At 68.9% G+C, this 57,671-nt stretch carries 45 protein-coding genes and 1 pseudogene (2 of these 46 cut by a window edge); 25 read left to right on the top strand and 21 right to left on the bottom strand.

Going from position 1 to position 57,671, the window contains the following annotated elements; genetic code table 11:
* Positions 1–2,558, top strand: partial view of a glycoside hydrolase family 38 C-terminal domain-containing protein gene (locus HDC31_RS01290; RefSeq protein WP_179515738.1) — the 3' portion only. It extends 436 nt beyond the left edge of the window; the window shows 2,558 of its 2,994 coding nt (coding positions 437–2,994); the start codon falls outside the window, past its left edge; it ends in the stop codon at positions 2,556–2,558.
* 128 nt (positions 2,559–2,686) lie between these two features.
* Positions 2,687–3,097: an MmcQ/YjbR family DNA-binding protein gene (locus HDC31_RS01295; protein WP_046748722.1), complete on the top strand. Its 411-nt coding sequence runs from the start codon at positions 2,687–2,689 to the stop codon at positions 3,095–3,097.
* A 55-nt stretch (positions 3,098–3,152) separates the two neighbouring features.
* Here the strand turns inward: HDC31_RS01295 and HDC31_RS01300 are convergent, their stop codons facing one another.
* On the bottom strand, positions 3,153–3,740 hold the full coding sequence (locus HDC31_RS01300) for a hypothetical protein (RefSeq protein WP_113680460.1): 588 nt from the start codon (positions 3,738–3,740) through the stop codon (positions 3,153–3,155).
* Between the two features lie 125 nt (positions 3,741–3,865).
* On the opposite strand from HDC31_RS01300, the gene HDC31_RS01305 reads away from it, so the two are divergent.
* Both HDC31_RS01305 and HDC31_RS01310 read left to right on the top strand, forming a co-directional pair.
* Positions 3,866–5,098 (top strand): glycosyltransferase, encoded by a 1,233-nt coding sequence (locus HDC31_RS01305; protein ID WP_061018016.1) that lies wholly within the window; start codon positions 3,866–3,868, stop codon positions 5,096–5,098.
* Between the two features lie 6 nt (positions 5,099–5,104).
* Positions 5,105–6,349, top strand: a complete 1,245-nt coding sequence (locus tag HDC31_RS01310) for a glycosyltransferase (RefSeq protein WP_113680459.1) — start codon at positions 5,105–5,107, stop codon at positions 6,347–6,349.
* A gap of 40 nt (positions 6,350–6,389) precedes the next feature.
* On the opposite strand, the gene HDC31_RS01315 is transcribed toward HDC31_RS01310, so the two are convergent.
* Positions 6,390–6,893 carry a hypothetical protein gene (locus HDC31_RS01315; protein WP_179515739.1) on the bottom strand — a complete coding sequence of 168 codons (504 nt, stop codon included), beginning with the start codon at positions 6,891–6,893 and terminating at the stop codon, positions 6,390–6,392.
* A 35-nt stretch (positions 6,894–6,928) separates the two neighbouring features.
* Entirely contained in the window at positions 6,929–7,090 is a 162-nt protein-coding gene (locus tag HDC31_RS01320; protein WP_179515740.1) for a hypothetical protein, read from the bottom strand.
* An 85-nt stretch (positions 7,091–7,175) separates the two neighbouring features.
* Between HDC31_RS01320 and HDC31_RS01325 the strand changes: the two genes are divergently transcribed.
* Positions 7,176–8,150 (top strand): GlxA family transcriptional regulator, encoded by a 975-nt coding sequence (locus tag HDC31_RS01325; protein ID WP_179515741.1) that lies wholly within the window; start codon positions 7,176–7,178, stop codon positions 8,148–8,150.
* A gap of 98 nt (positions 8,151–8,248) precedes the next feature.
* Here HDC31_RS01325 and HDC31_RS01330 read toward each other — a convergent pair whose 3' ends face one another.
* Positions 8,249–8,953: an NRDE family protein gene (locus HDC31_RS01330; protein ID WP_113680457.1), complete on the bottom strand. Its 705-nt coding sequence runs from the start codon at positions 8,951–8,953 to the stop codon at positions 8,249–8,251.
* Positions 8,954–9,021: 68 nt separating this feature from the next.
* Here HDC31_RS01330 and coaBC point away from each other — a divergent pair, with 68 nt between their 5' ends.
* Complete coding sequence (coaBC, locus tag HDC31_RS01335) at positions 9,022–10,221, top strand: bifunctional phosphopantothenoylcysteine decarboxylase/phosphopantothenate--cysteine ligase CoaBC (protein ID WP_113680462.1); 1,200 nt, start codon at positions 9,022–9,024, stop codon at positions 10,219–10,221.
* Positions 10,222–10,348: 127 nt separating this feature from the next.
* Entirely contained in the window at positions 10,349–12,571 is a 2,223-nt protein-coding gene (locus HDC31_RS01340; RefSeq protein WP_179515742.1) for an ATP-dependent Clp protease ATP-binding subunit, read from the top strand.
* A 118-nt stretch (positions 12,572–12,689) separates the two neighbouring features.
* Here HDC31_RS01340 and HDC31_RS01345 read toward each other — a convergent pair whose 3' ends face one another.
* The 4 genes and pseudogenes from HDC31_RS01345 to HDC31_RS01355 form a co-directional block, all read right to left on the bottom strand.
* Positions 12,690–14,966 (bottom strand): excinuclease ABC subunit UvrA, encoded by a 2,277-nt coding sequence (locus HDC31_RS01345; protein ID WP_218867278.1) that lies wholly within the window; start codon positions 14,964–14,966, stop codon positions 12,690–12,692.
* Positions 14,967–15,030: 64 nt separating this feature from the next.
* A complete protein-coding gene (locus tag HDC31_RS20090) occupies positions 15,031–15,618 on the bottom strand; it encodes a nitroreductase family protein (protein WP_258546257.1) in 588 nt (195 codons plus the stop codon).
* A gap of 138 nt (positions 15,619–15,756) precedes the next feature.
* Positions 15,757–16,677: pseudogene (locus tag HDC31_RS20095) on the bottom strand (transporter); the annotation flags it as partial.
* 77 nt (positions 16,678–16,754) lie between these two features.
* A complete protein-coding gene (locus tag HDC31_RS01355) occupies positions 16,755–17,663 on the bottom strand; it encodes a LysR substrate-binding domain-containing protein (protein WP_058631741.1) in 909 nt (302 codons plus the stop codon).
* 147 nt (positions 17,664–17,810) lie between these two features.
* Between HDC31_RS01355 and HDC31_RS01360 the strand changes: the two genes are divergently transcribed.
* On the top strand, positions 17,811–21,281 hold the full coding sequence (locus tag HDC31_RS01360; RefSeq protein WP_179515744.1) for a bifunctional proline dehydrogenase/L-glutamate gamma-semialdehyde dehydrogenase: 3,471 nt from the start codon (positions 17,811–17,813) through the stop codon (positions 21,279–21,281).
* 107 nt (positions 21,282–21,388) lie between these two features.
* On the opposite strand, the gene HDC31_RS01365 is transcribed toward HDC31_RS01360, so the two are convergent.
* From HDC31_RS01365 to HDC31_RS01390, 6 genes are all read right to left on the bottom strand, one after another.
* Positions 21,389–22,477 carry an ABC transporter permease gene (locus tag HDC31_RS01365; protein ID WP_058631739.1) on the bottom strand — a complete coding sequence of 363 codons (1,089 nt, stop codon included), beginning with the start codon at positions 22,475–22,477 and terminating at the stop codon, positions 21,389–21,391.
* Positions 22,474–23,358 carry an ABC transporter ATP-binding protein gene (locus HDC31_RS01370; protein ID WP_058631738.1) on the bottom strand — a complete coding sequence of 295 codons (885 nt, stop codon included), beginning with the start codon at positions 23,356–23,358 and terminating at the stop codon, positions 22,474–22,476. The genes HDC31_RS01365 and HDC31_RS01370 overlap by 4 nt, the downstream gene beginning before the upstream one ends.
* A gap of 96 nt (positions 23,359–23,454) precedes the next feature.
* On the bottom strand, positions 23,455–24,627 hold the full coding sequence (locus tag HDC31_RS01375) for a benzoate/H(+) symporter BenE family transporter (RefSeq protein WP_179515745.1): 1,173 nt from the start codon (positions 24,625–24,627) through the stop codon (positions 23,455–23,457).
* Between the two features lie 38 nt (positions 24,628–24,665).
* Complete coding sequence (locus HDC31_RS01380; protein ID WP_113680809.1) at positions 24,666–25,496, bottom strand: SDR family oxidoreductase; 831 nt, start codon at positions 25,494–25,496, stop codon at positions 24,666–24,668.
* A gap of 272 nt (positions 25,497–25,768) precedes the next feature.
* Positions 25,769–26,458: a response regulator transcription factor gene (locus tag HDC31_RS01385; protein WP_179515746.1), complete on the bottom strand. Its 690-nt coding sequence runs from the start codon at positions 26,456–26,458 to the stop codon at positions 25,769–25,771.
* Complete coding sequence (locus tag HDC31_RS01390; protein WP_179515747.1) at positions 26,455–27,720, bottom strand: sensor histidine kinase; 1,266 nt, start codon at positions 27,718–27,720, stop codon at positions 26,455–26,457. Before HDC31_RS01390 ends, HDC31_RS01385 begins: the two co-directional genes overlap by 4 nt.
* A gap of 149 nt (positions 27,721–27,869) precedes the next feature.
* On the opposite strand from HDC31_RS01390, the gene HDC31_RS01395 reads away from it, so the two are divergent.
* From HDC31_RS01395 to HDC31_RS01425, 7 genes are read left to right on the top strand one after another with little or no spacing between them, the layout of a single operon-like run.
* Complete coding sequence (locus HDC31_RS01395; RefSeq protein WP_179515748.1) at positions 27,870–28,307, top strand: VOC family protein; 438 nt, start codon at positions 27,870–27,872, stop codon at positions 28,305–28,307.
* Position 28,308: 1 nt separating this feature from the next.
* A complete protein-coding gene (locus tag HDC31_RS01400; RefSeq protein ID WP_113681424.1) occupies positions 28,309–29,001 on the top strand; it encodes a helix-turn-helix domain-containing protein in 693 nt (230 codons plus the stop codon).
* Positions 28,998–29,669: a dihydrofolate reductase family protein gene (locus HDC31_RS01405; protein ID WP_113681425.1), complete on the top strand. Its 672-nt coding sequence runs from the start codon at positions 28,998–29,000 to the stop codon at positions 29,667–29,669. Before HDC31_RS01400 ends, HDC31_RS01405 begins: the two co-directional genes overlap by 4 nt.
* 35 nt (positions 29,670–29,704) lie before the next feature.
* The gene (locus HDC31_RS01410) at positions 29,705–30,262 is read left to right on the top strand and encodes an RNA polymerase sigma factor (protein ID WP_179515749.1); all 558 of its coding nucleotides are present in this window, start codon (positions 29,705–29,707) and stop codon (positions 30,260–30,262) included.
* A 51-nt stretch (positions 30,263–30,313) separates the two neighbouring features.
* Positions 30,314–33,172: a LamG-like jellyroll fold domain-containing protein gene (locus HDC31_RS20455; RefSeq protein WP_218867280.1), complete on the top strand. Its 2,859-nt coding sequence runs from the start codon at positions 30,314–30,316 to the stop codon at positions 33,170–33,172.
* A gap of 16 nt (positions 33,173–33,188) precedes the next feature.
* On the top strand, positions 33,189–39,485 hold the full coding sequence (locus HDC31_RS01420; RefSeq protein WP_179515750.1) for an RHS repeat domain-containing protein: 6,297 nt from the start codon (positions 33,189–33,191) through the stop codon (positions 39,483–39,485).
* A gap of 26 nt (positions 39,486–39,511) precedes the next feature.
* A complete protein-coding gene (locus tag HDC31_RS01425; RefSeq protein WP_113681428.1) occupies positions 39,512–39,943 on the top strand; it encodes a hypothetical protein in 432 nt (143 codons plus the stop codon).
* 270 nt (positions 39,944–40,213) lie between these two features.
* On the opposite strand, the gene HDC31_RS20415 is transcribed toward HDC31_RS01425, so the two are convergent.
* From HDC31_RS20415 to HDC31_RS01440, 3 genes are all read right to left on the bottom strand, one after another.
* Positions 40,214–43,099 carry a LamG-like jellyroll fold domain-containing protein gene (locus HDC31_RS20415; protein ID WP_113681429.1) on the bottom strand — a complete coding sequence of 962 codons (2,886 nt, stop codon included), beginning with the start codon at positions 43,097–43,099 and terminating at the stop codon, positions 40,214–40,216.
* A 93-nt stretch (positions 43,100–43,192) separates the two neighbouring features.
* Entirely contained in the window at positions 43,193–44,002 is an 810-nt protein-coding gene (locus HDC31_RS01435; RefSeq protein ID WP_179515751.1) for a Cof-type HAD-IIB family hydrolase, read from the bottom strand.
* 11 nt (positions 44,003–44,013) lie between these two features.
* Positions 44,014–44,874, bottom strand: coding sequence for an exodeoxyribonuclease III (locus HDC31_RS01440; protein WP_046746375.1), 861 nt, complete (start codon positions 44,872–44,874; stop codon positions 44,014–44,016).
* 197 nt (positions 44,875–45,071) lie between these two features.
* Between HDC31_RS01440 and pyrE the strand changes: the two genes are divergently transcribed.
* Both pyrE and HDC31_RS01450 read left to right on the top strand, forming a co-directional pair.
* The gene (gene pyrE / locus HDC31_RS01445) at positions 45,072–45,632 is read left to right on the top strand and encodes an orotate phosphoribosyltransferase (RefSeq protein WP_082108509.1); all 561 of its coding nucleotides are present in this window, start codon (positions 45,072–45,074) and stop codon (positions 45,630–45,632) included.
* On the top strand, positions 45,629–46,531 hold the full coding sequence (locus HDC31_RS01450) for an ROK family protein (RefSeq protein ID WP_046746377.1): 903 nt from the start codon (positions 45,629–45,631) through the stop codon (positions 46,529–46,531). Before pyrE ends, HDC31_RS01450 begins: the two co-directional genes overlap by 4 nt.
* 57 nt (positions 46,532–46,588) lie before the next feature.
* Here the strand turns inward: HDC31_RS01450 and HDC31_RS01455 are convergent, their stop codons facing one another.
* From HDC31_RS01455 to HDC31_RS01470, 4 genes are all read right to left on the bottom strand, one after another.
* Entirely contained in the window at positions 46,589–46,825 is a 237-nt protein-coding gene (locus HDC31_RS01455; protein ID WP_113681204.1) for a hypothetical protein, read from the bottom strand.
* Positions 46,826–46,829: 4 nt separating this feature from the next.
* Positions 46,830–47,057, bottom strand: coding sequence for a hypothetical protein (locus tag HDC31_RS01460; protein WP_113681205.1), 228 nt, complete (start codon positions 47,055–47,057; stop codon positions 46,830–46,832).
* Positions 47,058–47,176: 119 nt separating this feature from the next.
* Positions 47,177–48,325, bottom strand: a complete 1,149-nt coding sequence (locus tag HDC31_RS01465; RefSeq protein WP_179515752.1) for a sugar MFS transporter — start codon at positions 48,323–48,325, stop codon at positions 47,177–47,179.
* Positions 48,322–49,224, bottom strand: coding sequence for a MurR/RpiR family transcriptional regulator (locus HDC31_RS01470; protein WP_058631721.1), 903 nt, complete (start codon positions 49,222–49,224; stop codon positions 48,322–48,324). The genes HDC31_RS01465 and HDC31_RS01470 overlap by 4 nt, the downstream gene beginning before the upstream one ends.
* Before the next feature lie 164 nt (positions 49,225–49,388).
* On the opposite strand from HDC31_RS01470, the gene HDC31_RS01475 reads away from it, so the two are divergent.
* The 8 genes from HDC31_RS01475 to HDC31_RS01510 form a co-directional block, all read left to right on the top strand.
* Positions 49,389–50,936: an ABC transporter substrate-binding protein gene (locus tag HDC31_RS01475; RefSeq protein WP_113682004.1), complete on the top strand. Its 1,548-nt coding sequence runs from the start codon at positions 49,389–49,391 to the stop codon at positions 50,934–50,936.
* 66 nt (positions 50,937–51,002) lie between these two features.
* Positions 51,003–51,974 (top strand): ABC transporter permease, encoded by a 972-nt coding sequence (locus tag HDC31_RS01480; RefSeq protein WP_046747453.1) that lies wholly within the window; start codon positions 51,003–51,005, stop codon positions 51,972–51,974.
* Positions 51,971–52,858, top strand: coding sequence for an ABC transporter permease (locus HDC31_RS01485; protein ID WP_058631719.1), 888 nt, complete (start codon positions 51,971–51,973; stop codon positions 52,856–52,858). Before HDC31_RS01480 ends, HDC31_RS01485 begins: the two co-directional genes overlap by 4 nt.
* Positions 52,855–53,760 (top strand): N-acetylmuramic acid 6-phosphate etherase, encoded by a 906-nt coding sequence (gene murQ / locus HDC31_RS01490; protein WP_113682005.1) that lies wholly within the window; start codon positions 52,855–52,857, stop codon positions 53,758–53,760. The genes HDC31_RS01485 and murQ overlap by 4 nt, the downstream gene beginning before the upstream one ends.
* Positions 53,760–54,950 (top strand): anhydro-N-acetylmuramic acid kinase, encoded by a 1,191-nt coding sequence (locus HDC31_RS01495; protein ID WP_141368362.1) that lies wholly within the window; start codon positions 53,760–53,762, stop codon positions 54,948–54,950. The genes murQ and HDC31_RS01495 overlap by 1 nt, the downstream gene beginning before the upstream one ends.
* Positions 54,947–55,495, top strand: coding sequence for a GNAT family N-acetyltransferase (locus HDC31_RS01500; RefSeq protein ID WP_179515753.1), 549 nt, complete (start codon positions 54,947–54,949; stop codon positions 55,493–55,495). The genes HDC31_RS01495 and HDC31_RS01500 overlap by 4 nt, the downstream gene beginning before the upstream one ends.
* A complete protein-coding gene (locus HDC31_RS01505; RefSeq protein WP_179515754.1) occupies positions 55,492–56,679 on the top strand; it encodes an enolase C-terminal domain-like protein in 1,188 nt (395 codons plus the stop codon). Before HDC31_RS01500 ends, HDC31_RS01505 begins: the two co-directional genes overlap by 4 nt.
* Positions 56,676–57,671, top strand: partial view of a serine hydrolase gene (locus HDC31_RS01510; RefSeq protein ID WP_179515755.1) — the 5' portion only. The gene runs 132 nt beyond the window's last position; the window shows 996 of its 1,128 coding nt (coding positions 1–996); the start codon lies at positions 56,676–56,678; the stop codon falls past the right edge of the window. Before HDC31_RS01505 ends, HDC31_RS01510 begins: the two co-directional genes overlap by 4 nt.

Consider the following 57,671-nt stretch of genomic DNA (forward strand, 5'->3'; position numbering starts at 1 on the left):
ACCCGGTGCTGCTGGACTACCACCCCTTCCTGCCGACGCAGGAGGGCGACATCCTCACGTCCTCGAAGGAGCCGCTCTACCGCGCCCGCCGGATGGACCTGGCGGTGTTCGAGCCCGAGGTGTTCGACCTGTCCCTCGACCTCGAGGTGCTGTTCGAGCTGCAGGCGGAGCTCCCTGCCACGTCGCCGCGCCGCATGCGCATCCTGCAGGCCATGGACGACGCGCTCGACGTGCTCGACCTGCAGCACATCGTGGAGACCGCCTCCGACGCCCGCGCCCGCCTCGCCGATGTGCTGGCCGCTCCCGCAGAGGCGAGCGCGCACCGCATCTCGGCCGTCGGTCACGCGCACATCGACTCGGCCTGGCTGTGGCCGGTGCGCGAGACGATCCGCAAGGTCGCGCGCACGACCTCGTCCATGACCACGCTCATCGAGGAGCAGCCCGAGTTCCAGTACGGGATGTCGAGCGCGCAGCAGTACGCCTGGATCAAGGAGCACCGCCCCGAGGTGTGGGAGCGGGTCAAGGCTGCGGTCGCCGCCGGACGCTTCCTGCCGCTGGGCGGCATGTGGGTGGAGTCCGACACCGTCATGCCGACGGGAGAGTCGCTCGTGCGGCAGTTCTCGCACGGGCAGCGCTTCTTCGAGCGCGAGTTCGGCATCCGCTCGAAGGGCGTGTGGCTGCCGGACAGCTTCGGCTATTCGCCGGCCCTTCCGCAGCTGATGCGCCGTGCCGGGTTCGAGTGGTTCTTCACGCAGAAGATCTCGTGGAACCAGCAGAACGTGTTCCCGCACCACTCCTTCCTCTGGGAGGGCATCGACGGCTCGCAGGTGTTCACGCACTTCCCGTCGATGGACACCTACAACTCGCAGCTGAGCGGTATGGAGGTGGCGAAGGCCTCCCGTCAGTTCAAGGAGAACCGCCTCAGCTCGCGGTCGATCGCTCCGGTCGGCTGGGGCGACGGCGGCGGCGGCACGACCCGTGAGATGACCGGCAAGGCCGAGCGTCTGCGCGACCTCGAGGGCAGCGCGCAGGTCGTATGGGAGCACCCCGACGTGTTCTTCGACGCCGCCAAGGCCGAGCTGCCGAACCCGGCGGTGTGGGTCGGCGAGCTCTACCTCGAACTGCACCGCGGCACGCTCACCAGCCAGCACGCCACGAAGGCCCTGCACCGCTGGGCCGAGCATGCTCTGATCGAAGCAGAGCTGTGGGCCGCCACCGATGCCGTGCGCACCGGTGCCGAGTACCCGCAGGCGGAGCTCGACCGGCTGTGGCAGGCCGTGCTGTTGCACGAGTTCCACGACATCCTGCCCGGGACATCGATCGCGTGGGTGCACCGCGAGGCCGTCGCCGTGCTGTCCGACGTGCTGTCGGATGCGCGCGACATCGCCGACGCCGCGCGCCGGTCGCTCGCCGGCGAGGGTGACCGCGAGCTGCGGTTCGAGCCGAGCTCGGTCGCCGGTGGTCGGGCGCTGGGCGCCGCGTTCGTGGGGGAGTCGACGGTCGCACCCGTGACGCTCGTCGAGGAGGCCGATGGCTGGCGGATCGAGAACGACCTCGTGTCGGTGCTCGTCTCGGGCGAGGGGCTGATCGTGTCTGCCGTCGACAAGGCGTCGGGCAGGGAGACGGTCGCCGCAGGCAGGGCCGCGAACCTGTTCCAGTTGCACCAGGACTTCCCGAACATGTGGGACGCCTGGGACATCGACCGGTACTACCGCAACAGCGTCGACGACCTCACGGCGGTCTCCTCCATCGAGGCATCACTCGTGAACGGTGTCGCGCAGATCGTCGTCGTGCGCCCGTTCTCGGAGTCGACCATCACGCAGACGATCGTGCTCGCGCCGAAGTCGCGCACCGTGCTGCTGCGCAATGACATCGACTGGCACGAGACCGAGAAGCTGCTCAAGCTGGCGTTCCCGCTCGACATCCAGGCGTCGCACACCGAAGCCGAGACCCAGTTCGGTTACCAGGCGCGCGTCACGCACACGAACACCAGCTGGGAGGCCGCAAAGTTCGAGACCTCGATGCACCGGTTCGTGCTCGTGCGCGAGCAGGACTTCGGTGCGGCCCTCGTGAACGACTCGATCTACGGGTACGACACGACGCGCGAGGTCGGCGAGGACGGGGTCACCACAACCGTGCGGCTCTCCCTGCTGCGGGCGCCGCGCTTCCCCGACCCGGACACGGATCACGGTCCCCACGAGATCGAGGTCGGCTTCGTGATCGGCGCCGACGCCGCGATCGCCACAGCCGAGGGCATCCGCATCAACAGCCTGCCCACGGTTCTCCGCGGGGCGCGCGAGGTCGAGCCGCTGGTCTCGGTGCAGGGCGAGGGCATCGTCGTGTCGGCCGTGAAGCTCGCCGACGACGGTTCCGGCGACGTCATCGTGCGTGTGTACGAAGCGCTCGGGCGTCGTGCGGTCGGCGAGCTGTCCGTGGGCTTCGACCACCGTGAGGTGCGCGAGGTGAGTCTGATCGAGGACGAGATCGACGATGCACGGACGGGCGGTGCGCTGCGACTGCGTCCCTTCGAGGTGCGGACGCTGCGCATCGTGCGTTGAGCATCGTGCGCTGAGCCTCGTGCGCTGAGCCTCGTGTGCTGAGCCCGCGTGTGCTCCTGCTCTCGCGTGTGTGGGTGATGTGCGCGGACCCGTTGTCGTGGCAGGGCGAACGGGTGCACGATGGCGGGATGGTGAGCATCGACGATGTGCGCGCGATCGCCCTCGCCTTGCCCGGCGCCGAGGAATCCGTCGGCGGTCACACCGGAGCGGCGGCCTGGCGGCTGAAGAGCGGCCAGTTCGCGTGGCTTCGCGGACCGAGAACGACCGATCTGCGACAGCTCGCCGAGGCCGGGCGTGAGTGGCCCACCGGTGATGTGCTCGCGGTGCGGGTCGCCGACCTCGAAGAGAAGGATGCCCTTCTGGCCGCCGAGCCGGATGCGCTGTTCACGATCCCCCACTTCGACGGCTACCCGGGACTGCTCGTCCGTCTCGATGCCGTCGACCGGGGCCGGCTCGAAGAGATCATCACGGATGCATGGCTGGCGCGTGCCCCTGCGAGAGTCGCGAAGGCATGGTTGGATTCGCACGGACTGGAATGACGCGGGATGCGATCCGCGGCCTCCCGGGAATCACACGGGGAGCGGGAGAGCGATGTCAGGCAGGCGGCAGTCTCAGCACGTCGGGGGACTCGCCGCCCGTGAGGTCGTCGGCGATGAGGAGGCTGCGCGCGAGGTCGTCCAGCGCGCCGATCAGCGTGCCGAACCGCTCCTTGTCGCTGCACACGGCCGTCAACGTCACCAGGTGCGTACCCGTGTCCCAGGTGTACGTCGCGAACGGCGGCGAGGCGGGCGACGGCGGCATCGGGACGAGCAGTTTCTCGCCGACGCCGAGCCTCGTGGGGAACGACTCCGTGTCGTCGTAGTCCATCGGCATCGAGGCCCGGGCGATGCGCACATCAGGCGTCAGCACCTGTGCGGTCGCCATCGCCACGACGAGCTCGGGCTCCGCCTTCCACGTCCACACCAGCACGCGTCCGTCCGCACGCTTCATGAGCATCGGCGCCGCCTGGCTCATCGCCCACGCGCCGAACCTCGAGCCGGGTCGCTCCGTCGCTCCGACCGCGGCGTTGACCTGGCCGAGCAGCATCCGGATCGCGGCCTTCCGGTGGCGGCGGCCCTTCCAGCCGAGCGAGTCCGTCACGGGAATCCACAGCTGGGGATCGGCGTCGGCACTCAGTCGCATGACTCCACGGTAGCCGGTGCGTCTGAGTGATGCCCGGTACGCCTCGGCGGCACGATCAGGGCCCTCCGGTAGAGTGGCCAGCGCCCGACCAGGGCTCTCCCTTGGCCGCCACATCGTAAGGCAGCATGTCTGTGACCTCCTCCGACGATCCGATCGATCCGTCGAGCGGCTCCGCCGCCGAATCCGCGCCCCGACCGTTGAAGATCGTGATCGGCTGCGACACGTTCGCGCCCGACATCAACGGCGCCGCCCGCTTCGCCGAGCGCCTCGCCGCCGGCCTCGTGCAGCGCGGACACGACGTGCACGTCGTCGCCCTCAACCAGGCCTACCGCCGCGCCGAGCCGCGGACCGAGGTCATCGAAGGCGAGCCGATGACCCTGCACCGGCTGCCGTCGGTCCGCTGGCCTCCGCACGACTGGCTGCGTTTCGTATGGCCCTGGCGCTCGAAGCACTACGCCCGCAAGGTGCTCGACCGGGTGCAGCCGGACGTGGTGCACATCCAGTCGCACATCGTGATCGGTCGCGGACTGGCGCGCATCGCCCACGAGCGCGGCATCCCCGTCATCGCGACCAATCACGTGATGGCCGAGAACATCCTCGATCACACGACCATGCCCAAGTTCATCGACGACCTGGTGCTGAAGTTCGCCTGGGCCGACGCGAAGCGCACGTTCGACCTGACCAGGGCGATCACCACGCCCACCCGCCGTGCCGCCGACTTCCTCGAGAACACCGTCGAGGTGAAGGGGGTCATCCCCGTCAGCTGCGGTATCGACCGTTCGCAGTACACGCCGGTCATCGGTCCGCGCGAGAAGAACCGCATCGTGTTCGTCGGACGCCTCACCGCCGAGAAGCAGGTCGAGGTCATCCTCCAGGCCATGACGAAGCTCGACCCCGCGCTCGAGACCACGTTCGACATCGTGGGCGGGGGCGACCAGCGCAAGCAGCTGGAGCACCTGACCGCCCAGCTCGGTCTCTCCGACCGGGTGACCTTCCATGGGCGCACCACCGACGAGGAGCTGCGAGCCCTGCTGTCGCGGGCGAGCCTGTTCGTGATCGCCTCGATCGCCGAGCTGCAGTCGATCGCGACCATGGAGGCCATGGCTTCGGCCCTGCCCGTCGTCGCGGCCGATGCCGTGGCCCTCCCGCACCTGGTGCACGACGGCGAGAACGGCTACCTGTTCGAGCCGGGGAATGCCGACGAGCTCGCTGCACGCCTCACCGACGTGCTCACGGCGGAGCCCGCGGAGTACGAGCGGATGCAGCAGGCCTCGCTCGACGGCGTCCTGATCCACGACATCAACCGCACCCTCGACACCTTCGAGGCGCTGTACCGCGACGAGCCGCTGCCGGAGTAACCCGCCATGCACATCGTCTTCTTCGGCGATCAACACCTCGACTCCCTCGGGGGAGCGCAGGTGTCGATGCGGCTCCAGCGGGAGTTCCTGGAACGCGCCGGTCACACCGTGACGGTCGTGGCTCCGAAGATGCACGGATCGCGTGCGTCGTCCGGCACCCACGGCGGCGCGTACGTCGACCTGCCGTCGATGCCGATCACGACGGATCGCGAATACTCGATGAGCTGGCCCGGGCGCGGCACCGATCGCTTCCTCGACAAGGCCATGACCCGCCGTCCGCCCGTCGACCTGGTGCACGTCCAGGCCGACTTCTGGGGAGCCTTCATCGGACACCGGTATGCGCAGCGCCACGGCATCCCGGTCGTGCACACCATGCACAACCGGGTCGACGTCGGTATCGCCGCCGTCACTCCGCTGCACCGCCCGGTGCTCGCGGCGCTCAACGCCTGGCGCGGCATCGCCCTGCGCGGCATCGCGGTTCCGTCGAAGGGGCGATACCCGGCGAAGGGAAGCGACGGGTGGGCGTTCCTGCGCGGCCTCGCCGCCGGGGCGTCCGCCGTGACGGCCCCCTCGACGCACTTCGCCCGCCGCCTCGAGCAGCACGACGTCTTCCCGCATGTGGACGTGATCTGGAACGGCATCGACGACGACGTCCGCGAGCAGACGCTCGCGGACAAGCCCGCAGACCGCGTGCCGGGGATACCGCGGTTCGTCTGGCTCGGCCGGATGAGCCCGGAGAAGCGTCTCCTTCCGTTCCTCGAGGCGTTCGTCGCTTCGGGAGTCGTCGCCGATCTGGAGATCATCGGGGGAGGCGCTCAGCGCGCAGCCGCCGAGAAGATCGTCCGCGCACGCGACGGCGTGCACTTCGCCGGACGCCTCACCTACCCGCAGACGTTGGCGCGCATCGCCGCCGCCGACGCGCTCGTGCAGACGTCGATCGGCTTCGAGACCCAGGGGATGACCCCTTTCGAGGCAGCCACCCTCGGAACGCCGTCGGTGATCTGCGACCCCGACATCGCCGCGGAGCTCGGCGGCGGGCTGTGGGCCGTACCAGAGCCTGATGCGGAAGCAGGATCCGGGGTGGACCGGGAGGCTCGCCGACGCGTCGCGCTGGCTGAGACGCTGCGACGTGCGGCAGACGACATCGCGCGTGGGGCGGCTCCTGTTCCGCTGCCCGAGGTGGCCGAGGCGTTCCGACAGTCATCGCGCACGGCGGCGATGGTCGAGGTCTACGAACGGGTGCTCGCATGATCACGACGGCGCCGGCAGTCGTGTCTTCGAGCAGGCAGCCTCAGAACAACTGGTAGAAGAGCGACGACATCCAGGTGGTCGCCATGCCGATGGCGCCCACTCCGGCGATGCCGATCGCGATGCCGGCGAGCAGGTGCGGGCCGGGCCGGCGTACGGCGACGAGCCCGAGGATGAACGCCAGGACGTATGCGACGAGGCTCACCACGCCGACCAGGCCGGAGAGGGCGTTGTACCAGCCGTAACCGTCAGCGGCGAAGTAGGCGAACGGCGCCGTCAGCGAGATGACGAGATTGACGGCGAAAGCGATCACCGCGATGAGGAACGCGACCCTTCCGAGCGGGTTCCCCGTGTCAGCGGGGTGCTGCGGCGCACCATAAGACGGAAGCGGTGCCGGCGGGTACTGGGGTGCTGCGGGGTGCTGCGGGGCGGGGTACTGCGGGGAGGGGTTCTGCGGTGCTGCGGGGTTCTGCGATGTCGTCGGGTACTGCGGAGACGCGGGCAGGTGCGGGGCGGGGGGACCGGAAGGTCGCTGAGGCTCGCTCATGACGACGAGCGTAGCCCCCGCGGTCATGGTGCTGGTCAGCGGTAACCGTGCCCCGACTCGGCCTGCTGCCCGACATCGCGTCCTGCGAGGCGCGTCCAGTCGGTCGGGGTGCGACGGTATCCGTCGCGGCGCAGTTCGACGAAGGTGGCGATCGTGGCCCACGCGGCGAGGGCGAGGAGTGCGATGAGGAGTATCATGGCAGAAACGCTACGTTCGATGCCGAACCGCCACGAGTGGCAGAATAGACTCTGAACGTATGAAAACTGCCAACCGAGAGTGTGTATGAAGACGGTCGCCTGTGTCATCCAGGACGGGTTCGCGCCCTTCGAATTCGGCGTCGCCTGCGAGGCGTTCGGCCTCGACCGCGCCGATGACGGGGTGCCGAACTTCGACTTCCGCATCGTCGCTCCCCGTGCCGGCGTCGTGACGTCGAAGATCGGCTTCTCGGTGAACGTCGAGCACGATCTGACCTTCGCCTACGAAGCCGACCTCGTGGTGTTCTGCCCTCTTCCCCGGGAGAACTGGGGCGACGTGGATCCGCTTCTGGTCGACGTCGCCCGCCATGCGGTCGACCGCGGCGCGTGGGTGATGAGCGTGTGCAGTGGATCGTTCATCCTCGCCGCTGCCGGGGTGCTCGACGGTCGACGCGCCACCACGCACTGGATGTACGCGCACGTCATGGCCGACATGTATCCGCAGATCGACATCGACCCCGACGTGCTGTTCGTGCAGGACGGCAAGATCATCACGAGTGCCGGCACCGCGGCGGGCATCGACGCCTGCCTGCATCTGCTCCGGCAGGAGGTGGGTGCCGAGCTCACCAACCGCATCGCCCGCCGGATGGTCGTGCCCCCGCAGCGCGACGGAGGCCAGGCACAGTTCATCGATCGCCCCATCCCCGTCGTCCCCACCGATTCGCTCGCCGCGGTCGCCGACTGGGCTGTCGAGCACCTGCGCGAAGACCTCGGTGTCGACCAGCTGGCGGCCAGGGCCCTCATGTCGCCGCGCACGTTCGCCCGCCGGTTCAAAGCCGAATACGGCGCGACGCCGGCGGCCTGGCTCGCGCGTCAGCGCATCATCCACGCGCAGCGGATGCTGGAGCGCACCGACCTGCCGCTCGAGCACATCGCCGACGAGTGCGGATTCGGTTCAGCGGCTGTGCTGCGGCAGAACTTCGCGAGAGTGCTCGGGCTGACCCCCACCGCCTACCGTGCGCGGTTCTCCTGTGCCGAGGAATCCGCGGTGCCCGCGGCCTGAGCCGGGCGGGTCCATCACGCAGCCGGATTCAGTGTCCAGGCCGGATTCAGTGTCCAGCCGGGGTCGCTGCTCAGCCAGGGTCAGTGTTCAGGCCGGATTCAGTGTTCAGACCAGTGCGCAGGTGCGGGCAGTGCGACGTCGCGCACCTCGACCCCGTCCTTGGTGACGGCGGCGATGCAGTAGAGCAGGGACTGCGTGGGGTAGCCGTGCGGCCGGTTGTCGCGGATGATCGCCCTGTCGTCTTCCGGAGGGAGCGCGGTCGAAGATGCGAGCAGGGCCGTCCACTCGGCCGTCCAGTCGTCGCTGTCGGCGGTCGGACCCAGGGCGCGGAATTCGGGCAGCCACGCCTGGATCCGCGGAGTCGTCGCATCGTCGAGATCGTCGTGCGCGATCATGTGCGTTCCGGGGTCGATGGGTGTCTCGCGAAGCTCGACGCCGTCCCACGAGAGCACTCTCGCGCCGGCGGGACCCACCTCGAGCAGGTTGAAGCCGTGCATCGGCAGTGGTGCGACCGGCGATCGGCCCGTCACCGACTCCAGGGCGAGGGCGCCGCGGGACACCGCGTGAGCTGCGGGGAGGTCACGCACGTCCGCGCGGTTCAGCAGCACGGCGAGTCGTCCTTCTGCCGGGTTCGCGGCCAGCCACGCGCCGCCCGCTCGGCGGTCGCGGATACCCACCACGCCCGGAAAGTCGTCCGGCCACCACGCTCCGAGGGAGTCCCAGGCCCGCAGCGGGTCTTCGTCGCGGACCGCCAGAAGTCGTGCGGATCCGGCATTCTCGACATCGATCACGACCGTGCACACGGCATCAAGTCTAGGTCGGCGGAACGATCGTCGGCCCGCGGCGGTGGATGCTGGGGCAGAATCGAGACGTGAACATCGTGGTCGGAGTCACAGGCGGCATCGCCGCGTACAAGACGGTGCATCTGGTGCGCCTGCTCACGAAGGGCGGCCACGACGTGACCGTGGTGCCCACCGCGGATGCGCTGCGCTTCGTCGGGCTGCCTACATGGGAGGCGATCAGTCGTCACCCCGTGACAACGAGCGTGCACGAGGATGTGGCACGGGTGCGGCACGTGGCTCTCGGTCAGGCGGCCGACCTCGTGATCGTGGCGCCGGCGACCGCGAACTCGATCGCGAAGATCACTGCCGGGCTCGCCGACGATCTCCTGGGGACCACCCTGCTCGCGACCGAGGCCCCGGTGCTGATCGCTCCGGCGATGCACGCCGAGATGTGGCGGAACAAGGCGACACAGGCGAACATCGCGACCCTGCGGGAGCGCGGTGTGCACCTGGTGGGTCCTGCCGACGGTGAGCTCGCCGGTGGTGACAGCGGTCCCGGCCGGATGTCGGAACCCGAGGAGGTCTTCGCCGCCGCGCAGGCGCTGCTGGCTCCCGGTGACCTCGCCGGCGTGCGGGTGGTGGTCTCGGCCGGCGGCACTCGCGAGCCGATCGATCCCGTGCGTTTCCTCGGCAACCGCTCCAGCGGCCGGCAGGGTGCGGCGCTCGCCGCGGAGGCGGCCGCTCGCGGAGCCGAGGTCACCCTGGTGTCGGCGAACATCTCGGGTGACGTGCTCGCCGACGTGCGGCATCCGTCGATCCGCGTCGTCGGCGTGGGCTCCGCGATCCAGCTCGCAGAGGTGATGAAGCGTGAGGCCGCAGAGTCGGACGTGATCGTGATGGCCGCCGCGGTCGCCGACTACCGACCGGTCGCGGTCTCGGAGCGCAAGCTCACCAAGGAGGGCGGCGGGGTACCCGCCATCGAGCTGATCGAGAACGAGGACGTCGTCGCAGCCCTGGCCTCTGCACGTCGCCCGGGTCAGCTCGTCGTCGGCTTCGCAGCCGAGACTCCGGAGGACGAGGCCGAACTGCTCGCTCGCGCTCGCGGCAAACAGCAGCGCAAGGGTGTCGACCTGCTGGTGGTGAACGAGGTCGGCTGGGAGCGCGGGTTCGAGAGCGCGGAGAATGCCGTGCACATCCTGGGCCCCGGGGGTGCGGTGGCGGCGATCGTCTCCGGCTCCAAACGCGCTGTCGCGTCCGCGATCTGGGACGCGATCGGACGGGAGCGCTGACGAGGCGGACGGACTGGAGGAGAATCTCGGCGAGTGCTAAACTTGAGTCAATAAGACTCAACTTTGATCCCGTCCTCCGACTTGGTGGACGGGAGACGACCAGAAGGAGCAACTCCAGGAGGAGCGCATGACCACCCCGCAGACCGGCAACCAGAACCAAGAGCAGCAGTCCGCCCTCGAGCAGTTCGGCATCAACCTCACCGACCGTGCCCGCGAAGGCAAGCTCGACCCCGTGATCGGACGCGACAGCGAGATCCGTCGGGTCAGTCAGGTGCTCACCCGACGCACGAAGAACAACCCCGTGCTGATCGGCGAGCCCGGCGTCGGTAAGACCGCCGTCGTCGAAGGCCTCGCCCAGCGCATCGTCGCCGGCGACGTCGCCGAGTCCCTCAAGGACAAGGAGCTGGTCACGCTCGACATCTCCGCCCTCGTGGCCGGCGCCATGTACCGCGGCCAGTTCGAGGAGCGGCTGAAGCAGGTGCTCAAGGAGATCACCGAGTCCGACGGGCAGGTCATCACGTTCATCGATGAGCTGCACGTGCTGATGGGCGCCGGTGGCGGTGAAGGCTCGGTCGCCGCATCCAACATGCTGAAGCCGATGCTGGCCCGCGGCGAGTTGCGATTGATCGGCGCGACCACCCTCAACGAGTATCGCGAGTTCATCGAGAAGGACGCAGCGCTCGAGCGCCGCTTCCAGCAGGTCTACGTCGGAGAGCCCACTGTCGAGGACACGATCGCGATCCTCCGCGGCCTCAAGGGTCGGTACGAGGCGCACCACGGGGTGACCATCTCCGACAGTGCTCTCGTTGCGGCCGCGGCCCTGTCGAACCGGTACCTGCCCGCGCGTCAGCTGCCCGACAAGGCGATCGACCTGATCGACGAGTCGATGTCGCGGCTCAAGATGGAGATCGACTCGTCTCCGGTCGAGATCGACCAGCTCAAGCGTCAGGTCGACCGGATGAAGCTCGAGGAGCTCGCCCTCAAGCGCGAGAAGGACGCTGCGTCCAAGGAGCGACTGAGCGCCTTGCGCGAGCAGCTCGTCGGCATGGAGCGACAGCTCGCCGAGCTCGAAGCCCGCTGGGCACGCGAGCGTCAGGGTCTGAACCGGGTGGGCGAGCTCAAGAAGCAGCTCGACGACGCGATCACGCAGCGCGACCTCGCCATGCGCAATGCCGACTACACGAAGGCTTCGAAGCTCGAGTACGAGACGATCAAGCGCCTGGAGCGCGACATCGCGGAGGCCGAGCAGGCGGAGGACACCGCGTCGAGCGAGCCTCGCATGGTCAACGAGCAGGTGACCGAGGAGGACATCGCGGCCGTGATCGCCGCGTGGACCGGCATCCCCGTCGGCCGGTTGCTGCAGGGTGAGAGTGAGAAGCTGCTGCACCTGGAGAACGAGCTCGGCAAGCGCCTGATCGGGCAGAAGGACGCCGTGAAGGCCGTGTCCGACGCCGTCCGCCGTTCGCGCGCGGGGATCAGCGACCCCGGTCGTCCGACCGGATCGTTCCTGTTCCTCGGCCCGACCGGTGTCGGCAAGACCGAGCTTGCCAAGGCGCTGGCGGAGTTCCTCTTCGACGACGAGCACGCCATGGTGCGCATCGACATGTCGGAGTACGGCGAGAAGCACTCGGTGTCCCGGCTCGTCGGCGCCCCTCCCGGGTACGTCGGCTACGAGCAGGGTGGTCAGCTGACCGAGGCCGTGCGTCGCCGGCCGTACAGTGTGATCCTGCTCGACGAGGTCGAGAAGGCGCACCCCGAGGTGTTCGACGTGCTGCTGCAGGTGCTCGACGACGGTCGGCTCACCGATGGGCAGGGGCGCACGGTCGACTTCTCGAACGTGATCCTGATCCTCACCTCGAACCTGGGCTCGCCCATCCTCATCGACCCCGTGCTCGCACCCGATGAGAAACGCGACCAGGTGATGGCGCTCGTGCGGCAGGCGTTCCGTCCGGAATTCCTGAACCGCCTCGACGACATCGTGATGTTCTCGGCGCTGAGCGAAGACGACCTCGCACAGATCGTGGAGCTCTCGGTCGACCAGCTGCACGACCGGCTGAAGGACCGGCGACTCACCCTCGCGGTCACTTCGGATGCGCGGGCCTGGCTCGCCGAGCGCGGGTACGACCCCATGTTCGGTGCTCGTCCGCTGCGCCGCCTCATCCAGAGCGAGGTGCAGAACAAGCTCGCGACCGCGCTGCTCTCGGGCAACGTGCACGACGGCGACACGGTTCGCGTCGACGTGGCCGCCGACGGGATGGGCCTCGTGCTCACCTCGACGACGCCGGAGCCCGAGGCCGACTCCGACTCCGACGAGGATGACGTGATCGAGGCGGAGCTCCTCGAGGACTGACACGCCACGACTGAGCTGAACCGCTCGGACACAGAAGAGGGACCAGCGGGTGATCCGCGGGTCCCTCTTCTCGTGGGGTCTCGGCTTTGACGTGCGGGCTCAGCACTCTCGTGCAGGCTCAGCCGCGCAGACCGGAGGCCGCGGCGAGTGCGCGACCGGTGAGGGAGTCGTCGTCACGCACGATCTCGGACGGCGTCCCGCTGAAGATCAGGCTCCCGCCGTCGGATCCCGCCCCCGGACCGATGTCGATGATGTGATCGGCACGGGCGACCACTCGCAGGTTGTGCTCCACGACCACCAGCGTCGCTCCCTCCTCGAGCAGGTCGTCGAAGAGGAGGTTGATGGTGTCGACGTCGGAGGGGTGCAGGCCGGAGGTCGGCTCGTCGAGGATGATGCGGTCCGCCCGGTCGCGGTGCGGATCGCTGAGGTGGCGGGCCAGCAGCAGACGCTGCTTCTCCCCGCCGGACAGCGTGTCGAGCGACCGGCCGACCGGGATGTATCCCAGTCCGGTGCGCTGCACCCAGGCCAGGGCCTCGACCACGTCGGCATGGGCGGAGAAGAGGGCGCTGACCTCGGCCGGTGGTGCCGCCAGCACGTCGGCGATCGTGGCGCCGTCGACCTGCACGGCCAGAGCGGTCGGGTTGAAGCGCAGCCCGCCGCACGCATCGCAGGGGAGGGACACGTCGTCGAGGAACGCGAGCTCGGTCGTGATGTGGCCGCGGCCGCGACAGGTGGGGCACGCCCCGCGGGAATTGAAGCTGAACCAGGAGGGGTCGAGGCCGGAGGCATCCGCGAACACCGCCCTGACGGTGTCGGCGATGCGAAGGATGCTCAGGGTCGTGGATCGGACGCCGCCGCGCAGCGGTTCCTGTCCGACGACCGTGAAGTCCGGGTGCTGGCGTGGCAGCTCCGCGGTCGCGAACGAGCTCTTGCCGGAACCGGCGACTCCCGTGACGGCCGTGAGCACGCCCAACGGGATGTCGACGTCGAAACCTCGCAGGTTGTGCGAGCGCGCATCCCGCACCGTGATCCGGCCTGACGGTGCCCGTGTCGCTCGACGGATCGGCAACGGCTCGGCGAGCAGGCGCCCCGTCAGTGTGTCGCCGGCGCTGAGCTCGGCCGGCGTCCCCTCGAACTGCACGAGCCCACCGGCAGACCCCGCACCGGGACCGAGGTCGATGATGTGGTCGGCGACCGCGATCACCTGCGGGTGATGCTCGACGACGAGGATCGTGTTCCCGGCATCGCGCAGTCGTTGGAGCAGGGCGACGAGGCGCTGGATGTCGGCGGGGTGCAGCCCGGTGCTCGGCTCGTCGAACACGTAGGTGACGTCGGTGAGCGCGCTGCCGAGGTGTCGCACGATCTTGACGCGCTGCGCCTCGCCGCCGGACAGCGTCGCCGACTCGCGGTCGAGCGCGAGGTAGCCAAGGCCGACCGAGAGCAGGGCGTCGAGCGCATGACGGATCCCTTCGACCGCCGGTGCCACCCGTGGGTCGTCGAACTCCTCGAGCAGCGCGTGCAGCTCGGAGACCGGCATGCGCATCCAGTCCACGATCGAGCGCCCGGCGATGAGGCTGGCCCTCGCGGCTTCGTTCACGCGCGCGCCGCGGCAGTCGGGGCAGGTGTGATGCGTCACGAGTCGGTCGAGCTCTTCGCGCACGGAGGCTGACATCTTCACCGGACGCTGCTTGAGGAACACGTCGCGCATCCGCGTGATGACCCCGTCGAAGCGCGCGCTCTGCGGGAAACGCGGGTCGGGGTCCTCGAGCTTGAGCTTGTCGGCATAGAGGAACTGGTCCATCTCCTCGGCCGTGTAGTCCTTGAGCGGCTTCTCGCGGTCGAACAGTCCACAGTAGGCGAAGCGTTTCCAGCGGTACACGCCTGGACGGAACAGGCTGAACCGCACCGGGCCCTCGTCGATGTTCTTCTCGGGGTCGATCAGTTCATCGATGTCGATGTCGTACACCGTGCCGAGCCCTTCGCAGGTCGGGCACATGCCGGAGGGGTCGTTGAACGAGTACGCGGGGGAGTAGCCGGCTGACGGCTCGCCGACGCGGGAGAAGACGAGGCGCACGAGCGAGGCCAGATCGGTCGCGGTCGCCACGGTCGAGCGCGCGTTGCCCGTGAACCGACGTTGGTCGATCAGCACCGTGAACGTCAGACCGTCCATCGCCTGCACGTCCGGAGCGGGCAGCTGCGGCAGTCGCGAGCGGATGAACGTCGAATAGGAGTCGTTCACGAGCCGCTGCGCCTCGGCGGCGATCGTGTCGAGCACCAGCGACGACTTGCCCGAACCCGAGACGCCGGTGAAGACGGTCAGCAGCTTCTTGGGGACGTCGACGGAGACGTCGCGGAGGTTGTTCGTCCGTGCGCCGGTGATGCGGAGCATATCCATCCGCACACGCTAACGGGGCCCCCGGACAAACCGGAGACCCCGTTGACAGCGTCGGCGGGAGCGGTCAGGCGCTGAGGACGACCGTCTCGTCGATGGGGCGACGCACGCGCGGGGCGACCTCGCGCTGCTGCAGCACCTCGGGCAGGGCCTCGATGTCGCCGAACTCGCCGACGGCGAAGACCGTGACCGGCGCGAACCGGGCCTCGAGGTCCGCGAACTCACGGACCACCTCGGGGTCGAAGCCGCTCATCTGGTGCACGAGCAGGCCGTCGTGGTGGGCCTGCACCGAGAAGTGCGCGACCGCCTGGCCGAGGTCGTAGAGTGCGTGCGTGATCGGGGTGCCATCGGCGGTGGCGGTCTCCGCGATCGCGACGACGAGAACCGCGGCGTTGCCGGCCCATGCCTGGTTGAAGCCCATCAGGGCGTCGACGACCTGGGCGTGGAGTGCAGTGCCGCGACGGGCGACGATGAAGCGCCAGGGCTGGATGTTGTTGGCGGACGGGCTCCAGCGGGCGGCCTCGAGGGCGGTCGCGAGCTTGGCCTCGTCGATCGAGTTCTGCGCGTCGAAGGCGCGGGGGCTCCAGCGGCCGGCGAGGACGTCGAGGACGGGGTGCTCGGTCGGGGCGGTGCGGTCGATCACGGGGGTGCTCACAGAAGTGCCTTTCGGAAGGAGTGGATCGGACTCCTTCGTCCGGGTACACGGGAGCCAACAGATGTATGTGCATGCATATTCCCGGATCGTCCGGATGCCCTCGATGGCCGGATCCCGCAGCGACCGGATGCCGATCGCGGTGACGAACAGCGTGACGGCGATCGCGAGCGCCACGGCCACGGGGCCGGCGGACGACACCTCGGCGACGTCGAGCCAGGCGATCGTGTAGGTCGCGACGGCCGCGACCGGGAAGGTGAACGACCAGAAGCCGAGCGTGAACGGGAGCCGACGGTAACGCGGGATGGTGGCGACCTGCGCGGCGACGAGGAGCGTCATGAGACCGGCGAACGCGGACGAGAGCGGCGATGCGATGCCGTCGGTCAGGGCGAAGAGCGCGAGTCCGCCGACGGCCGGCGGGGCCATCAGCACCGCCAGGCTGGGGGTGAGCGCATCCGGCAGCGGGGGGCCGGCGACCAGGCGCACGAGCACGAGCGTCGTCATCACGACCCAGAAGAGGCATCCGACGCCGAACGCCGCCCATCCGAGCCCCGGCAGCCCGAGTGCCTCCGCGGCGGTCGCGGTGATGAATCCGCCGGCGACCGGCGGCAGGATGTACCCGCCGTGGATCGCGGCGAGCTCGATCCGGCCGGCCATCCAGGTGCTCACCAGCCAGCCCGCCCACACCGCGGTGCTGGCCATCGAGGCGGTCACGATCGTCGAGCCCGCGACGGGGAGCGAGGGAAGCAGCCGGATGCCGATGAGCATCCCTACCAGAGGGAGGATCACGGCGAACGGTGCCTGCGCGGGGTCGCGGAGCTGCGCGCGCAGAGGTGTGCTGCTGCGCACGCCTCTCGCGGTGTGCGCGGCGAGCAGTCCGATCGTCGCCATCGCCGACAGGCCCCAGAAGGCAGGGGCGACGGAAGCGGGCACCGGGGCGACGGCGGTGGCCGCCGACCAGGTCGACGCGACGCCGGCGAGGCCCAGCGCGATCGCCAGAGTGCTCAGCGGGATCCGTGCGGGAGGATTCCGGCCGGAGCGGGTGCGAGTGGAAGAGGACATGTCGAGGTAACCTCTGACATTTTACTCCGGGGTTCACGAAGGCGGCGCGGATGCCGAAGACGGCGCAGACCCCGAGGCTAGGCGGCGAGGTCGTGCGAGGCCGCGTCGGCCAGTGCGCTGCGCACGGCGCGGATCGAGGGAGCGTCCGCAGACACACGCCTCGCGGAGGAGAAGATCTCGCGCCGAGGCTCCTGCGGCAGCGGTGCCAGGTCGACCGTCGGGGTGTCACCCGCCCATACGAGCTCCGGCAGCAGTCCCACTGCGAGTCCGGCATGGATCAGCCGCACGTGGGCGGTGAGGTCGGCGATCTCGAAGCGCACATCGGGCTCGAACCCGGCGGTGCGGCACAGCTGCTCCGCCCAGGCGCGCGACGCGGTGCCGGCAGGTTCCAGCACCCAGGGTTCGTCGCGGGTCGACCACAGCGCGGCGACGGCGTCGGCGTGCGCGGGGGTCCCTGGCCGCCGCGCGAGGGCGATCGCGTCGTGTGCGAGCGCCACCCGGTCGAGGTCGGCGTGGATCGGGCGTGTGCGGCCCGGGTACTGCTCGGCGAGGATGAGGTCGAAGTCGCGGCTGGACACTCCGACGAGTCCGGTCTCCGGGTCGGACTCCGTGACCTCCACTCGCAGGGCAGGATGACGTTCCTTGAGGGCTTCGAGCCCGCGGGGCAGGAGCGAGTGTGCCGTGGACTGGAAGACCGCGATGCGCACGGTGCCCGTGACTTCGGTCAGGGATTCGGCGACGGCGACCTGGGCGTGCTCGAGCTGGTCGAGGATGCCGATGGCCTCGGCGACGAGCACGTTCCCCTGCGGCGTGAACTGCACCCCGCGCCCGACCCGGCGCAGCAGCGGCACGCCCACGTCGCGCTCCAGCGCACTGAGCTGCTGCGACACCGATGCCTTGCTGTAGGACAGGGCGTCGGCGACGGCCGACAGTGTCCCGCGACGCGACAGCTCCACCAGCATCCGCAGTCTGTTCACGTCGAGCACGGCGGGTCCTTCGTTCGGCGCCTATCGTTCAGAGGAACTGAACAGAATCCACGCAAATCGGTTGATAGACGGAGCCTACCGAGCGGCAGGACAATGATCCAGCCGCACACGAAATCCCGGTGTGCGCTCTCTTGGAAGGTCCCACCGATGCCTGTCGCCGCCGACACCACCACCCCCCGCACCGAAGACGTCGCCGCCCTGGTGCAGCGCTGGCTCGCCGAGAGCGAGACCCACCCCGTCGAGCCGGCCGCCCAGCGCCTCTCCGAGGTGCTCAAGGACCCGAACGGACTCGCGTTCACGGTCGGCTTCGTCGACGGCGTCATGCGCCCGGAAGACCTGCGCGTCGCCGGCCGCAAGCTCGCCGAGCTGAGCGACATCACCCCGTCGCTGCTGCCCGGATACCTGCGTGCCGCGATCAAGACCGGCGGCTTCTGGGCGCCGAAGCTCCCCGGCGTTGTCGTGCCGATCTCGCGCCGCGTGCTGCGCGCCATGGTCGGGCACCTCGTGCTCGACGCCACTCCGTCCAAGCTCGGCCCCGCCATCGCGAAGCTGCGCAAGAGCGGCAACCGCCTGAACCTCAACCTGCTCGGCGAGGCCGTGCTCGGAGAGCGGGAAGCCGGACACCGGCTGCAGGGCACCCGTGACTTCCTGGCCCGCGACGACGTCGACTACGTGTCGATCAAGGTCTCCAGCGTCGTGAGCCAGCTGTCGATGTGGTCGTTCGACGAGGCCGTGGCGGACGTCGTGGAGAAGCTCACCCCGCTCTACGAGCTCGCCGCGCGTGCCGAGGCCAAGGGCAAGGCCAAGTTCATCAACCTCGATATGGAGGAGTACCGCGACCTCGACCTGACGATCGCGGCCTTCACGAGCATCCTCGACCAGCCGGGCTTGGAGAACCTCGAAGCCGGCATCGTGCTGCAGGCGTACCTCCCCGACGCGCTCGGCGCGATGCAGCACCTGCAGGAGTGGGCAGCCGCCCGCCGCGCCAAGGGGGGAGCGCCGATCAAGGTGCGCGTCGTCAAGGGCGCGAACCTCGCGATGGAGGAGGTCGACGCCGCGATCCATGGCTGGCCGCTCGCCACCTACGGCACCAAGCAGGACTCGGACACCAACTACAAGCGGGTGCTCGACTGGGCCATGACGCCCGAGCGCCTGGACGCCGTGCGCATCGGGATCGCCGGTCACAACCTCTTCGACATCGCCTACACCTGGCTGCTCGCCCAGGCGCGCGGGGTGGCCGACCCGACCGGCGCCGATCCCCTCGTCGAGTACGAGATGCTGCTGGGCATGGCGACCGGTCAGGCCGAAGCCGTCCGCAAGGACGTCGGCCGTCTGCTGCTCTACACGCCGGTCGTGAACCCGGCGGAGTTCGACGTGGCGATCGCGTACCTGGTGCGCCGCCTCGAGGAGAACGCCAGCCCGGAGAACTTCATGTCGGCGGTGTTCGAACTGGCCTCCAACCCCACGCTCCTCACCCGGGAGCGGGAGCGCTTCGAGCGTTCGCTTGCCGCGCTCGCGAACGACGATCCGCAGTACGTCCCCGCCGCCCATCGGGTGCAGGATCGGACAGCTGAGGCTCCCGCGGGAACGACCACGGGCTTCGCGAACCAGGCCGACACTGACCCCGCCATCGCGGCGAACCGTGCCTGGGGTCGCGAGATCCTGAGCCGTTCGGTCGGCTCGACGCTGGGTCTGGACAGCATCGCGCTGGCCAAGGTCGAGACGGACGCCGAACTCGACGGCATCTTCACCGCAGCGACCGCCGCCGCCGAGAAGTGGGCAGCGCTGCCGGCCGCCGACCGTGCCGCCGTGCTGCACCGCGCCGGCGACGAGCTCGCCGCGCGCCGTGGTCAGCTCATCGAGATCATGGCCCACGAGGCGGGCAAGACCATTGCCGAAGCCGACCCCGAGATCAGCGAGGCCATCGACTTCGCGCACTACTACGCCGAGCGCGCGAAGGACCTGGAGACCGTCTCCGGTGCCGAGTTCGTGCCGTCGAAGGTCACCGTGGTCACTCCTCCCTGGAACTTCCCGGTGGCGATCCCCGCCGGCGGTGTGCTCGCGGGCCTGGCCTCGGGTTCGGCCGTGATCATCAAGCCGGCCAAGCTCACCCAGCGCTGCGGTGCGGTGATGGTGGAGGCGCTGTGGGCCGCCGGTGTGCCGCGCGACCTGCTCGCGCTCGTCGATCTGGCTTCCCGCGACCTGGGCACGCGCCTCGTCGCCGGCCCCGCGGTGGACCGTGTGATCCTCACCGGGGCGTACGAGACGGCGCAGCTGTTCCGCTCGTTCCGCTCCGACCTGCCGCTGCTCGCCGAGACCAGCGGGAAGAACGCGATCATCGTCACCCCCTCAGCCGACCTCGATCTCGCGGCCGCCGACGTGGCCCGCAGCGCGTTCGGCCACGCAGGGCAGAAGTGCTCCGCCGCGTCGCTCGCGATCCTCGTCGGATCCGTCGCCGACTCGAAGCGGTTCGAGCGTCAGCTGGTGGATGCGGTGACCTCGATGCGCGTCGGCCTGCCCGACGACCCGGCCACGCAGATGGGTCCGATCATCGAGCCCGCGAACGGCAAGCTGCTCACCGCGCTCACGAAGCTCGAGAAGGGCGAGCGCTGGCTGGTCGAGCCGCGCAAGCTCGACGACGAGGGCAAGCAGTGGACGCCCGGGGTGAAGACCGGTGTGCGCGAGGGATCGTACTTCCACCTGACCGAGTTCTTCGGGCCGGTGCTCGGCATCATGCACGCCAAGGATCTGGACGAGGCGCTGCGCCTGCAGAACGCGGTCGACTACGGTCTCACGGCCGGCATCCACTCGCTCGACTCCGACGAGGTCGCCACCTGGCTCGACCGTGTCGAGGCCGGCAACCTCTACGTGAACCGCGGCATCACCGGGGCGATCGTGCAGCGTCAGCCGTTCGGCGGCTGGAAGCGCTCGGCGGTCGGCGCCGGAGCCAAGGCCGGTGGCCCGAACTACCTCTTCGGTCTCGGCGAGTGGGCTCCTGCGGAGCTTCCGGCCGCGGCGCCGGGTGCGGCCGTCGTCCCCGTCGTGCGGGCACTGCTGGAGGCGGCGTCCTCCGAGGTGGACGCGACCGAGGCCGAGTGGCTGCAGCGTGCTGCCGCATCCGACGAGCATGCCTGGATCGACGAGTTCGGCGCCGTGAGCGACAAGTCCGGCCTCGGGGTCGAGCGCAACCTGTTCCGCTACCGTCCCGTCGCCGTCGACGTGCGCATCGCCGACGACGCTCCTCTGGTGGATGGCCTCCGTGTGCTCGCGGCCGCCCTGCGCAGCGGCAGCCCGTTCACGGTGTCGGCTCCCGCTCTGCCCTCTCGCGTCGAGAAGGCCCTGCGCGCGCACGGCGTGACCGTCAAGCACGAATCGGACGCGGCGTGGACCAAGCGCTACGCCAAGGCCGCGAACTCGTGGCACCGCGTGCGTCTGGTCGGCGGCGACGCCGCGGCGTTGCACGAGGCGCTCGACGGAAGCCCGGATGTGGCGGTCTGGTCGCACGCCGTGACCGGGGCGGGACGGGTCGAGATGCTTCCGTTCCTGCACGAGCAGGCCGTATCGATCACGAACCACCGCTTCGGCAACCCCACCACCCTGGCCGACGGCGTGATCTGACCTGACCCTTCGCCGAGACCCATCGGCCACAACGAAACCCACCGTCGCTGACGTCTGCGACGGTGGGTTTCGGCGTGCGGGATGGGTCTCGGCGTCAGGGGAGGAGGCTAACCCCGCAGCGCCTCGCGGAGCTTGACGCGGGAGCCCATGCGCAGGAGCGAGTTCTCGTAGATCTTCGCGCCGATGACGATCGCGGCCACGCAGCTGGCGAGCAGGATCACGAGGCTCAGCAGCGGCTCCCACCACTGCGCCTCTCCCACGAACAGGCGCATCGGCATTCCGACCGGGGCGGAGAACGGCACGTACGACATGATCGTCAGCACCAGCGGGTTGTCGTTGAAGACGATGACCAGGATGTACGGCGCCATGATGAGCATCGTGATCGGTGTCGTGGTGGACCCGATGTCCTCCTGGCGAGAAACCATCGACGCCGCGGCCGCGAACATCGCCGCCAGCAGGATGAAGCCGAACAGGAAGAAGATCGCGAACCAGATGATGGGCGCCCCCAGCGTCGTGAGCACCTCCCGTTGACCGGTGACGATCAGACCGATGGTGGCGACCGCCGCCAGGGCGAGGATCTGCCCCATCGCGAGCACGGTGTTGCCGATCACCTTGCCGGCGAGGAGCGTGCGGGCCGGGATCGCCGAGAGCAGCACCTCGACCACGCGGGTCTGCTTCTCCTCCACGACGCTCTGTGCGATCGTGCCGCCGAACGTCGCCGCAGCCATCATGAAGACGAGCCCGAACGCGATCGCGATGAAGTAGCGCAGCAGCGGGTTGGTGGTCGCCGGCTCGAGGCTGACGATTTCGGGAGCGATCGACAGGGCCGAGACGATCTCGCCCGGGGGATCCTGCATCGCGATGATCGTGTATCCCGACGGTCCGTCGCCTTCGATCACCGCGGCATCGACCTTGTCATCGCGCACGAGCTGTTCGGCTGCGGCCCGGTCGGCGACCGTGGTGACCTCGACGTTCGGGATGGCCGAGACGGCGGAGGCGGTCTCCGCGGTCACGGCGATCGGCGTGGTCTCGGTGTTCTTGCTCGCGAACCCGCCGAACAGGATGCCGGCGAGGGCGAGGACCAGCAGGATGCCGGTGGAGATCAGGAAGGCCTTGCTGCGCAGCTTCGATCCGATCTCGCGCTCGGCGACGAGCCAGATGCCGTTCGAGCTGCGAACGGGGGAGGGGGTGCTCACTGGATGACCTCCTTGAAGATCTGGGCGAGGGACGGATGCTTGGGGGCGAAGCTGGCGACATCGCCACGCTGTACGGCGGACTGCAGCACGCGCTGGGCCGTCTCCGGGCCGTCCGCGTCGAACAGGGCGTAGCCGCCCTCGAAGTCGACCACCGTGACACCGGGCTCGGTGCGCAGCCACCCGGCGTCTCCGGCCGAGACCAGCTCGTACCGGTCGCGCGCGTGCTCGGCGCGGAGTGCGTCGCGTGAGCCCGCCGCGCGGATCGTGCCACCGGCGAGGATGACCAGGTCGTCGCACAGCCGTTCCACCACGTCGAGCTGGTGGGAGGAGAACAGGATCGACGCCCCCTTGGCCGCGCTGGACTGCAGGACACCCGCGACCACGTCGACGGCGAGGGGATCCAGGCCGGAGAACGGCTCGTCGAGGATGAGCACCTCGGGGTCGTGCACGAGCGAGGCGGCGATCTGCGCGCGCTGCTGGTTGCCGAGCGACAGAGATTCGATGGTGTCGTTCAGCCGCTCACCGAGCCCGAGTTCCGTGAGCAGCGAGGTCGCCCGCTCCATCGCCTCCTGCTTGCCGAAGCCGTGCAGGCGTGCGAGGTAGACGATCTGCTCGAGCACCTTCATCTTCGGGTAGAGGCCGCGCTCCTCGGGCATGTAGCCGAAGCGGCGCCGGTCGGCGGTCGTCAACGGAGCACCGTCCAGATCGACGCGTCCGCCGTCCGACGACAGCAGCCCCAGCACGATCCGCATGGTGGTGGTCTTGCCGGCGCCGTTGCCGCCGACGAAGCCCGTGAGCCGCCCGGGGGCGACCGTGAAGGACACGTCATCGAGCACGCGCCGAGAGCCGTAGCTCTTGGTGATGCCGGAGAGTTCGAGCATTCCTGTGGTCATACCCTCACGCTACGGAGCACACGTGTCTCGGACATCCCCCGCATGGCGGACTCCGCAGGATCACCCGAGCGGGGGAGGAGGAGGTCAGTTGCGCGCGGTGTGCAGCACCGTGCGCACGAGGAGGCCGGCGACGAGGGCCCAGAACGCGGCGCTGACCCCGAGCACGGCGATCCCTGACGCGGCCACGAGGAACGTCACCACGGCGGGGATGCGCTCACCCGGGTCGTCGATGGCCTGCTGCACGGACGATCCGAACGCGGCGAACAGCGCGAGGCCCGCGACCGCCGGGATGACGGCGGCAGGTGCCAGCACCACGAGCGCGGCGAAGGCCGCCGAGAACACGGCGAGCACGAGGTAGGACACTCCGGTCGAGACCCCGGCGACCCACCGCCGTTTCGGGTCGGGGTCGGCGTCCGGCGAGGCGGCGAGCGCGGCGCTGATCGCGGCGAGGTTGATGGCGTGCCCGCCCGCCGTCGCACCGAGCGCCGTGCCGACCCCGGTGACGAGCATGGCCGGGCGCCACGGCACCTCGTATCCGAAGCTGCGCATGATCGCGACGCCAGGGACGTTCTGAGACGCCATCGTCACGATGAACAACGGCAGCGCGAGGCCCACGAGGGCGCCCACCGTGAACGTGGGAGCGGTGAATTCGAGGCGCGGCAGCAGCAGACGCGGATCGAACGAAGCGCCATCGCCGATCAGGGACACCGCGACCACCACGGCCGCAGCGGCGAACGCGAGCGGCACGGCCCAGCGCGGGGCGAGCCGCGCGAACACCAGCCAGGTGAGGACGACGGGCACCACACCCCAGGGATTCGCCACCAGACCGGTGATCGGGGCGAGGCACAGGGGCAGCAGCACTCCGGCCAGCATCGCCTGCGCGATGGACGGAGGGATGCGGGCGATCAGGGCGCCGAGTGCGGGCCACAGCGCCGTGAGCAGGATGAGCGCGGCGGTGACCAGGAACGCACCGACCGCGGCAGGCCAGCCGCCTTCGACCGTGCCCGTGGCCACGAGGAGGGCGGCCCCCGGCGTGGACCAGGCGACGGTGATCGGCATCCGATACCGCCATGCGAGCACGACGCATGCGAGACCCATCATGAGGCTGACCGCGAGCAGCCCGCTGGCCGCCTGCGCCGCGTCCGCCCCGACGGCGTCGAGTCCGGTCAGCACCACCGCGAACGAACTCGTGAACCCGACGAGTGCCGTCACCACTCCCGCCAGGATCGGGCGGGACAGGGGTGCGGCGTCGGGCATGGCTTCGAGGCTACCGCGGGTGGTGCACCGTCGCCCGGTCAGTCGCCGAAGAACAGCCGCGTCGACTCCGCGACGAAACCCGTCTGTCCCAGGTGTTCTCGCAGTCGGTGGTACTCGTGGGCGTCGACCCCGGCGACGTACGTGATCTGATCGGTGCCATCCGTGACCGCGCCGTAGGCGATCTCGGCGATCTCTTCGGCAGAGGAGCGCGTGGTGTCGCGAGCCGGGTCGCGGAATCGCCGAGTCGCGGCGACGAGCGCATCAGCGTACACGGCGTGGCTCGACTGATCGAGGCTCCGACCACCGAAGTCGGTGCGGATCCCTCCGGGGGCGAGTGTCTTGACGCGGATGCCGAACGGCTTGAGCTCGTAGGACAGGCTCTCGCTCCAGCCCTCCACGCCGAACTTCGCCGCGTGATAGACCGAGTTGAACGGCATCGTGACGAGACCGCCGATCGAGGTCGTGGTGAGGATCACTCCCGAGCCCTGCTCTCGGAATGCCGGAATGAACTCCTTGGTGACGCGCATCGGGCCGAGCAGGTTCGTCGTGAGGTTCTTCACGATCTGCTCGTCGCTGCTCGCCTCGAACGGTCCGGCGAGGCCGTATCCCGCGTTGTTGAAGAGCACATCGACCGGATGTTCGGCGAGGGTCTCCGCGACTACGCGCACGATAGCTTCGGCATCGTCGACGTCGAGCCGTTTGAGGATCACCCCGGGCAGGGCGCCGAGTTCCTGCTCCTTCTCGGGGTCTCTCATCGTCGCGATCACCCGCCAACCCCGTCCTGAGAACAGCGTGACGGCCGCGCGGCCGAGTCCGGTCGACGTGCCGGTGATGAAGATGGTGCCGGGTCTCGGCTCCGAAGCGCTCATGCGAGTCGCCGCACGCGGGGCGTCAGCACCCGGGAACAGTCCTGACCGCCGACGCGGAAGAGGGCCTGGTGTGACGACGCCGGGGCCTGCCCGTGCGGATGCTCGACAGTGGATCTCATCTCCGGCAGTGCTGGCGCGTTCATTCTCATCCCTCGGGCGTCGGTGGTCTCCTACGTCGGAAGAGATGGGGAATCCGCGCGTTCATTACGGAGAACGGGCGGATTGCTTCGACGGCGGTGTCGTGGGGGACCGAGACGGTGCGACGGCCGTGGCTAGGCGAGCCCCATGCGATGGGCGAGCACGACCGCCTGCACGCGATCGCGGGCGCCCAGCTTCTGCAGGATGCGTGAGACGTGCGTCTTGACGGTGGCTTCTCCGATGAAGAGCGCCCGCGCGATCTCGGCGTTGCTCCGAGCGTCGGCGAGCAGCGTCAGCACCTCGGCCTCGCGCTCGGTGAGAGGCTCGGCGAGCACGACCGGGATGGCGCCGCCCGAGGGAGGAACGGAGCTGGGGGCGGACACCGGCGGGGGCGTCGCGGCGAAGCGTGCCAGCACACGGCGCGTCACCTCGGGGGCGAGCATCCCGTCGCCGGCGGCGAGCGCCCGGACGGCCGCGATCAGATCTTCGGGACCGGCGTTCTTGAGCAGGAAGCCGCCGGCTCCGGCCTCCAGTGCCCGGTACAGGTAGTCGTCGCGGTCGAAGGTCGTGACGATTGCGATGGCCGCGTGGACCGCGGGGTCGGCGACGATGCGTCCGGTCGCTTCGATCCCGTCCATGTCGGGCATCTGCACGTCCATCATGATGACGTCGGGGCGGAGGGCGGATGCCTGCGCCACCGCCTCCGCGCCGGTCGACGCCTCGCCGACCACCGCGATGTCGGGCTGCGTGTCGAGAATCGTGCGGAAGCCGGCGCGCAGCAGGGCGTGGTCGTCGACGAGCAGCACGCGGATCGGATCGTTCATCGGCTCGCACCCGTCCCGGTCGCCGCGGCGAAGGGTACGCGGGCGCGCACGCGCAGGCCCCCGAACGGCCGGGGGGTCACCTCGAGCGTGCCACCAGAGGCCGTGGCGCGCTCGCGCATGCCCAGTTGGCCGAGTCCTGGCCGCAACTGCGCCACCGGTCGTCCCGTGTTCACGATCTCGACCTCGACGCCGTCGTCGTCGTAGCGCACGCGGACGTCGGCGGTCGCGTCGGGTCCGGCGTGACGGCGGGCGTTCGTCAGCGATTCCTGCGCGATGCGGTACAGATTCACGGCGACGACCGAGGGAACGGGCGCGGGCTCGCCGATCACCGTGTACGCGGTAGGCAGTCCCGCCTCGGTCGAGGCCTCGGTGAGTTCTGCGATGTCGTCGAGAGCCAGGGTCGAGGCGCCGTCGGTCGGCTCTCCTCCCGGGGTCCGCAGAGTCTCCAGCAGTTGGCGCAGCTCGTGGATGGCGTCGCGCGCCGACCCCTCGATGCCCGTGAGGATGCGAGAGGCCTCCTCCGGATCCCGCTCCAGCACCAGGCGCGCGGCCCCGGCCTGCACGCCCATGACGGACACGTGATGGGCGACGACATCGTGCAGCTCTCTGGCGATGCGCACCCGGTCGAGCGCGACGGCCTGGGCCGCGGTGACCTCGCGTTCGCGCTCGAGCTCGGCCGTCCGCTGCTCGAGCACGGCCAGCTGTGCCGCCGCTGCCCACGAGCGCTCGCCGAAGTAGTAGGCGCCGCCGAAGTAGAGCACGTTCAGCAGCAGTTGGATGAGCATGAAGGCCACGTAGGGCGACATGGCTCCGGCGATCACATCCGCCTTGTCCGCCTCGCGGATCGCGTCGCGGTACATGGTGATCAGCAGCCACACGAACATGCTGACGATGATCCCGACGCGCACGATGAGCGCACGCCGGCGGTTGTTCATCCAGGCGCCGACCGTGTAGATCGCGATGAACATGGCGATGTTGCCGACGTAGATCTCGGGGATGCGGATCGTCACCGCGGTGAAGTAGGCGGCCACCACGATGACGGCGACGGTGCCTGGCCAGCGCCGGCGCACGGCCAGGGGAGCGGTGACGACCACCGCGTACACGAGGGCGGTCCACAGCGGCGCCTGTTCGTCGCCGTACATCTCCGCGATCGAGGAGAGCGCTGCGCTCAGCACGGCACCGACGAACAGCACGGTGGCGAGCACGAGATCGCTGCGCCGTTCGCGCTCGGTCGGCGTGCGGACGAACGGGGCGGCGGACATCCCTCCACCGTAGGGCGGGCCGTGGCGGAGCCGCATCCCCCGTGTGGGGGATCGTTCCGAACTTGCTATTGACAAGCATGATTGCTTTTAACAAGCTTGTCCTCAACGAGCTCACCGACCGATGAGCTCACACCTCCGGAGGAGCCATCATGACCAAGGTGTTCGTCAGCCTGCCCACCACCGACCTCGAGCGCGCGAAGGCCTTCTACACCGCGCTCGGCTGCGAGATCAGCCCCCAGTTCACCGACGAGAATGCGGCGTGCGTCGTGTGGAGCGAGGACATCTACTTCATGATCCTCAAGCGCGAGTTCTTCTCGACCTTCACCGACAAGCCCATCGCCGACCCGAACGAGGTCGTCCAGGTCTCGGTGGCGTTCAGCCAGGACTCCCGCGAGGAGGTCGATGCGATCCTCGCGAAGGGTCTGGCGGCCGGAGGCGCCGAGCCGAAGCCCGTACAGGACTACGGCTTCATGTACTCGCGTGACCTCGACGACCCCGACGGCAACTCGCTCGGCTTCCTCTACATGACGCCCGAAGCCATCGAGAACGGCCCGGATCACGTGGCCGACACCGCCACGTCGGCCTGACATGGCGGCGCGCAGCTACGGCCAGTACTGCGGTGTGACGACGGCCGTCGAGCTGATCGGGGAGCGGTGGGCGCTGCTCATCGTCCGCGATCTGCTCGTCGGACCGCGTCGGTATACCGACCTCAAGCAGGGCCTGCCGCGCATCCCCACCAACATCCTGTCCACGCGACTGAAAGAGCTGCAGGAGGGTGGGGTCGTGCGACGTGTGCCGCTGTTGAACTGCGGACTCGTGTACGAGCTCACCTCCTACGGGCGCTCCTTCGAGCCGATCATGCTCGCCCTCGGACGCTGGGGCTTCCAGGCGATGGGAGACCCGGACGAGGGCGACGTCGTCACGGCCGATTCCCTCACGATGGCGCTGCGCACGGCGTTCGTCACCGAGAGCGCGCTGGACGCGGAGTACGAACTGCACGTCGGCGATGTCGCCCTCCGTGCATCGGTGCGCGACGGCGAGCTCCGCGTCGCGCAGCTCGCTCCTCCGGCGCCTCCCGTCGGCGGGCGCATCCCCGAAGGAGAACCGGATGCGGTGATCGTCGCCGGCCCCGGTATCCGTCGGTTGATCGGCGGCGACATCACCCCGGCCGAGGCGTTGGCGCAGGACGTCGTCGCGGTCGTCCGTGGCGATGCATCGCTGTTGGACTCGTTCGCCGACACCTTCCACATCGCACGACTGACAGTGGGGAGCACGACATGAACAACCAATATGCCGATGAACAACAGGCGCCCGATGAACAACAGGCGCCCGGTCGCATCCTGATCGACCTCTTCACCTCTCTCGACGGAGTCGCCCAGGGTCCCGGCGGCACCGATGAGGACACGTCGGGCGGATTCCGGTTCAGCGGGTGGCAGGCCGGATACCCCTCCTCCGGCGTCGGACCCGAGATCGAGAAGGGCATGCGCGGTCTCGATGCGCTGCTGCTCGGGCGGCACACGTACGACATCTTCGCCTCGTACTGGCCGCATCACACCGAGGGCGAATCCGGCGACATCGGCACGCTCTTCAACCGCGTGCCGAAGTACGTCGCGACCCGGGATGCGGATCTCGCGCTCGACTGGGAGGGCAGCACGCGCGTCGGTGTCGACCTCGCCGCGGAGATCGCGGCGATACGGGCGGCCCATCGCGAGGTGCATGTGATCGGCAGCATCGATCTCGTGCACACGCTGCTCACTGAGGGTCTCTTCGACGAGCTGAACCTCTGGGTCTACCCACTGCTGCTCGGAGCGGGCAAGAAGGTGTTCGACGACGGCGCGTCGCCGAGGGTGCTGCGTCTACTCGAGCCGCCGATCACCGACGAGGCCGGGGTGACACTGCTGCGCTACGCACGGACCGATCGGGTGCCGGAGGTCGGCACGTTCGATTGACATGAAGCGCGCCCCTGGTGCAATACGATCCGAACGTGGGGGTTGGAAAGCAGTCGCGGCAGGCGGAGCGCGTCGCAGCCTTCCAACGGGTCTTCGAACAGAATTGGGCTCGTGTTCGACACCACATCGAGTGCGTGGTCGACGACCCGGATGAGGTATCGGATCTCGTCTCCGACGTGTTCACGCTCGCGTGGTCGAAGCTGGATGAGCGCAAGCCACTCGGCTTGATCTGGCTGCTGCGCGCCGCGGACAACAAGCTCAAAGATCGTGAGCGCAGGAGACGATCCGAGGTCAGGGCGATGGATGCCCTGCGTCACGGCGTCGGGGGCCGACGCCAGTCCGACGTCCTCGATGCCATCGCGGTGCGTCATGCGATCGAGACCGCCTTGACCCCACGGGAGAAGAGGATGGTCGTCCTCTTCTACTGGGACCGATTGGCCGCGGGGGAGATCGCCGAGCTGCTGCGTTGCTCGCAGTCGGTGGTCTTCACGACATTGAGCAGGGCGCGGGTGAAGCTGGAACGGGAGCTCGGACTCGACCGCCTCCCCGAAGCCTCCATTGCCCGAGCGGCGAATACCTTACAAAGGGATTGATCGAGGAGATGGATATTGCGCACGCTCCCAGCTGAACCATAGCTTTCGTCTGTGAATCTCCTTCCTTCGGGTTCGCGCAGGCTCGCGCGTTCCGGCCTCGGGTCTGTCTGCGTCCTCGCCATCGTCCTGAGCGGGGGAGCGTTGTCGGCATCGGCCGCGCCGACGGCAGGTGCAGCAAGAGAGCTGTCGGTGCAGTCGTTCCGCGATATCCGGGAGCGTGCGGTCTCGTCTGCGGCATCTGCGGCTCGCGCTACCGGGGAACCGGTACCGGTCGTGGGGATGATCACCCCCACAGAGCAGACGCTGGCGATGCCGGATGGGACGATGCGGTACGAGGCATCGAGCGTGCCGGTGCGGGTCGAGCGGGGCGGTGACTGGGTACCCGTCGACACGACACTCGCATCGACCGGCGAGTGGTTCGAGCCGATCGCCTCCGCGGCTCCCGTGCGCTTCTCGTCAGGCGGCACCGACCGGCTCGCTCAGGTGCAGGCTGAATCGGGCGAGTGGATCACCGAGATCTGGCCCTACGGGATCCTGCCGACCCCGGCGGTCGAAGGGGACACCGCGACCTATTCTGAGGTGCTGCCCGGTGTCGACCTGAAGATGGTCGCGACGAAGACCGGGCAGGCGTCGATCTACGTCGTCAAGACCGAGGAGGCAGCGCAGTCCGCGAAGCTCGACGGTCTTCACGTCGTCGTCGAGAACGCAGAGCTGAGCGCGGACTCGACGGGCACCGTCACCGCGGAGACAGGGGATGAGTCGAGCATCGTCGCCGGTCAGCCGCTGTGGTGGGACTCCTCCGAGGGGGGCACCTATCGCGAGCCGGGCGGCGAAGCACCGCCGTTGCCCGTGACGCACGACGTGGGGGCGGACCGAGTGCTGCTCGACGTGGGCGATTCGGTGACGAAGCACGAGAAGCGCGACGGGGATGTCGTGTATCCGATCTTCGTCGACCCTGACTGGTCGTCGGGGATCACAGCCTCCTGGTACACGGACGCGGCCTATCCGAACCAGTCGTACCTGTCGGCGGGGGCTTCCGATGTGCTGCGCGTCGGCATCTACCAGCAGTATCGCTCGGACATGTTCTTCCAGTTCCCCATCGGCGCTCTGGCGGGCAAGGTCGTGACGAGCGCCCGACTGAACACCACTCAGCTCGCGGTCGCGTCCAGCGGGGCGGGTGCGATCCAGGTCCACACCTATGGGATCAAGCCGACCGGGTTCACCTGGGCGCAGGAACAGGCGTGGAACGCGGCAGGAACGGGTGGGTGGAGTGCCCCGCTGCAGGCTCCGTGGTACGGCCCCGGCCTGGGCTCGGCGCCGATGGCGGTGGGCTGGAACGTGACATCGGGCGTGCAGGCCAAAGTGGGGGCGTCTGCCATTCAGTTCGCCTTCACTTACACGAATGCGAACCTGCCGTCGCGTCGTCACTACAGCCGCGCGGCAACGCTCATCGTCTCTTACAACACCCTGCCGAACACGCCCACCGCCCCGTCGTTCACCTCCCCTTCGCGTGCGTGTGGCACCGCTGCGGCTCCGGCCGCGATCGGTCAGACGGACGTCGCGGTCGCGGTGAATCAGACGGATCCCGACGGAGGAAGCGTCGGTACCAACTTCTACCTGGCCAAGGCCGGCAATCTCGGTGTCCTCGTGCAGACACTGGGGTCCGGCCTCGCCGCCGGAGGGACGAAGACAGTGACGTTCACCGGCCTGGTCGATGGCGAGACGTACGCGTGGCGCGGGAGAGGTCAGGACACGACGCATCATGGCACCGGCTACAGCGAGTGGTGCTACTTCACGGTGGATACGACGAAGCCGGCTGTGCCGGTGGTGGAGGCCCCGACGGGTGCTTCCTATGCCGTCGGGACTGGAGTCCCGTTGTCGGTGACCGGGGCAGCGGATGTCGCGGGATACGTCTACTGGGTGACCCCCACGCAGCTGGTCGCCCCTGCGCCTCCGGTGCCGGCTGACGGCACGGTCTCCGTGGCTGCGGCCCTTCCGAACTGCGCGACCACAGTGACCAACAGCGTCCGGTGGGCCTGCAAGACCGGCAGCGGTGCGACGACCGTCACCGTCGCGCCTGTCGACTCGCTGTCGACGGTGTGGGTCTCCGCCTACGACAAGGCGGGCAATCAGTCTGCTCCCACAGGGCATCCGCTCTATCCCGGCGGGAACACCGGGACCCCGGCCACCGCCGCGAACCTCGACGCGGGACACGCCTGGCAGCTCACGACGATGTCATCGCCGCTTCCGGAGGCGATTCCGGACTCCAACCCATGGATCGGTGCGAACGCCATCGACCTCATGATCCCCGCGACTGCGTCGACGACCACGACGGACCTCCCCGACTTCCCGGTCGCCTCGCCCGTGCTCTCCACGAACGTGGCGACCGCAGGATACGAGATCACCGCCCTGGCGGCTCCCGTCGACGCGTCCAAGAGCTTCTCCTTCAGCCTCTGGGTCAAGCCGGCACACGTGGCGCCGACGTCCCAGATCATCGCCATCCAGCGGGGCCAGGGCATCGGGACGATGCAGTTGCAGATCACCAGCACCGGCAAGTACGCCTTCTGCCTCGGCGAGCAGTACGTGAACATGAGCAACACCGCCCGCGACAACAACTGCGTCACCGGGGGAACGGTCCTGCCCAGCACTTGGCAGATGGTCACCGGGATCTGGGATGCCGCGAACCAGCAGCTCCGCCTCCACATCGGCAACTCCATCACGCCGGTCGCCGTCAACGGCCACGTCAACGGCAGCGGTGATCGCTCGGCGAACGGAAGCTTGATGTTCGCCCCGGGCCCCGACAGCCTCCGGTTCATCGGGCTCATCACGAACCCCGTCATGGTCCCCGGTGTCATCGACCATGCGCAGCTGGCCCGAATGGCCGCCTTCGAACTCCCCTTCACCGACTGAGTACCGGAGACTGACCATGGCGCGTCGGAGCACCCGCACGATTCTTGCTGTTCTCACCACCTCGGTGCTCGCGTGTGGAGTGCTGGTCGCGGCTCCGGGAGCAGCCTTCGCCGAGTCGCCGACACCGACCGTCGAGACCCCGGTCTTCGGCGATCCGGTACCGGGTTCGACGGTCAGCGAGGCGGATGCGGGCGCCGACCCGCTCTCGTCGGTGAACTCGGCCACTCCGGATGCCATGGAGATCCCGTCGCTGGAGAGCACCGACATCGTTCTCGAGCAGTCGGATCTGGAGGGCGTCACGACCGACGCGGCGGAAGGCGCGGAGGGGGCTGCGCCGGCGACGGTGGCCGGGGAGTGGAAGCCGCTCGGCGATACCGGCCTCGCCCTCGCACCCGCGTCCGGCGTCGGGGCGGCGGAGAAGGAGAACGCAGCCGAGAACGATGCCGAGAACGCGGAGGGGGAGGAAGACGACGCGGCGTCGCAGAGCCCGTCCGTGGTCGTGGAGATCCTCGACGAGAAGGCGGCGGCCAAGAAGGGGCTCGACGGCATCGTCGTCTCTCTGGCGCAGCAGGACGCGGAGGAAGAAGGGGAGCCGGTCGCGGTGCGGATGCCTCAGCAGCTGCTCGCCGGTGCCTATGGCGGCGACTTCGCGAGTCGCCTGGAGTGGGTGCAGGTGCCCGCGTCGACGAAGCCGGAGGACGTGTCGGAGAAGGCCGTCCCCGTGGCGACCGCGGCGACGGACGAGGGGCTGGTGCTCACACCGAAGGTCTCGAAAGAGCCGATGATGCTCGCGGCGGTGTCGGGCGCGAGCAGCGCGAACGGCACGGGCTCGTATGCGGCCACACCGTTGAAGTCGTCGTCGACGTGGGACGTCGCAGAGCAGACCGGCGCGTTCACGTGGAACTACGACATGGCCGTCCCCGCTCCCGGTGCGGGGCCGACGCCGTCGGTGGGCCTGTCATACAACTCGCAGTCGGTGGATGGGCTCACAGCATCGACGAACAACCAGCCGTCGGTGGTGGGTGAGGGATGGGACCTCACCGCCGCCGGGTTCATCGAGCGCAGCTATATCCCGTGCGCGAAGGATGACGGTGCCAGTGGTGCGGTCACGACATCCGGCGACCTGTGCTGGAGAACCGACAACGCCACGGTATCGATGGCCGGGCGGTCGGGCGCGCTCATCAAGGACACGGCCAGCGGTGTCTGGAAGCTGCAGAACGATGACGGCACCCGCTTCGAGCGCCTTGTCGGTGCCGCGCAGGGCTGTGCGGCGAACGGAACGGTGAACAACGAGTGCTGGCGGATGACAACGACCGACGGCACCCAGTACTACTTCGGTCTCAATCAGCTCCCCGGGTGGTCCGCGGGCAAGGCGACGACGAACTCGACCTGGACGGTGCCGGTGTTCGGCAACGATGCGGGGGAGCCGTGTCATGCCTCGACGTTCGCGGCGTCTTCCTGCTCGCAGGCGTGGCGGTGGAACCTGGACTACGTCGTCGACGTGCACGGCAATGCGCAGACGATGTACTACACGGCGGAGACGAACAAGTATGCCAAGGGCGGTTCGGGAGCGACCGCGTACCAGCGTGGCGGTGCCCTCACGCGCATCGAGTACGGGCTGCGGGCCACGGACCTCTTCGCATCGAAGGCCGCGGGGTACCGCGTTCTCTTCAGCTACGACGGGAAGGGCCGATGCAACGATGCCACCGGGTCATCGTGCACGGCTGCGGCCCTCGACAGCGCGGTGATGCCGGCGAATCCGGCCAAGTATCCCGACGTGCCGTTCGACCAGCTGTGCACCGGAACCTCGTGCAGTGCTTCGCAGATCGCACCCTCGTTCTTCACGAACGCGAGCCTCGTGAAGGTGGAGTCGCAGGCGAAGGTCTCGGGCGAGTACTCGACCGTCGACTCCTGGGCGCTCGGGCACTCGTACCCTGATCCCGGCGACGGGACATCGGCCGCGCTCTGGCTCACGCAGGTGCAGCGGACGGGCACAGCGGCAGGGCAAGCGGCGATCGTGGAGCCGGCGACGGTGTTCTCCGGCGTCACGATGCAGAACCGGGTGTGGGTCGTCGATGGTCTGGCCCCGCTCGACAAGTGGCGGTTGAGCTCGATCAAGACGAGTCTCGGCGGCGTGATCAGCGTGAATTACCAGGGCCAGCAGTGCACGCCGGCTCAGGCTGCAGGAATCCTCGGCGACCTGCCGAACAACACGAACTGGTGCTTCCCGGAGTGGTGGGTGCCGCAGTCGACCATCCCGCTCGGCGGACGGCAGGACCTGTTCCACAAGTACCCGGTCTCCTCGATCCTCGTCAACGGTGTGACGGGGGGCCCGCTGAGCCAAGTGCAGCAGACGCAGTACTTCTACGGCACGCCGAAGTGGCGGTACAACGATTCGCCCCTGACAGTGGCGAACTCGCGCACGTGGAACGTGTTCGCGGGGGTGAACACCGTGGAGGTGCGTGAGGGCGACCCGGCCGTACCCGCGGCCCAGAAGGTGTCGAAGTACACGTACTACCAGGGCATGAACGGAGACAGGGCGGCTGCCGGCGGAGGCACGAAGACGGTGAACGTCACCGGCACCAGCATCCCGGACGACCGCTGGTTCGCCGGACAGCCGTATCAGCAGCAGACGTTCAACGGTGTCGGCGGAGCTCTGGTGTCGACGCAGGTCAGCACGCCGTGGGCCTCGAACGTCACCTCCAACGACGGCGCGCGGCAGGCGCGGATGGGTGGCGTGCAGAAGACAGTCGTCACCGAGCCACTGTCGACCGGTGGCAACCGCACGCTCGAGACCCGTACGACGTTCGACGGAACCTACGGCTATCCGTTGACGGTGTCGACGGTCCCGTCGGATGCCACGGGCAAGTGCGTCACGACGACTTACGCCGCGGCGAACACCTCCGCCTGGATCATCGGTCTCCCGAGCGAGGTGCGCACGGTCAACGCCGCGTGTGACGGCGTGGCCGGCGCGCAGTTCCCGCGCGACCTGGTCAGCGACGTGAAGACCAGCTACGACGGCCTGGCCTGGGGCGCGGCGGCAACGAAGGGGCTGCCGACGTCCGTGCAGGTGGTGGACAAGTACGACAACGGTCAGCCGCATTGGGTCACGAAGGAGTCGTCGACCTATGACTCCCTCGGACGCCTGCTCACGAAGACGGATCCGCTGGGGCGTACGACGTCGACGGCCTACACTCCGGCGACGGCCCTACCTCTGCTGTCCACGACCGAGACGAACGCGGCGCCGTTCTCCTGGCAGACGGTGACGACGCTCGAGCCGACGACCGGCGCGAAGACGAAGATCGTCGACCCGAACGGCTCGATCACGACGATCGCGATCGACGGTCTCGGGCGGTCCACGAAGGTCTGGCTGCCGCTGCAACCCCAGGCCGCGAATCCCGCGGCGCCGTCGATGTCGTTCTCCTACACGCTGTCGCAGACCGCCCCGAATGCGATCAAGACAGACACCCTGACCGGTGGCGGCATCGTCTCGAGCTACCAGCTCTTCGACGGTCTCGGGCGAGAGACGCAGACCCAGAGCCTCGCCGTCGGAGGCGGCACGGTCGTGAAGACCACGAACTACGACAACCAGGGGCGACAGTACTTCGTGGACAACGACTACTGGACGGCATCCATCGCTCCGGGAACGGCGTTCTTCACTCCGGTGACGGAGAACAACATCCCCTCGCAGGTCATCACCGTGTACGATGCCGTCGGACGCGCGCTGACGTCGACCCTCAACACCACGGGGTCCGTGCACTCGCAGACGATCAACGCCTACCCTGGTGCAGATCGGGTCGACACGGTTCCGCCGGTCGGGGGCACCTCGACGAGCACGTTCACGAACTCCCTCGGGCAGAAGACCAAGCTCATCCAGTACCTCGCGGCCGGCATCACCGGCACCGGACAAACGACGACGTTCGCCTACGACGGTGGCGATCGGATGACGAAGATGACCGATCCGGCCGGCAACGACTGGATCTGGACGTTCGACCTGCTCGGCAACCGTATCGGCCAGGACGATGCCGACTCGGGAGTCGCGACGGCCACCTACGACCTCGCCGGGAACATGACCTCGACGACGGATGCTCGCGGGAAGACCGTGACGACGACCTACGATGAGCTCAACCGCAAGACGGCCTCGTATGCCGGCACATCTTCGGGCGCGATGCTCTCGTCGTGGACCTACGACACGGTCAAGAAGGGGCTCGTCACGACCTCGACCGCCTATACGGGATCGACTCCGGGCGCCCCGGGCCTTGCCTACAAGACCACAGTCGGCTCGTACGATGCGGCGGGCAATCCACTCGACACCACGCTCTCGATCCCGGCAGGGGCACCCGCGTTTGCGGGCACGAGCTACAAGACGACGCTCTACTACAACGCGGACTCGTCGTTGCTGGCGAAGCAGATGCCCGCGATGGGTGGCCTGCCGGCCGAGACGATCCGCTACAGCTACGACTCCTGGGGCAAGCTGAGCGGCGTGCGCGGCACGTCGATCATCCTCGCGAACACCGTGTACTCGCCGATCGGGCAACTGTCGCAGTTCAACCGGGTCAACGGCTCCACGAGCACCGCGTACTCGACCTACGGCTATGACGCCGCGACGGGGGCGGTGCTGTCGATCAAGGACAACGCGGTGTTCGGCGATCTGGGGCACTATGTGGCCGACCGGGCATATACCCGCGACGCGGTCGGCAATGTCACGTCGGCGACGATGAGCTCTGTGCTGCCGACGGCGGGGACGCAGAAGGCCTGCTACGCGTATGACTCGCTGCGCCAGCTGAAGTCGGCGTGGACTCCGAACGCATCGACGGGGTGCGGGGCCACACCGTCGGCGAGCGGGATGGGTGGCCTCGAGCCGTACTGGCATGAGTACACGTACGACAACGCCACCGGGAACCGCACGGGGCTCGTGAAGCGTTCCTCGATGGGGACGGCCACGACCGCGACCTACACCTACGCGGCAGCGGGCGGCGACCGTCCGCACGCGGTCAACGCTGTGACAGGCCCGGCCGGAGTGGGGCCGGGATCGTACTCCTACGATGCGGCAGGCAACATGACCGGACGCCCCGGCCAGACGATCACGTTCAACGACGCGGGCAAGGTCTCGAAGGTCGTGGCCGGGTCCACGACGCAGGACACGGTCTACAACGTCGACGGCAGCATCCTGCTGCGCACCAACACGACGGAAGGTTCAACGCTATTCGTCGGTGACACCGTGCTGAAGCAGGCGACGGGATCGACGGTCGTCGCGGGCGTACGGACGTACAGTGGTGCCGAGGGCAAGCCGATCGCGGAGAAGTCCGCGAAGACCGGAACCGCCGGCACAACGCTGACGTGGTTGTTCTCGAATCTGGAGGGGACGGTGGACGTGCAAACAGTGGCGAACTCGACAGGCACGACCACGCGCATGCTCCGTGATCCCTACGGTGCCCCGATCGGATCGTCCGGAGTGTGGGGTAGTGGGACCGGGTACATGAACAAGCCCGTGACCGCGTCGACGGGTCTGACCACGGTCGGTGCGCGCACCTACGACCCCGTGCTAGGGAAGTTCCTGTCCGTGGACCCTGTGATCGATACGAACCTGCCGCAGCAGAACACCGGATACACGTACTCGGGCAACAACCCCACCACGTACATGGACCCGAGCGGAATGAGGTTCGTCATCGATGGGTTCAAGCCCAAGCCCAAGTCCAAACCGGGGACAGCCTCAACCGCCTCGAATCCGGGCAACGCGGCAAGTGCGAGCGGACAGAAGTGCAAGGTGGGGGACTGGTCCTGTCGGGTGAAGGCAGCCACTCCCGAGGTGAAATGCGGCGGGGCTGGGAAAGCGCGGTCGTGCAATTCGATCGGACCGGCTGGGATCTGGTCGTACTCGTATCGTTTTGATCACCTCATCGGAACGACCAAGCAGTTCAGTGCAGAGCAAGCGATGACCGCTTTCTCGCAGAACCCGACCAAGGTCTTCCCTTTCACTGTGGAAGGCTGCCCCACGTTCAAGAACGGCGGCGAGTGCAGCCTCAAGACGGGAACGCCCCTTCTCAATCCGAACGGCGTTGTCGGAGTGACTACGACGCGGACCTCGGTGAAGTTCACGGTTCTCGACTACGGGTACTTCGATGCGCCGGGGTCGACCATCAAGTTCTCCACCTGGGAGGATAAGAAGGGAAACGTCTACTTGACGCAAACAGCCGACGGTCACGGCGCTGACTTCATCACATACGCGTCTCTCAGTTGGTTCGAAGCAGCGAAGCCGACCTGGGAACAACAGGCTTCTAACCTCTCGGCGCTCATGGAGGAATCGCGATGACGTCGAGACGGAGAGTGTTCCCTACCATGCTGTTGCTGCTTGGCGCCGTGGTGGTGACGGCCGCGATCGTCGCCCTGCTCCGCTACGGATGGGTCGGTGGTTGGGAGCCATCTCCTGTGGGGCGGGACGATGTGAGGCCGCTGCTCGGCACCTTCACAGTCTTTGCGGTCGGGGGAGTACTTGTTGCGCTGCTGTGCTGGTCTCTCGAGCGACCGATGACTGGCGGATCATCGCGAGTCAGCCGCAACCGTTTCCGGCATGTTCTCATCCCCAACGCTCTGGCGGCCGTCGTTGGTATCTTCCCGGTCTATCTGCTCGTGTGGGATTGGTCTCAGGCTTTCGCGGTCGTCGGCGGACTCGCTGTTCTCGGAAGCGTCATGTGCTTCGTCGCTCTGCTGGTCGGAGACAAGATGCAGGTCAAGACAGCCGACCCCGACAATGCGACCGAGCATCGGTGACAGTCTCTCCGGGACCGCCCTCGCCCCGGGTATCACGATGGTCTCTTACCGTGGCAAGGGTGGAACCGTCTTGTGACCCGTCCCACTTGATGGGATCCTTGTCCACCAGCAGCTTGCCAACGCGCGGACGCAGCGGCGTCTGCGGCAGCTCGTGGTCGTCGTGGCGTCAATTGTGAACGGTGTTGTGCACACGCCCTAGCCGCGTTTGCTGATTCATAGGTGAGAAGAACTCAGAGCGCCGATCTTTTCCTCCGAGAAGCGTTCTCGTGCTCAGTCGGTGAACGGCAGCTCGAAGGCGTTGAGCCGGGCGAGCTGGACGTGATTGATGACGCCGGGGACCATGACGGGGTTGGCGATGAGACCTTCGAATCGTCCTGTCATGGGGGCGGGGCCGAAGACGAGGGGTCCGCTGGCTGAGCGGTCGCCGGCTCCGTTGATGTGTGAGTTGACGGCGACCGGCGTGATCGAGTTGCCGACGAGGAGTCGGAGCTGCTTGTTCGTCGCATCCCAGATGCCGGTGAGCATCTGCCACGATCCGGGCGTCGCGGCTCCGCCGGTGGCGCAGTTGCTCGTCGGTGTCGTGCTGGCGGAGTTGACGGGGTAGTCGCCGAGGCAGAACGCGTAGGTGCCTGCACTGGTGACCTGAAGCTGGACGGAGCCGCTCGAGCCTCCTCCCTGCATCGCGATCTTCTGGGAACCTGTGGCAGGCAGATACCGGGTCTTCACCCACACGCTGAACGTGAAGCTGTTCATCGCGTTCACGGCGGGATACATCGTGCTCACCTCCATGGCGCTTCCCCCGGCGGTCGACAGCACCGGGGTCTCGATGGGCGGGTCGGGCAGATCCGTCGAGGTGGTGGAGCTGGTCTCGGGTATCAGCAGGTCGATGCCATCAGCGCCGATCCACGGGTTGGAGTCCGGGATCGTGTTCGGCAGCGGGGTGGACATCTGCGTGACCTGCCACGCGTGTCCCGCGTCGAGGTTCGCCGCAGCAGCGGGGGTTCCGGTGTTGCCGCCAGGGTAGAGCGGCCGGCCGACCGCGGCGGACTGATTACCTGCCTTGTCGTAGGCCGACACCCAGACGGTGGACAGTGCGTCCGTCGGCGCGACGGTCAGAGTGGTCGCTCCGGACGGGGCTTTGCATGCCCAGCGCACGTTTCGGGTGATCGCGGTGGCGCAGTCGGGGAGCGCGGCCGCGATGGAGACCGTCCCGTCGGCGGGTACGGGCGGGGCGGGCGCGACGAGCTGGGTGGGAGTCACCCAATAGACGTATCCGGCGACGTCGGCCGCCCCGGTCACGGCCAGGTTGAGGCCCGTCCCGACGGTGTAGGAGGCGTTGGTCGGCGTGGTGACGGTGGGAGTGGCCGGCTTCGTCTTGTCGACGGTGAAGTAGCACCAGGCTGTCGGGGCGACGCCGTTGCTGCGGTGATCGCTGCCCCAGGCGCGCCACGCGTATGTCTCACCATCGGTCAGTGTGGTGAACGTGACCGACTTGTACCCCTGCGCACCGAGCCCTCCGGGCTTGTCCTGAACGGCAGCGTTCAGGTTGGAAGCCTTCATGAGGTGGAAGTTGGTGTCGACATTGCCGGGGTCGGGGTCGGTCTGGTGCACGCGAACGGTGACGTCGCTCTGCCCGATCGGGGTGGGGGCCGCGGCGGTTCCGCACTGTCGGCTCGGCGACGTGAAGACCGGGTCGGTCGGGGCGTTGGGGCGTGTGTTGTAAGACACGGTCAAGGTCGCGGCGCGGCTGAAGTGGCGTCGCGAGACGACCGTCTCGTTCTGGGGCGCGAGCCCGAGCTGGAACCAGGTCTGTCCGACGTAGGCCTGAACGCCTGCCGTGACGTTCCAGCCGACGGCCTCTGGTCCGCTGCTGCACGATCCCGGGTTCTGAGTGTCCAGAACCGGTCCCCACAGCGAGTGGTTCTGCTGGTTCCACGTGAACCCTCCGGCCTGTGGGCCGAAAGCACGCACCTGGACGGGGCTGTTCGGGCAGGAGGCCCATCTGATCTGCGTCGCGCCGAGCTGGGCCCCGAGGATGTCCTTGCCGGCGAGCGGGCTGATGATGAACTGGTAGAAGATGTTGCCTCGGAAGTTCTGGTACCGGCCCATGCGGAGCACATCCGACGTGCTCGCGTTGAGGTACGACTGGTCGGGATAGGCGGCGTCCGTGTACCAGGATGCCTGAGCGCCGGCCGACCAGTCGGGGTCGATGAAGATCGGGTAGGTCACGTCCTGGCCCGAGTCCTTCTCATGAGTAGCGACGGAAGCTCCGACGTCGAGCATCACGCGATCCTCACCGACGTCGTGCGTGACCGGCAGCACCGGCTCGGTCGCTCCGGGCTCGCGGAAGTCGCCTCCCGAGGAGGAATCCCACCAGAGGGGCTGCCCCGCGACGATCTGCGAACCGTCGGCCGCCTCTGCTTCGACGGAGCCGTTCTTCTTGGTGGTCAACGCGGCGTCCTGGATCACGACATGAAGATCGTCGAGCGCCGCCGACCGCGCGGCTTTCTCCGTCTTGACTACGTAGACCGATGCCTGCCCGGTCTTGGTGGCCACCATCTTCAGGTCAACGTCGGGCAGCACGTTCGCGTAGGTGGCCGTGTCGCCGTCGACAGTCGGGGCGGGGAGGGTGCCGTAGGGCCAGGTCTCGGTGACCCACTCTCCGGAGGCGGTCTGCACCTGTGCGAGTTCGTTGTTCCCGCCGGCGGAGAAGCGGACGGGTGCGGCCGACGCGATCGGTTCCCACCACCCATCCGTGCGAGCGAGTGTCGTGTCCACCGGGACCCACGTGGAATCCTGCTCCACTCTGACGGGCACTGTCGACGTCTCGTAGCGCATCGTCCCATCGGGCATCGCCACGTGCTGCTGGGTGGGGGTGATCATCCCGTCCACGGGGACGGGCTCGCCGGTCGCCTGCGCGGTGGAGATCGCCGCCGTGACCGCAGCCTGTTGGGCAGCTCGGAACGACGTGGCGGACAGGGCCTTCCCCACTCCCGGCCCCACTGCCGGGGGTGCCGCACTCGCGGAGAGCGACCCGCCGCCGAAGACGATCGCGGCAGCGCACACGCCGCCGAGGAGAGCCAGGCCTCTGCTGCGGCGGTCTCTGGCGGGAATGGATGCGGGATAGCGGGTGCGCGCGGCGCGGGGGAGCTTCACAACCGCAAACTATGGGCGTCGTCTGCCGCCCCGCAATATCGATTCACTCGATGAATCCGATTGTCAGGTATTCGCTCGACGTGCAATAGCGGCTCAGCCGAGCAGGCGCTCGATCACCCGCGCCACACCGTCCTCGTCGTTCGAGGCGGTCGTGTCGTCGGCCGCATCCTGCACCAGGGGTTCGGCGCCTGCCATCGCGACGCCGTGCCCTGCCCAGCGGAGCATCTCGACATCGTTGAGCGCATCGCCGAAGGCCACCACGTCAGCGCGGTCGATGTCGAGATGCTCGCAGAGTCGCGCGAGGCCGGTGGCCTTGGTGACGCCCTCCGCCATGACTTCGACGAACGGGGCGCCCGACAGCGTCGCCTCGAAGCCGGTGAGTCCGAGCGAGCGCAGGGTGTCGAACAGGGCGGCCGGGGCGAGCTCGGGGTGGCGGATCACGAACTTCAGGCTCGGCGCGGACAGCACCTGCTCCAGCGGGACGCCGCCCATCGTGGCGGGGTCGCGCTTGTGGTCGGAGAGGGCGGCGATCGCCGCGTAGCCGTCCTGGGCCACGAACGTCTCTCCGGCATCGCGCACACTCGCGAACAGCAGGCCGGGGATGCTCGCGCGCAGAGCTTCGGCGAGCGCGCGGATCGTCTGGGGCGGCAGCTCCTCGGCGAACAGCATCCGCCCGTCGTCGAGGCGCACGGCATAGGCGCCGTTGCTGCACAGCGCCCACCCGTCGAACCCCGCGTCCGCAGCGATGGCACGCAGGCCGAGCGGCTGGCGCGCGGTGACCGGGACCACGTGGATCCCGCGGGCTCGGGCGGCGTCGAGCGCGGCGCGGGTGCGCGGAGTGACGGCCGACGACGAATCGAGCAGGGTGCCGTCGAGATCGGTGGCGATCAGCCGCACACGCACGTGATCGGCCCTCAGGAGAAGATCATCGGCATGTCGTCGTCGTCATCGGCGCCGCCCGTCCCAAGACGACGGCTGTCGAGGTCGACGACCACCGGGACATGGTCGCTGGGCTGCTCGCCCTTGCGCTCGTCGCGGTGGATGGACGCGCCCTGCACGGCCTCGGCCAGCGTGCGCGAACCGAGCACGAAGTCGATGCGCACACCCTCGTTGCGCGGGAACTTCAGGCGCTGGTAGTCCCAGTAGGTGAAGCCCTCCGGGATCAGCGGGCGTACCACGTCGGTGACCCCGGCATCCTGGAACGCGAAGAACGCGTCGCGCTCCTGCGGGGACACGTGGGTCGAACGGCCGACCACGATGTCGGGGTCGCCGTTGTCGACGTCGAACGGGATGATGTTGAAGTCGCCCACCAGCGCGAGGGGCAGATCGGGGTTCGCCGACAGCTCGGCTGCCGTCGATCTCTTCAGCTGCTCGAGCCAGTGCAGCTTGTAGAGGTAGTGCGGGTCTTCCAGCGAGCGGCCGTTCGGCACGTACAGGCTCCACACCCGCACGCCGTCGACCATCACTCCGAGCGCACGTGCTTCGAGCGGCGCATCCGGCCCCTCATGCCCCTTCGCGAAGCCCGGCATTCCGTCGAACGAGGTGCGCACGTCGGTGACCGGGAGGCGGCTCGCGATCGCCACGCCGTTCCACTGGTTCAGCCCGTGCACCTCGACGTGGTACCCGGCCTCCTCGAACGGTCCGTAGGGGAACTGCTCCGGCTTGCACTTGATCTCCTGCATCGCCAGCACGTCGATGTCCTCGCGGACGGCGAACTCGACGGTGCGGGTGACGCGGGTGCGGATGGAGTTGACGTTCCAGGTGGCCAAGCGCATGCGTCAAGCCTAGTTGCGGGATCCGACACCCGAGCCCGCACTGGGTCCGTCGCCCGCGACCTGTGTGGCGGCCACCTGCATGGCCACCACCTGCATGGCCACCGAACGGATGCATGAGCCGCATGGCCGGACGTTCATGCATGCGGTCAAACCTCATGCATCCGCGCAGTGCGCCCCAGGCTCCTACACTGGATGCCGTGACCGCACTCGACGCAGACCGCCAGACGCTCCTCGACCTCATCAAGGACGAGGCGGTGTTCCACGGCGACTTCACCCTTTCCAGCGGCAAGAAGGCGACGTACTACGTCGACATGCGAAAGCTCACGCTGGACCACCGCGCCGCTCCCGCGATCGGTCGCATCATGCTCGACCTGATCGGCGACCTCGACGTCGTGGCCGTCGGTGGCCTCACGCTCGGTGCCGATCCGATCGCGAACTCGGTGCTGCACGCTTCGGTCGCAACCGACACCCCGCTCGACGCGTTCGTCGTGCGCAAGGAGCCCAAGGACCATGGGCGCGGCCGCCAGATCGAAGGCGCCGACGTCAAGGGCAAGCGTGTCGTCGTGCTCGAAGACACCTCGACCACGGGGCAGTCGGCGCTCAAGGCCGTCGAGGCCCTCCGCAAGGAAGGCGCAGAGATCGTTGCCGTTGCCGTGATCGTCGACCGCAAGACCGGGGCGCAGGCCGCGATCGAAGCCGAGGGCCTCGAGTGGCGCGCCGCCTTCGACCTCGACGACCTCGGACTCGACCCGCAGTGACGCGCTACGCCCTGGCCGTCGACGTCGGCGGAACGAAGATGGAAGCCGCGCTCGTCGGCGAAGACGGCCGGCTCGTCGAGGGAAGCCGGAGTCGACAGGCGACGGGTCGCGAAGCCACTCTCGATTCACTCGATGCGTCGGTGGTCGCGATCGTCGAGCACGCGCTGGCGGCTCTACCCGCGGACGCCGAACTCGTCGGGGCCGGCGTCGGCAGCGCCGGACCGATCGACCGCACGGTCGGGGCGATCATGCCCGTGAACATGCCCCTGGCACGCGGGTTCCGTCTCGAGGACTCGGTGCGCGCGGCGGCGTCCACGGTGCTGGGGCGCGACGTGCGCACTCTGCTCGGTCACGACGGCGGTGCGCTCGCCCTCGCCGAATCCTGGCTCGGGGCCACGCAGGGCGCCGGTGCCTCGCTGTCGATCGTCGTCTCGACCGGTGTCGGCGGCGGGTTCGTCGCGAACGGCGCCTATATCCCCGGGGCCACCGGCAACGCCGGCCACCTGGGTCAGGTGCGTCGCGAGGGTGGTCTGACCCTGGAGGAGATCGCCTCCGGGCCGGCGAGCGCCGCCTGGGCGCAGACGCAGGGCTGGAGCGGTGCCACCGGGGAGGATCTGGCCCGTGACGCAGCCGCCGGAGACACTGTCGCTCGTGCGGCGATCGAGCGCTCCGCCCGCGAAGTAGGCGGTGCGTTGGCGGATGCCGCGACCCTCGTCGACCTCGACGTCGTCGCGATCGGCGGCGGATTCTCGCGGGTGTCCGAGGACTACATCGACCTCGTGCAGACAGCGCTCACTGCCAGCGCGGCGCACGAATACTCGCGGCGCGCCCGAGTCGTGCGCTCTGGGCTGGGCGACGAGGGGCCGCTCATCGGCGCCGCCGCGCTCGTGCTGCGGTAGCCGCCGCCCTCGTGCTGCTGTAGCTCCCTCCGACTGCGCAGCTCAGCTCAGCTCAGCTCAGCGGTGGGCGCTGAGCAGGTGCCGGGGTGGCCCTTCGAGGCGGGCCACGGAGATCTTGAGATCGGTGACGTCGGCGGCAACGGCGTCGATGCGGGTGCTGAGCTTCTCCTCGACGGCGTCGATACGGTCGTCGATGCGGCGGACCATCCAGGCGCCCGCGGCGAACAGGCTCGTACCGAGGGTGAGCACGACGCCGATCGCGCTGAGGACGATGGTGACGGTCTCCGTGCTCACTGTCTCATCCTCGTCCCGCGGTGAGCAGGTGCCGGGGTGGCCCTTCGAGGCGGGCCACGGAGATCTTGAGATCGGTGACGTCGGCGGCGACGGCGTCGATGCGGGTGCTGAGCTTCTCGTCGACGGCGTCGATGCGGCGGACCATCCAGGCGGCGCCGACGAACATGCTCGTGCCGAGCGTCACCACGACGCCGACGGCGCTCATGATGGTCGCGAGGGTCTCCGTGGACACGCGTGCTCTCCTTGCTCGGCCGGGTACATCGACGACGTTACGCCGCTCATCCCGGTGTGCGCGCCGGTATTCCAGCATCTGTGAAGATGTCGCGGAGGTTGCGCGATGTGGAGAAGAGGTCAGTGCGCCGCAGGCGTCTTCCGCGGTGCCCGGCCGGCGACGAGCATCAGCACCGGCACCAGCGCGCACAGCACCGCCGACACGAAGAACGTCGCGCTCGACGCGGGGTCGCGTCCGATCGGGAGGATCGCCGTCGGCACGAACGTGCCGCCGACGGCGCCGCATGCGACGAGAGCACCGGTCACGGCGGCGCTGCGAGCGGGATCGAGGCGGTCGAGCGCGAGGCCGACGATGAGCCCGTAGCTGGGGGCCAGCAGCACGACCACCACAGCCAGCGCGATGAGCGCGCCCCCGGCGGCGGACTCCACCAGCATCCCGGTGACGGCCATCAGCACCGCAGCGGTGCTCGTCGCGGCGACCAGGATCACCACCGGCGACACCGCGAGTCGGCGCAGGGTGGCGGCACCGAAGCGCCCGATCGCCATGAGCGCCCAGAACGCCGAGGTCCCCAGGGCCGCCACACCGGGGTCGAGCGCGAGCGTCCGTGCCGGGATCACGGCCGACCACCCCGAGAGCACGGTCTCCACGCCGACGTAGAGCGGCAGCGCCACCGCGAACGGGAGCAGCGCGAGCAGGCCACGCGCATCGCGATGGGTCGGCTTCTCGGAGCGCGTGAAGGCGGTCGCCGGCCCTGTGAGCATCACGACGGTCAGGAGGGGTACGAGTGCCAGCACTCCGAGCACCGGCCGGATGTCGGATCCGGCGGCGACAAGCAGTGGCGTGACGGCCGCGCTCACGGCGACCGTGCCGAGGAGGGCGCTGAGCAGACCCGTCGCGCTGCCGACCGCCGCGGACTTCGCCGCCACGGATCCCGAGGCCTCCACCAGCCCGAAGCCGAACCCGGCGACGGCGGCTGCGGTGATGAACACCGTCGGCGTGCCGGCCAGCGCCACCACGACGATGGCAGCGGCCTGGAGCGCGCTGCCGAACATCAGAGCGCTGCGCGGCGGCCGGTGCATCAGCAACGGCCCGGACACCAGCACTCCGACGAGGAGCCCGGCGAACAGTGCGGGCACCGCGACGCTGAGGTCGGCCGCCATCGCCCGTTCGGCGGAAGGCAGGATCGCCGGCAGGAAGGCGGCCGTGACGCCGAGTCCCGCGAAGGCGGTGAACAGCCCGGCCCGTGCGCGTCGGGCGTCGTCGATCACGCCCCGGTCGTCCGCACGCGGTGCACGGCGGCGAAGGTGTCGCGCAGCGCCTCCATCGAGCGATCGTAGTTCGACTGGGCGACACCGATGAAGATGCAGTCGACCACCATCAGCTGGGCGATCCTGCTGCCGAGAGCTCCGGAGCGGAAGCCGGTCTCGCGCGCGGCGGTCGTGAGCACGATGTCGGCCTGATCGGCCAGCGGAGCGCCGGCGTGGTTGGTGATCGCGATGGTGGTCGCTCCCGCCTGACGGGCCAGCAGCAGGAACTCGATGGTGTCGGTCGTGGCACCGGTGTGGGAGACCGCGATCGCGACGTTGCCCGGCCCGAGCGTCGCCGCCGAGGTCCAGGCGGCATGCGGGTCAGACCACTCCAGAGCGGTGCGCCCGATGCGGGTGAGCTTGCGCTGCAGGTCGAGCCCCACGATGGAGCTGGCGCCGACACCGAAGATGTCGACCCTGGTCGACGAGGTGATGGCGTCGACGGATGCGCGCAGCGATTCGGTGTCGAGCACCTTGGCGGTGTCGGCGAGGGAGAGGGTCTCGGCGAGAGAGACCTTCGCGACGATGTCGGTCAGGGTGTCGTTGCGATCGATGTCTCCGGAGACGGCGGGCAGCGCGGCCGTGTCGAAGGTCTCGCGCTCGACGTCGCGCAGCACGTGATTGCGGAGTTCCCGCACGTGCTCGTAGCCGAGGCGCTTGCAGAACCGGACGACCGAGGTGGTGGACGTGTCGCAGCGCTGGGCGAGCTCGGCGACCGAGAGGCCCGCGGTTCCCGCGGGGTCGGAGAGGAAGAGATCGGCGATGCGCTGCTCGCTCGGACGCAACTCGGGGCGGATCGCCCGCATGCGGACGAGCACGGGGTGTGCGCCGGCTTCGTCGCGGGCGGCTTCATGAGGCATGGGGTCTCCGATCACTGTTCATAACAGTAGAGGAACTTCTGTTACATCTGTAGTGACGTTCGTGTACTTTTGGTACCAACCAAGACCGACGACGTTCACGGGGCGGCAGGCAACAGCGCCTGACCCGACGCCACGGCGGCCGTCACACTCAGGAGGATCCAGCAATGAGCACAGCACGCTGGGCGTCACTCGGCGCTCTCACGGCGACGGGCCTCGCCTTCGCCCTCGTCATCACCGGGTGCTCCGCACCCGCATCCGACCCGAAGCCCTCAGAAGGCGCTGCCGGAGGCGACCTCGTCATCGGCGTCACCAGCGACCCCGACACCCTGTTCCCCTGGAAAGCCACCCAGTTCCAGGCCGTCAACGTGCTGCAGAACCTCTACGGCACGCTGACCGAGTTCGACGAGGACCTGAACGTGGTTCCCGGCCTCGCCGAGTCGTGGGACGTCTCCGAAGACGGCCTCACCCTGACCTTCCACCTGCGCGAGGGCGTCACGTTCGCCGACGGCAGCACGTTCGGTTCGGAAGACGTGAAGTACTCGCTCGATGCGATCGCGGCCGAGGCCACGGCTGCCGTCGCGCGCAGCTCTCTCGCCTCCGTCACCGCGGTCGAGGCCACGGACGAGAACACCGTCACCCTCACGCTCAGCGCTCCGGACGCCGCCCTGCCCGCCAACCTCGCCGTGATCAACATGGCGATGCTGTCCTCGGACGACACCGAGGAGGGTCTGAACACCACGCCCAACGGCACCGGGCCCTTCATCCTGGATGACCGCAAGGCGAGCCAGTCGCTCACGCTCGCCAAGAACGAGGACTACTGGGGTGACGCCGCACTGCTCGACACCGTCGAGTTCCGCGTGATCCCCGACGAGTCGTCGATCGTCTCGGCGATGCAGTCCGGCAATGTGCAGCTGGCCGTGTTCGACGACCCGCTCGTCGCACAGACCGCCGAGGGCGCCAACGTCGAGGTCGCCACGACCCCGCAGCTGAGCTACCACGCCCTGCAGCTGAACGCGCAGCGCGGCGACCTCGCCGACGTGAACGTGCGCCTCGCCATCCAGTGCGCGATCGACCGCCAGGAGGTGCTCGACACCGCGGCCCTCGGCGAGGGCGAGGTCACCGGCCCCATCACCTCTCCCGCATACAAGTCCGACCCCGATGCACGCCCCTGCCCGGAGCGCGACCTCGACAAGGCCGCCGAGTACCTGAAGAAGGCGGGCAAGGAGGACGGCGTCACCATCAAGACGATCGTCTCCCAGGGCGAGTACGCCACCTCGGTGAACGAGGCGCAGAACCTGAAGGCGCAGTTGGCCGACGCCGACATCACCCTCGACCTCGAGGTGCTCGAGTCCGGTGCGTTCGTCGACCGCTGGATCGCGGCCGACTTCGATGCCGCGGTCGCCCTCAACGGCGGTCGTCCCGACCCCGACGGCATGTACGGCCGCTACTTCACCAGCACCGGAAACCTGAACAAGGTCGCCGGCTACTCCTCGCCCGAGCTCGACGCGCTGTTCGCGGAGGGACGCCAGACGGCCGACCCCGACAAGCGCAAGGACATCTACGCGCAGGTCTCCGAGAACCTCGAGGACCACGCGGCGTGGATCTGGCTGTTCACGAGCTACACCTACACGGCGACCGCGTCGACCGTCGACGGCTTCGTCCCGATGGTGAACGGCTCGCTGCAGTACCTGCGGACCACCTCCATCAAGTAGCGGATCGAGGGGGCGCGGCCGCCCCGCGCCCCCTCCTTCCCCGACGACAGGCACCCACACACGCGCATGTTCAGACAGCTCCTCCGCAACAGCGTGCTGCGACGCATCCTCGCAGCCCTCGGCACGCTCCTCGGCGTCGCCATCTTCGTCTTCCTGATGCTGCGCGCCATCCCCGGCGACCAGATCAGCTCCGGCCTCGGCACCGAGGCAGCCGCGCTCACGCCCTCGCAGCGCGCCGCCCTCGAGGCGTACTACGGCCTCGACCAGCCGCTCATCGTGCAGTTCTTCTCCTGGCTCGGCAACATCTTCACGGGCAACCTCGGATTCTCCTCCCGGGCACAGACGAGCGTCCTCGACCTCACGGCTGCAGCCCTGCCCGTGACGTTCGAGCTCGCGATCATCTCGATCGTGATCGCGCTGGCCATCGGCATCCCGCTCGGCATGCTCTCCGCCTCGAAGCCCGACTCGTTCCGCGACGGCGTCGGACAGGTGGTGGGTCTCGCCGGTCTCTCGATCCCCGCGTTCCTGCTCGGCACCGCGTTGCTCGCCATCCTCGCCCAGTCGTTCGGATTCAACCCCAACGGGCAGGCGTACGCGACGCTCTTCGAGGACCCGCTGCTGAACCTGCAGCAGATGCTGCTGCCCTCGATCGTGCTCGGCTTCGGCATCGCCGCGCCGATCATGCGTACGACCCGCACCGCGGTGCTCGAGATCCGCTCCAACGACTTCATCCGCACCGCCAGGGCGAAGGGCGTGCCCCCGCGTCGACTGCAGGTGCGCCATGTGCTCGGCAATGCCCTGGTGCCGATCGTCACGATGACGGGTCTGCAGTTCGGCTACCTCCTCGGAGGTGCGGTCGTGGTGGAGCAGATCTTCTCGCTCCCCGGTATCGGACGCCAGGTGCTGCTGGGCATCCAGCAGAAGGAGTACGCGCTCGTGCAGAGCACCGTGCTCGTGATCGCCCTCGCCTTCGTCATCGTCAACCTGCTCACCGACCTGCTCTACCGGGTCATCGATCCTCGGGTGCGTGCCGCATGACCGACATCTCTCAGACTCCGACCATCGCGCCCGGCGGCGGGCGCACCATGGAGCGCGTGCGTCTCCTGCTGCGCAGCCGGAGCGGTCTCGCCGGCCTCATCATCGTCGTGCTGCTCGCGGTGCTGAGCCTCGTCTCGGCGTTCGGCCTGCTGCCGTTCGATCCGCTCGCGCAGGATCCGCCGTCCCGTCTGCAGCCGCCGTCCGCCGTGCATTGGTTCGGCACCGACCAGTTCGGCCGTGACGTGTTCTCGCGCGTCGCAGCCGGCGTCGCCAACTCGGCGCTCATCTCCGTGGTCGCCGTGGCGTTCGCGACCGTCGTCGGCACGGTCTGCGGACTCATCGCCGGGTTCTACCGCGGCTTCTCCGACGGCGCGATCACCGCGATCACCAACGTGCTGTTCGCCTTCCCGCCACTGCTGCTCGCCCTGTCGCTGGCGTCCGTCTTCGACCGCAACTGGTTCACCATCGCCGTGGCCATCGCGATCGTCTACGTGCCGATCTTCATCCGCGTCACGCGCGGACCCGTGCTGTCGCTGCGCGAGGTGGAGTACGTCAAGGCGGCCAAGAGCACGGGGCAGAGCCGCATGGCCACCATGTTCCGACACGTGCTGCCGAACATCACCTCGATCATCATCGTGCAGGTCACCCTCTCCCTCTCGTGGGCTGTGCTGACCGAGGCCTCGCTGAGCTTCCTCGGACTCGGCACGCCGCCGCCGGCGCCCTCGCTCGGGTCGATGATCTTCGAGGCGCGGACGCTCGTCACGATCGCCCCGTGGACGATGATCGCGCCGGGCGTGATCGTCGTGCTCCTCGTGGTCGGTCTGAACCTGCTCGGCGACGGCCTGCGCGACAGCCTCGACCCTCGGAACAGAGGAAAGCGATGACCATGGAGGATCTCGGCGCACTGGCCACCGAGGCCAGCGACCCCCGTTACGCGGAGCTCGACCGGATGAGCGTCGCCGAGCTCGCGCAGACCATGAACGAGGCGGATGCCACGGTGCCGGCCGCGGTGCAACGCGCTCTGCCGCAGATCGTGCCGGCGATCGAGGCGACGGCCGCCCGCATGGCGCAGGGCGGACGCCTGGTCTACGTCGGCGCAGGAACTCCCGGACGCATCGGCGTGCTCGATGCCTCCGAGTGCCCACCCACGTTCAGCACCCCGCCTGAGCTCGTGTTCGCGATCATGGCCGGCGGTCCGGGTGCGATCGTGAACCCGGTCGAGGGTGCGGAAGACGACGCGGAGGCGGGAGCTGCGGCCATCGACGCGGCGGGGATCGGTCCGCTCGACACCGTGATCGGCATCGCCTCCAGCGGACGCACGCCGTACGTGATCGCGGCAGTGCGCCGGGCACGCGAGCGCGGAGCACTCAGCATCGGCCTTTCGTGCAACGTCGACACCGCGCTGAGTGCCGCCGCCGAACACGGCATCGAGGTCGAGGTCGGTCCGGAGGTGCTCTCCGGCTCCACCCGTCTCAAGTCGGGTACCGCGCAGAAGCTCGTGCTCAACATGTTCTCGACCATCTCGATGGTCCGGAACGGCAAGGCCTACGGCAACCTGATGGTGGATGTGAAGGCCACCAACCACAAGCTGCGCGAGAGGGCGATCCGGATGGTGCAGACCATCGCGGACGTCGACCGCGACGTGGCGGTGGCGGCCCTGGAGACGGCCGCCTACGACGTGAAGCTCGCGTCGATCATGATCCGCCGCGGTGAGGACCTCGCCGCGGCCACCGCACGACTGGACGCGGCCGATGGTCGGCTGCGCACCGCACTGGAGGAGAACTGATGCGCGTCCTCGGACTGATCTCCGGCACCTCGCACGACGGGATCGATGCCGCCGTCGTCGACTTCACGACCAGCGGAGGGTTCACCGACCACGGCGTGGATCTGCGCGGGAGAGTGCTCGCGGCGACGAGCGTGCCCTACGCGCCCGAGCTGCGGGCACGGCTGATCGCGGCACTGCCGCCGGCGCAGACCACCCTTGCCGAGGTCGCCGAGCTCGACACGCTCATCGGCCAGGCGTTCGCCGAGGTCGCCGCCGACATCGCCGCAGAGGTCGGCGGCGTCGATGCGGTCTGTTCGCACGGTCAGACCGTGTACCACTGGGTCGACGGCGCCCACGCGCTCGGCACCCTGCAGATCGGTCAGCCCGCCTGGATCGCCGAGAAGGTCGGCGTGCCCGTGGTGTCCGACATCCGCATCCGCGACATCACCGCGGGCGGACACGGAGCTCCGCTGGTGTCGTTCCTGGACGAGCTGCTGCTGCGCGGCCGCGCCGGCGTCTCGGCGGCGCTGAACCTGGGTGGCATCTCGAACATGACCGTGGTGCGGCCCGACGGCCTGGTCGCCTATGACATCGGACCGGCGAACGCGCTGGTCGACGCGGTCATCGTGGAGCACGGCCTCAATCCGCTCGGCTACGACGACGACGCCGCGATCGCCCGCACCGGACAGGTCGATGAGGCGCTCCTGGCCGCGCTGCTCGACGACCCGTACTACGCGCTCACGCCGCCGAAGAGCACCGGCAAGGAGCACTTCCACCTCGGCTACGTGCACGAGCACCTGGCAGCGCAGGGCCGCGAGATCGCGGTCGCCGATGTCGTGCGCACGCTCACCGAGCTGACCGTGCGCACCGTCGCGCGCGACGTGGAAGCCGCCGGGATCGGATTCCTCGCCGTGTCAGGTGGCGGCTGCCGCAACCCGCTGATCCTCGAGGGGCTGCGCGCCGCGCTCCCCGGGACCGAGGTCGTGCTGGCGGACGAGCTGGGGGCTGCGGCCGACAGCAAGGAGGCGATCCTCCTGGCGCTGATCGGCTGGTCCACGATGCACGGCGTGCCCGCGATCGTCCCCGGCGGCACGGGAGCGCGCGAGCCCCGGATCCTCGGCACCATCACGCCGGGCGTCGGCCCGCTGCAGATGCCGGAGCCCGTCGCCGCCATCGACTCCCTCGTGCTCACGGAGGCCCCGGCATCGTGAGTCTCCAGGTGCGCCCCGCCACCCCGGATGACCTGTCCGGGGTGCTCGGCGTGTTCCTCGCCTGTTGGCGGGAGAGCTATCGCGGCGTGCTCTCGGATGCGGCGATCTATGCGATGACCGACGAGCGGGCGGAAGCGCTGTGGCGTCGGGTGCTCGCCGACCCGCGGGGCGTCGTGCTGCTGGCCGAACGCGAGGGCGAGATCGTCGGGATCACCCGCTACGCCGCCCCCACCGGTGACGCCACCACCGGTGATGACACCGCCGGTGATGACACCACCGCAGACGACGACCGTGTGGACGGGGCCGTGCACTCGCTGTACGTCTCGCCCCGAGCCCACGGCGGCGGGATCGGCGGCGCACTGCTGGCACGCGCGTCCGACGACCTGCGGGCGGCGGGGGCCGAGGCGGCGACGCTCTGGGTGTTCGCGGCCAATACCCCCTCGATCGGGTTCTACGAGTCGAAGGGCTGGCACGCAGACGGGGCCACCCGCACGCAGCCGGAGTTCGGCGAGCCGGAGCAGCGTATGCGCAAGGAGTGGGCATGAGTGCGGGATCGAACGCCGTGGTGGGTCTCCGCGTGCTCCGGGTCTCGTCGCCCCTGGTGCGCCCCTTCGTCACGGCCGTGCGCCGCACCGACCACCTCGACGTCGTGCTCGTCGAGGTCACGGATGCCGACGGTCGCCACGGATACGGGGAGGCCGCCACGAGCTGGCGTGTCACGGGGGAGAGCCCGCCGAGCGTGGCCGCTGCCGTGGCGGGGCCGCTCTCCGAGGTCGTCCTCGGCCGTCGCGCCGATGACGCAGGGATCGCAGCCGACATCGCACGGTCCGTCTGGGGCAATGCCGCCGCCCGCAGCGCGGTCGAGTGCGCCGTCGCCGACCTCGCCGCCCGGCAGCGGGGATCGTCGCTCGTCGCCGACCTCTCTCGCAGCCCCGCTGCCGTGCACAACTCCTCAAGACCGTCGCGCATCCGCACCGACATGACCTTGTCCGCGGGGGAGCCGTCGGCGTTGGCGCTGCTTTCCGAGGAGCACGTCATCGCCGGCTTCGGCTGCCTCAAGATCAAGGCCTCCGCCGCGCACGACACCGTCGCCGGACTCCGTGCCGTCCGCGCCGCGGTCGGGCCCGAGATCACGCTGCGCGTCGACGCGAACCAGGCCTGGGACGCCGAGACGGCGATCCGCATCATCCGTGCCGCAGAGGACGCGGGGCTCGGGGTCGAGCTGGTCGAGCAGCCGGTCGCCGCGCACGACCTGGACGCGCTCGCCGCCGTGACCGACGCGGTGGACACCCCGATCATGGCCGACGAGTCGGTGCGTACGGCGCGCGATGTGCGTCGGATCTCCGACCGCGGTGCCGCCGACCTCGTGAACATCAAGCTCGCCAAGACCGGCGGTCTCGCCGAGGCGCTCGCTGCCGCTGAGGCTGCGCGTGCGGCCGGGCTCGGCCTCGTGATCGGCTGCATGATGGAGTCGCACGTCGGAGTGAGCGCCGCCGCCCATCTCGCGGCCGCCGTCGCCCCGGATGTCGTGCACGATCTGGACGCGGCGTTCTGGCTGCAGAGCTCGCCGGTGACCGGCGGAGTCGCGCTGACCCGGGATGAGCTCGATCTCGGCATCGAACTCGGCATCGACCTCGGCAGGGGGAACGGCATCGGCGTCACGGGTCTCGTCGCCGAAGAGTCGGAGATCCTCCTCGACCTCTCCGCGGGAGCAGGGGTGAGTGCATGAGCGCCGACGCAGCGGTCTCCGTGGTCCTGGCCGCACCCTCCGCCCCGCGCGGCGTCGTCGCGGGTGTCATCACGGACGCCGGGCGGGATGTCGCCGCCGGCGGTCTGGCCGACCTCGCCGGGACCGCCATGACCACCGGCACCGCCTTCGACATCGCCTCGGTGTCGAAGGTCGCCGCGACCACCACCGCGGTCCTCCGGCTGGTCAGCGGCGGCGAGCTGGGCTTCGACGACCCGGTCGACCGCTTCGTCCCCGGCACCGCCTGCGCGCCCGGGACGACCGTCCGCCACCTGCTGCAGCACCGTGCCGGTCTCTGGGAGTGGCAGCCGCTGTACCTCGACCGCGAGCATGCCGGGGATCCGGCGAGGGCGATCGACGCGATCCCGCTCCGATACGCCCTCGACGAAGGTCGACACTACTCCGACCTGGGGTTCATGCTGCTCGGTCGAATCATCGCCGCGATCGCCGGACAGCCCCTGGACGCCGCAGTGCGGGAACTCGTCACCGCGCCGCTCGGTCTCGCCCGTACCGGCTACGGTCCCGTCGGTCAGCCCGTCGCCTCCTCCGCTGTCGGCGATGCCGCCGAGCGCCGGATGGTCGCGACCGGAGTGCCGTACCCCGTGCTCACCGCGGACACCGACTTCGCCTGGCGCACCGACGAGATCAGCGGTGTCGTGAACGACGGGAACTGCTTCCACGCCCTCGGTGGCGTGTCCGGGCATGCGGGGTTCTTCAGCACCGCCGACGACCTGTTGACCCTCGGTGCCGCGCTCGCCGCACCCGAACGACACCCGGAGCTCTGGGAGCCGGATGCCGTGGCCGAGCTGTTCCGAGACGGCCCCGACACCGGCCAGGCACTGGGGTGGCGCAGCGACACGGTGGCCGTCGCCGGTCGGCCCACCCGGATGCTCTGGCATCCCGGCTTCACCGGATGCGCGCTCGGGATCGTGCCGGGGACCGGTACGTCCGCGGTGCTGCTGACCAACCGACTC

The sequence above is a fragment of the Microbacterium sp. JAI119 genome, from assembly GCF_013410135.1.
Classification (GTDB): Bacteria; Actinomycetota; Actinomycetes; order Actinomycetales; family Microbacteriaceae; genus Microbacterium; species Microbacterium oxydans.

Bases quoted from the DNA above. Each gene is read 5' to 3' on its own strand.
- HDC31_RS01360 (WP_179515744.1), top strand. From the start codon at position 17,811: ATGCCTGTCGCCGCCGACACCACCACCCCCCGCACCGAAGACGTCGCC.
- HDC31_RS01475 (WP_113682004.1), top strand. From the start codon at position 49,389: ATGAGCACAGCACGCTGGGCGTCACTCGGCGCTCTCACGGCGACGGGC.
- HDC31_RS01405 (WP_113681425.1), top strand. From the start codon at position 28,998: ATGAACAACCAATATGCCGATGAACAACAGGCGCCCGATGAACAACAG.
- HDC31_RS01325 (WP_179515741.1), top strand. From the start codon at position 7,176: ATGAAGACGGTCGCCTGTGTCATCCAGGACGGGTTCGCGCCCTTCGAA.
- HDC31_RS01470 (WP_058631721.1), bottom strand. From the start codon at position 49,224: ATGCCTCATGAAGCCGCCCGCGACGAAGCCGGCGCACACCCCGTGCTC.
- HDC31_RS01440 (WP_046746375.1), bottom strand. From the start codon at position 44,874: ATGCGCTTGGCCACCTGGAACGTCAACTCCATCCGCACCCGCGTCACC.
- HDC31_RS01315 (WP_179515739.1), bottom strand. From the start codon at position 6,893: ATGAGCGAGCCTCAGCGACCTTCCGGTCCCCCCGCCCCGCACCTGCCC.
- HDC31_RS01300 (WP_113680460.1), bottom strand. From the start codon at position 3,740: ATGCGACTGAGTGCCGACGCCGATCCCCAGCTGTGGATTCCCGTGACG.
- HDC31_RS01390 (WP_179515747.1), bottom strand. From the start codon at position 27,720: ATGTCCGCCGCCCCGTTCGTCCGCACGCCGACCGAGCGCGAACGGCGC.
- HDC31_RS01375 (WP_179515745.1), bottom strand. From the start codon at position 24,627: ATGCCCGACGCCGCACCCCTGTCCCGCCCGATCCTGGCGGGAGTGGTG.
- HDC31_RS01370 (WP_058631738.1), bottom strand. From the start codon at position 23,358: ATGCTCGAACTCTCCGGCATCACCAAGAGCTACGGCTCTCGGCGCGTG.
- HDC31_RS01380 (WP_113680809.1), bottom strand. From the start codon at position 25,496: ATGAGCGCTTCGGAGCCGAGACCCGGCACCATCTTCATCACCGGCACG.
- HDC31_RS01400 (WP_113681424.1), top strand. From the start codon at position 28,309: ATGGCGGCGCGCAGCTACGGCCAGTACTGCGGTGTGACGACGGCCGTC.
- HDC31_RS01505 (WP_179515754.1), top strand. From the start codon at position 55,492: ATGAGTGCGGGATCGAACGCCGTGGTGGGTCTCCGCGTGCTCCGGGTC.
- HDC31_RS01395 (WP_179515748.1), top strand. From the start codon at position 27,870: ATGACCAAGGTGTTCGTCAGCCTGCCCACCACCGACCTCGAGCGCGCG.
- HDC31_RS01340 (WP_179515742.1), top strand. From the start codon at position 10,349: ATGACCACCCCGCAGACCGGCAACCAGAACCAAGAGCAGCAGTCCGCC.
- HDC31_RS01480 (WP_046747453.1), top strand. From the start codon at position 51,003: ATGTTCAGACAGCTCCTCCGCAACAGCGTGCTGCGACGCATCCTCGCA.
- HDC31_RS01420 (WP_179515750.1), top strand. From the start codon at position 33,189: ATGGCGCGTCGGAGCACCCGCACGATTCTTGCTGTTCTCACCACCTCG.
- murQ (WP_113682005.1), top strand. From the start codon at position 52,855: ATGACCATGGAGGATCTCGGCGCACTGGCCACCGAGGCCAGCGACCCC.
- HDC31_RS01305 (WP_061018016.1), top strand. From the start codon at position 3,866: ATGTCTGTGACCTCCTCCGACGATCCGATCGATCCGTCGAGCGGCTCC.
- HDC31_RS01485 (WP_058631719.1), top strand. From the start codon at position 51,971: ATGACCGACATCTCTCAGACTCCGACCATCGCGCCCGGCGGCGGGCGC.
- HDC31_RS01310 (WP_113680459.1), top strand. From the start codon at position 5,105: ATGCACATCGTCTTCTTCGGCGATCAACACCTCGACTCCCTCGGGGGA.
- HDC31_RS01295 (WP_046748722.1), top strand. From the start codon at position 2,687: ATGGTGAGCATCGACGATGTGCGCGCGATCGCCCTCGCCTTGCCCGGC.
- HDC31_RS01320 (WP_179515740.1), bottom strand. From the start codon at position 7,090: ATGATACTCCTCATCGCACTCCTCGCCCTCGCCGCGTGGGCCACGATC.
- HDC31_RS01495 (WP_141368362.1), top strand. From the start codon at position 53,760: ATGCGCGTCCTCGGACTGATCTCCGGCACCTCGCACGACGGGATCGAT.
- HDC31_RS01385 (WP_179515746.1), bottom strand. From the start codon at position 26,458: ATGAACGATCCGATCCGCGTGCTGCTCGTCGACGACCACGCCCTGCTG.
- HDC31_RS01345 (WP_218867278.1), bottom strand. From the start codon at position 14,966: ATGGATATGCTCCGCATCACCGGCGCACGGACGAACAACCTCCGCGAC.
- HDC31_RS01425 (WP_113681428.1), top strand. From the start codon at position 39,512: ATGCTGTTGCTGCTTGGCGCCGTGGTGGTGACGGCCGCGATCGTCGCC.